Genomic DNA, 45026 nt, shown 5'->3' on the forward strand with positions numbered 1-45026 from the left:
GTATCCCAGATTCTGGTACATTTTAACCGGATCTAATTTCACCTCATCAAAAGGAATAGGATAATACCTGTCTTTAATGGTAACGTTAGCCAGTTTAGCAATACCGTATGATGATTGTGATTTGGCTTTTAAATAAGTAACCAACTCCGCAGCAGTAAAATTCCTGATTAAATCAAACCATCTTTGGTGCTCAAAAGCAAATTCCGACCTACGCTCGTGCAAAATAGCCAGCTTTAAAGTTGGGAATTTAGCCGCATAAGTGGCATCCGTTTTGGCTTCAGCGTACAATGGCATTCCGGCTCTTGCCCTCACCATATCTAAATATTGAATGGCCACCGCATCATTGCCCTGCAACATGTTTACTTCAGCAAGCATTAAAATTACATCGGCATAACGCATCAATATCCAATCGTTGCCTCCATAACCTGCATTGGTTGCCCCTTGGCTCGCATCGCGGAATTTAGTAATAAACCAATCTTTTACAGTTGGATCATTGGCAAATTTAGCAGAGAAATCTTTCCTTAAATCGCTTGCTTCGTATTCATTAATCAGATCAAGCTTTACATTGCCACCAATCCCTGTAGATGGTTTAAGCGAGTTAATGGTTTCGCCTTTGGCCTGGTTGTTTGCCGCAATGCTCGAGCTAAAACTGATATCGCCCTGCTTATTAGAAATCTGGAAAATCAACTCTTTACAGGTCGCTTTTTTAGCTACGTCAAAAACATCGGTATATGGAATTTCAGAAAGATTTCCGAAAGCTTTCATATTATAACCTGCCGTCAGGTAAGTATTCGCATTAGTTAAATTCTCAGCCTTATTTGCTGAAAGTGTAGCCGCCATGGTTAAATACACCTTGCCCAAATAAGCGTTTATTGCCGCTTTCGAAGTTCTACCTACATTCGCTCCCGTTTGAAAATTCGGCAATGTGCTGTTAAGGGCATCTTTTAAATCGGTTACAATCTGATTGTATACATCAGCTTCAGGAACACGAAAAGTATTCTCTCTTACCTCATCGGCTGTGCTAAGCTGTTTGGTTACCACGGGTACTGGCCCCCATTTCCTAACCAGTTCGAAGTACATAATCGCCCTGATAAATTTGGCTTCTGCTTTATAATTCTCTTTAGTAGCCGCATTTGTAAAAGATACTTTATCAATACTGGTTAGTACAACATTGGTTCTACCAATGGCTTCATAAAGCGCTAACCAATGACTCTTTAAATAAGAATTACTTGGCAAAAGCGAAAAATCATTAAATTGAAATGGCTCGCCCGCATTACTCTGGTTATCATTTCTACCCGCATCATCCGAGCGTTCATCAGTAAATAAACCACTATTTTCGCCAAGGGTGTTGCTGCTTCTTAGCGATTGGTAAACACCATTAACAGCCAGCAGTACATCATTTTCTGTTTTGAAATAATTCACTACAGCAATGGCGTTGGGGTTACGTTGGTTTAGAAAATCTTTTTTACAGGCACCCAAACTTAAAACTGTACTTAGGGCCAATACTTTATAAATATGTTTTTTCATTTCTTTAGTTCTAAAAAGTCAATTTGATACCAAGGTTATAGGTTCTTGCCAATGGGTAATTTCCATAATCTACACCAGGGGCAAGGTTATTACCTGCACTATAATCTACCTCAGGGTTATAACCTTTATAATCGGTAATGGTAAAGGCATTATCTACACTCGCATAAACACGGATATTACTCACCTTAAGCGTATTGGCCAGTTGTTTCGGGAAACTATAACCTAAAGTAATATTGGTACACCTAAAGTAAGATCCATCCTGAATATAGAAAGACGATAAACGGGTGCTGTTACTTTGCGTACCTGCACGCGATGCACGGTAGTTTAAACCACTACCAGGGTTAGCCTCATTTCTATAACGGTCGGCAACCTCTACATATTGGTTTCCAGAACCTTCAAAGTTGTACAGGTAATAATCCTGTCCATCTAAAACCTCGTTTCCGTACGATCCGTTAAAAGACGCCCTTAAATCAAACGTTTTGTAAGAGGTATTTAAGGCAAAACCATAGGTGAATTTTGCGTATGGTGTACCGATTACGGTTTTATCTGCATCATTTACAATGCCGTTGCCATCGGTATCCTGAAAATATAAATCGCCAATTTTTGCTGGATTTGTCGAAGAAGCTGATGGGGCAACCTTGCCCAAATTATCGGCAGTAATCCTGCCTAGAACCTTAAATCCATAAAACATACCAATTGGCTGACCTTCTTGTGTAACGTGTGTAATATACGAACGCTCTGCGCCAGCAGTAAATATCGTACTGTTACCACCCAAGTCTAAAACTTTGTTCCGGTTAGCCGCAATGTTTCCACTTAAGCCCAAAGTAAAGTTCTCATTTTGGATAATTTTGCCATCAATCTGCAAATCGAAACCCTTATTGCGAACCCTACTATTGGTAAGATTGGTTAAAATTGTAGATGTCCCGGCAATGGCCGAAAGTGGTTGGTTAAACAATAAGTTGAAAGAATAACTTAAATAGTAATTCGCCATGATCGATACGCGGTTTTTGAACAGACTGATATCGGTGCCAAAGTTGAATTGAGAGGTAGACTCCCAGCCCAATCCATTATCCTGAATGCTACTTGGCCAAATGGCGGTAGAAATCGCACTTCCGAAAACTGCACCACCTGGTGCAGTTAGCTCTTGCTGCGTGCGGTAATCTTGGATATTGTTGTTTCCACTTAAGCCCCAGCTGGCCCTAAGCTTCACCCTCGATTGTTCTCCCAAAAAGTTATTGTAAAAGCTTTCGTCAGATAAATTCCAGCCCGCAGCTAATGAAGGAAAGACACCATACTTGTTTAACGGACCAAACCTTGATGAACCATCGCGACGGAAGGAACCGGTTAAAAAGTATTTGCCTACATAATTATAACTGAAACGTCCAAAGTAAGAAAGTAAAGTGGTAACCGTTTTACCAGTTCTGTTACGGTCTAGTGTAAAAAAACCTGCATCAGCTCCTTTATCCGTAATTTCACCAATGTAATCATTTTGGAATCCGCTTGCCGCTACCCTGATCTGATCGCTTGATGTTTTCTGAGCAGAATACCCCGCTAAAACATCGATGCTATGCTTGCCAAAGGTTTTATTGTAATTTAAAGTAAACTCGGCCAGTTGGTCTACCTGACTAAGCGTTTGTGCAACCGCATTCGCAGCCCTAATCGATTCGGGCGAATAAGGTGGAGTATTGCCACTACTTAAGCTGGTAGGTAAATAATAATCGTATTTCTCGTTGTATGTTTGTGTTCCTAAGTTAGCTTTAAAATTAAGCCCCTCTAAAATTTTGTAAGTAGCATTGGCATTATAATTACTCCTATTGCTCTTTCTGGTAATCTTTAACTGCTCAACTGTAGCCAAAGGATTTTCGGGGTTCTGGATACCGTATTGAGAAGACAATGCACCCATGCCAAACTGAATAGGGTTACCATTCGCATCTCTTGCAGGCAGGTAAGGCAAATAAATTAATGCCGACATCATCGGACTTAAATTATAACGTCCTTCCTGAACCTCTCTGTTATTATTCTGTGTATAAGAAATATTTGCGCCCACACGTAAACGCTCGCTCACCTTGCCATCAATATTACCTCTAAAGTTGGTTACTTTTTGGTTGGTGTTGGTTACAATACCATCATTATCTTGATAACCACCGCTTAAAAAGTATTTTACGTCTTTGGTACCGCCAGAAAAGGAAAGGTTATGGCGTTGAAAGGCTGCATTGCGGTACAACTCGTCCTGCCAATCGGTATTATAGGCAGCAGGGATGGCCTGTTGTATACTAAAGTTGTAAAGATCGGCCGGAATGCTTACACTACTTCCATTACCCACATTGGCAATACGGGTAGTATTGTTATCGCCAAACATAGCGTCGTTCCAGGTTTTGCCCGCATTTACCCATAAATCTTTATAGGCATTATTACGTCCGTCGATTAACAGCTGGATAAACTGGTTGGCATCCAGTAATTTTACTTTTTTAGCCAACTGAGAAACACCACCCTGAACATCGTACTCAAACTTTCCTTTTCCATCGGCACCTCTTTTGGTGGTAATTAACACTACTCCGCCCGATGCCCTTGAACCATAAATGGCTGCAGAAGCCGCATCTTTTAAAATGTCGATGGTTTCGATATCCTCTGGATTGATGGATACGTTGTTTCCTGCCGGATAACCATCAATCACATATAAAGGATCAGAACTTGCGTTAATGGAACCAATACCCCGCACCCTGATTTTGGTACCCGAATATGGCGCACCGCTGGTTTGCGATACCTGTACCCCTGCAACCTTACCAACTAAGGCCTGGCCAACAGTAGGAGAAGTTAAGTTCATTTCGCTGGCTTTCACACTGCTGATTGCTCCGGTTACATCCGATTTTCTGATCTTCTGGTAACCAATGGCCACAACCTCATTTAGGGTATTGCTGCTTTCTTTTAAAGTAACATTAATATTTAAACGGCCATTAACCGCAACTTCCTGGTTATCGTAACCGATATAAGAGAATACTAAAATCGCTCCATCCTCAACCGAAATGGAGTATTTACCATTGGGATCGGTAACAGTTGTTTTTTTTGTCTTCTTTTCGAAAACACTCACGCCAGGTAAAGGTTGGTTATTTTGGTCGGTAACCGTTCCGCTTACTGTGGCAAATTTTTTATTGTGCAAACCCGAAGCAGCTACTCCATGGTTTATTGCAATTGCACTGGAATTACAGATGGCCAGTAAGCCTAAAGGCAAAAGCAATTTCCTGCAAGCACTGTTTATGCTTGCGGTTAAAAAAAATGATGTCATCTTTTTGTTCTTAGTAATGGTTTTGAAATATAATTGGGATTTTGTTTTTAAGTAGAAGCGTAGATTTTCACATTTACATAGGCTTATCCTTTTAAGGTTAACGGGTAATTTTTTTGAGCGTTCTACAGCCGCAAAAGTATAAGTGTACTTTTAACACTATGTATCCCCTATGTTAACTCTTTACACCAAACAACACGGGTACTTTAAATTAATATTAAGTAGGATTAAACAGTTCCTAAATCGGTTTACTATAGATCAAAGCATAACAACCGCTTAATGTTTCTTTAATGGCTAAAGTTTAAATTTGCTTCCAAAACTTTTCGAATGAAATTCCTTTATCCGCTTTTAGTAGTCTGCCTGTTCTGTCAAGGCTTATCTGCACAGGATCTGCCACAACAGTCTTATCAGTTAACCAAGACCAGAAATGAAGTACAGTACAAAAATTATTACCTGCTTACGCTATTCCAGCAATTGCCCGGGCTGCACAAAATGCTCAGCACAGATACAGCGCTTAACAAGTTCTATAACTTAAAAACAGCACAGGTAAACGAAGCAGTTAAAACCTGCAAAACAGATATTGCCTGTTATGCCAGGGCCTTAAAGTTTACCGATGCGGAAATTACCAGTATCGGGAACCGTTTGGCCCTGCTTTATACCGAAAATAATCTATTGGGGAGTTTGGTAAAAAACCATCTCATCCCCTCAGGTTGTTATGCCATGTTTGCCAAAGAACAACACAAAACCCTTTTAATTAAAGCCTGGGAACAAGATGCTCATGCCATTAATTATGCAATTGGTGTTTATGTAGAAGGAAACAAACCCAATTACCCGAAAATAGACTCGATCAGCTTTAATTTAAAGGATAAAGAGTTTGCAGAACTTACCTCGGCCAATGCGTGGTTAGCCTTACAAAATAATAAGCTCTTTTTCGAACCCGCGATGTTATTTGCACTGGAAGCATTAGAACTAAATGAACGTAATGATGCCACCGATTACGAGCCGATGGCTAAAGGTGTAAACCTTGCCGGCATTAACCAGATCAAAAAAACAGATTGGAAGAAATATCCTTACAGCGTAATCCTGGTGCCGGGCGCTGGTCCGGAGGAAAAAGAGGTTGCGCTTAGCCCTGGCGGAATGATCCGTTGCCGCTTAGCGGCCATACAGTATAAAAAAGGTGCAGCGCCATTTATTGTAGTATCGGGCGGTCGCGTTCACCCTTATAAAACCAAGTTCAGCGAAGCATACGAAATGAAGAAGTTTTTAATGGAAACCCTTCAGATACCCGAAAGCGCCATTATTATGGAGCCTCATGCCCGCCATACCACCACCAACCTGCGTAACTGTGCCCGGCTGATGTTCAGATACGGGATACCGGTAGATAAACCCGGTTTAGCCTGTACCGTAAAATCGCAGAGTTATTATATCACCGATATTCTGCTCGAACGCTGTAAAAAAGAGCTTGGCTATTACCCTTATAAAAATGGAAAACGTTTAAGTGATACCGAGTCAGAATTCTACTTAAATACCACATCCTTACAAATTGACTTTGATGAACCTTTAGATCCTTAGTATATGAAAACATTAAACCCAATTTTAGTACTGATCGTGATGTTTTTTGTGGGCAGATACAACAATACAGATGGAAAAATTACCAAAACAATTACAGTTGATTCATTAGGCGCCTGCCAGGGTATTTCTTACCAAAATGGACGTTATTTTCTTTACGGCGATAGAGAGGTGGGTGTAATGCGCGGGTATAAGCTCCAGAAAGACTCGTTGATTTACCAGCATCAGGAATACAAGTTCACCGTTAAAGGCGAAAATATCATCCAACATCCCACCGGCATTGCTTACCACAAGGGCTTACCCACATTTGTGGGTAATTCGGTAAAGCAAAATGCAGAAGGTACGGTGTGGAAAGCGGTGATTAACTCTATCAACTGGCAAGGTTTTTTAAAGACGAAAACATTGGATGGAAATTTGGTTAAAACCATTGAAGATGATGCCTGTATCCAGGGTACGCGACCAGAATATGTGAGTTATAAAGGCAAGTGGTTCGTCGCAACAGCTGATTATGGAAATAAAGCCAATGAGGTGCGTTTGTACAATCCCGCAGCCTTATCTAAAGCCAATAAAACAAGTGAAAAGGGAATCCTCTTCAAAAAATTTACCTGCTCACCATGGGTACAGAACTTACATTATATTGCTGATAAAGGCATTTTGGTTTTAATCCAGAACCAAATTGAAGGGCGAAAATGGAGACTGACCTTTCTTGATCTGGCTAAATCGATAAATAGTGGAAAGGAATCTGTCATTAAAGTTATAGACACCGATAAGCTTGACGAACTTGAAGGTTTTACCTTTACAGACAAGGCCGATAAGGGCATCGCTGTAAGCTCTTCGCGCAAAAACAATGTGAGTTTTATGGAGTTTAAGGTTGGCGGTTAGCGATAAGCGTTTAGTTCAAAGGAACAATCCAGCAATAAAAACAATTAGCGAACAGCCTGGCGATAGGCGTCTGGCGCAAAGCGATATCACAGCAATACAATAACACATCATCCTATCGGTTGGTGTCTCATAAATACCCACTATTTCTTTAAATTAGGAAAATATTGGCTTGTGGTTCTTGGCGGTATGCAGTCCCGCCATTCGCTATTGCTCCGATAGAAAAAATCGGAGGCTGTCGCTGCTGTCAGGTTTATAAACCAGGGTTTGTGCACACTGCAACCCCAAAAATATAATACTGCTCTGGCCATTTAGCCCCGGTAGAAGTGTTACCCTGCAGCGACGAGGAACGAGGAAGCGAAGCGTATAAACGTAAAACGGGAAGAAACTTCCTGTATTGCACTGCCCCCGCGCTCCAAATACTAAAAAATCTATTTACTTCACCAGATTTCCCCTTACCGAAGAAACCATACAACTCACAGCTCCCTTCTTTACTTTCCTTTTACACATCTTCGCCGTATCTTTATGTAATTAAAAAAAAGGAAAGATATATGAATACTGAAAAAGCCATTCTTGCAGGCGGCTGCTTTTGGGGAGTAGAAGAACTGCTCCGTCATTACCCGGGTGTTACTTCTACTGTAGTAGGTTATACAGGTGGTGATGTTCCCAATGCCACTTACCGGAACCATGGCACACATGCTGAAGGCATTGAAGTTACCTTTGATCCAACTGTTTTAAGCTACCGTAAATTATTAGAATACTTCTTCCAGATCCACGATCCAAGTACACGCAACAGACAAGGCAATGATGTAGGCACTTCTTACCGTTCTGCCATTTTTTTCAATAGTGAAGAACAGGAAAAAACCGCTAAAGAATTGATAGCCGAATTGGATGCTTCGGGCAAATGGCCAGGCAAAATTGTAACCGAGGTAGTACCCGAAACCGATTTCTGGAACGCTGAAGAAGAACACCAGGATTATTTGCAGAAAAACCCTTATGGTTATACCTGTCACTTCGAAAGAGCAGACTGGAAACTGTAAATAAAATTCTCATTCGAGTGCATGCAAACAAATGGTCTGTGAGGACACAGACCATGGAGGCAAATCAATAAACAAAAGAGGCAATTTTCTAAACGAAAATTGCCTCTTTTGTTTGATAAGGGATTATGACCAACAACTAATCATCATCGTCTTTTTTCTTTTTCTCCAATATCACAAAAGCACTTCGCTTTGGTGCTGGCATTACTGATTGCTCACCTTTAACCGATTTCCATACCACTTCATTTAAATCCAAATCTGGTGCCGAATCTTCTTTGGCAAAATTGAACAGTTCAGAGCGTTTACTGCTTTCGTTAACCGCAACGTTTCTCGTATCTAAATCGATAAGCGGTTGCAGTACCGTGTAAGGTGTAAAATCAGGCTTCGCCGTAAAACATTCGTAAAGCGGCATTGCGGCAGCATCGTACTGACTCATTGGCGGCAGCCCTAGAATAAGCTCCATGGTTCTTAAAAATCCCGAAGTAGAATACATCGTGTGCACAGGTGTATTCCTTTTTACATATGGGCCAACTACATAAGCAGGCGAACGGTGCGCATCCACATGGTCGGGGCCGTTCTGGGCATCATCTTCTAATATAAAAACCACCGATTCTTTCCAGATTTTACTGTGCGATAAATGTTCCAATATACGGCCAACGGCCAAATCATTATCAGCAACTGCAGCCTGTGGCGAGTATTTCCCTTTCTTTTGTCCGCTGGTATGGTCATTCGAAATCCTTAAGGTGTTAAACTGAGGTACCACTCCGGCCACCAATAACGAATCGAAATCATGTTGCCAGGCATCTACCCTTACCTGATCTTTAATGTCCATATCAAAACCTGGCGAAGCGGCACACATGTGTCCCTGTAAAGATTTAATATTCGCCTTGCCATAATCGCCAAATTCGCCATAACTGCGGTAGCTCACTCCTGCCCTTTGGCAATAATCCCAGATAAAACCTCCTTTTGGATAGGTAACAGGCCTGCCACCTTCAAAACTTGTGCTACCACCACGTGCACCATAACTGGTTGGCCAGGTTTTTTCTACCACGTCGGTGGCGTAAGCCGCCATGCTCCAGTTATGTCCATCTGCACTTACCTCAGCATCAACATAAAAGTTATCGAGCAACACAAAGTTATCGGCAAAGGCATGTTGGTTGGGCGTAATCTTTTTACCGAACAGCGTTAAAGTAGAATCGCCGTTTCCTTTTGGCATATCGCCAAGCACCTGATCGTAGGTCCTGTTTTCTTTAATGATATAAAATACATGTTTAATCGGCGATTTTTCACCTTGTTTGCGCGGGATGGGATTTCCGGCTTCACCATCGGCTGTAACTGTACGTTTATCGCTAAAAGGTGTATTGGCATAAACCTGTTTGGTGTACACTTTTAATTGCTCTGGTTTTGGCGCATCAATAAAAGATAAGGTGCCCTTAAACAAACCGGAAATATATTGTAACCTGCTATTCGCTGTGCTGCCCATATGGTAACCACTGTTATCTACCTTCGAAATTGGCTGTGGTCCCTGAGGATTGGCCATAGAGGTATTGCCCTTGCCATTGGTCACCAAAATTTTCGAGCCTAACACTTTAACACTTGTTGGATACCAGCCTACCGGAATAAAGCCCTGGCTCTGGCTCACCCCCGGTTTGCTTACGTCGAAAACAGCTAAACAGTTGTTATCAGCATTGGCAATATATAACGTTTTTTCATTGCTGCTCAAAGCCAAACCGTTAGTAGTCGAGCCGGTTAACTGTGTAGCATAAAGTGTAGTGGCAATGGTTTCGATTACCTTATGGTTTAAAGTATTGATGACCGAAACTGTATTATCATTCGCATTGGCTACGAACAGGATATTCCCTTTTTTATTGAGTAAAAGCTCGTTCGGGTGATCGCCAACCGGAATCAGCTTTGATATGTTTTCTGTAACCAGATCGATCACCGCAATAGATTTCCCGCCCCAAAGTGAAACATAAAGTTTGCTTTCATCTGCTGATAACACACAGCTGTAGGCAATTGCCGGAAGCTGGATCTTTTTCAGGATCTGCTTCTCCCCTGGATTGATGATGTATAAACTGCTGTCTTCCTTGGTAACGGTATACAGTTTAGTGTTACTTTTATTGACCACAATCCCCGCCGGACTGATCTTTCCCTTTGGCCAGATCGGACCGAGTTTAATCGTATCGCTTTTAACCAGCTTGTCGTTCTGGATATTAAAGTCTAAAATCCAGTTATCGTTACCCCCCGAGGCATAAAGGTGTTTTTCATCTTTACTAAAAGCAATGCCGTACCACGATTTGCTCAGCACTTTTTCGTCGATAATTTTCTCCGTTTTGGCATCTACCAATTGCAACGATTGCGTACTTTGCCCGTTATTGGTAATCCCAAGGTATTTGCCCGAACTGCTCAGTTGCATATTTAAAGGCAGATCGCCCAATTGCAGGGAATGTCCCGCCGGACTCAGTTTCCATCCATTTGGCAATAAAATCTGCTGGGTACTTTCGTTTTTGCCAGGCCATTGTGCAAATCCCTTTTGGATAAAAAGGAAACCTAATAATATAAACAGGTATGATTTTTTCATGTTCTTAAATTGATTTGGAAATGCCTTAACGATGAAGATTAAAGTTAACCAGCGCCCTGATGGTATAACCATTGCCCGAGGCTACCGAACCGATTTCGCGGATCGCCTCTGATGGAATCACCTGACTGCGTGTGGCATAAAAAACTGGTCCGCCAGAAATGGAGAACGAAAGTTTAGAATGGTTTGGCTCCAGACTGATTGACGGCCCGATCATTACTTTTGCTCCGCCTTCAGCTTCATCTTTTTCCCAAAGCCCTTCTAGATCCTGACCCAAGGCTTCAAATCCAAGGTATAAAACATTCGAAACACGGTGCTGATAACCAAAACTGCTAATGAAGTCGAGTTTATCTCTGGTTTTATCAAATGCTTTTTCGAAACGCAAATTACCCGCCATTCTCCAGTTTGTCCGATCAAATGCAGCCGTAATGCGGCTAATTGCCGAACCTGTGTTAGACCAGTCTCTACTTAAGCCTAAACCTGCACCCAGTCTGAAACCTGCAATACCTTTGCCACCAACAATATCTCTAATTACTTCGGCCTGTTCGGCAGAGGTAACACCACCCGAATTGGCAAAACCAATTGCTGCTGTTGCATACAGGGTAAATCTGCTCCCCAGGTAACCTTTAACACCAAACTGTTGTCCTAAACCATCATAACCAAATTGGCCATTTGTTCTTTCGCCATAACTGCCAGAATAATGGATGTTCCAGCGCGGGTTTTCTGCAGTTAAGGTATTTAAGGAAAACAGAAAGGGTTGCGCAGCGTCAGTCCCGGTCTTGATCTCCTGCCTGGTATCTCCTATTTTCTGTGCTGCACAGTTTAAAACAGTACCTGCAAACATGAGCATCAAAAATGTCTTTTTCATTTCTATTTTTTATCTGTTAGAATTTGGTTTCATTTAACAATGGTGATCCACTTGCATTCACCTGATAGGTCTGTATTTTATCATCCTCATCAACCTCTACAATCCGGTAACCTTTATAGGCCGTTCCCCAGTTCCCGCCGATGTGTGCATCGAAAAAATGCGGCAATTTATCGGTGTAAAAAACAGCGTCTAAACTATGGTCGTGCCCATGGAATACCGCTTTCACATTTGTATAACTGTGTAATAATTTGATCGTATCCGGACATTCTACAAATGGACTTTCGGGCACCCAAAAATGCGGTGGGATGTGCAGTACCACAAAAACAGTCTTCAGGTTTTTAAACTTATCGAGCTCTTGTTTTAAAAAATCATTGTTGGGGCATAAATACGTCCCTTTGGTATCAGAGGTGTTAGTCAGTATAAAACCTACCCCATTTTTCTCGAAAGAAAAGTTATCTTCATAACCAAAAACCGATTTCCAGATTTTCGTATCTGCATGGTCGTGATTACCTGGGATGGCATAAAAAGGAACCTTAAGTTTATCATAGTATTCCTTTTTAACCTCTGGTAATAAATCAGGCCTGTCGTGAACCAGATCGCCATTGATGATTACAAAATTCAACGGGTTTTTATCATGCGATTCATTCAACCATTTCACAATATTTTCGTGGTGGAGTTTATATTCCGTTCCCGGCTGCCCATAGTGCCCATCGGAGGCGATGGCAAAACGCAGTTTAGGTGTTCTGCCCGATCTGGCAGGCGCCGGGTGCTCTTCGGCAAATGAGGAAAGAACTGGTGAAATACTGGCCACTACAGCGGCAGCCAAACTATTTTTCAGGAAAAATCGTCTGTTAGACATAAGGATAAAAATATGTTTTGTATCAAAGCCCAATATTAGCTTGATCAGGCTTCTTAAACATAAATTTAATGTTATGATTAGGTTAACAGAACGCTAATTGTGTATCAATTTTATAACAGAAAGATTCAACGATTGCTAAGCTGAGATCATTTAACCTATAGTTTCATGGGGCTTCGACTAGCTCAGACTGACAATTAAAAAAGGATGTATTTATTTTGTAAAATACAGAAGCACATATCATCCTGAGCCTGTCGAAGGACCTTTAACAAATTATCTATTCCTCGGTCTGTGTCCTCACAGAACGAAAAACAATAGTTTTGTAATGAAAAGGTTAAAAACTAAAGGTCTGTGGGGACACAGACCTTGGAATTAGATTTTACAGAATAACGATCGCCTGTTTGATAACCAGATAAGCGGCCAAAGCAAACAGAAATATCGCAATCGATTTATTGATGATCAAGCTGCTCAGGGCAAACTTCTCCTGAATATAAGTCGCAAAATGCGCATATACATAAAGTGCTAGCGAAGAACCAACTCCAGAACCTAAACTAAAAATAACTAAGGATAGGTAATCAGTTTCGATCCATTGGTGTAAAATCACATAATTGCCGAAAAACAACCAGAACGGGATCTGAACAGGGTTTAACACCCCTAAAATAAGACCGTACAAAACGCTTCCACTGCGTTTATCCTCTTTTTTATTACTCGTTTTAGGTGCCTTTTTCCGATTTCTCCAGGTAATAGTACCCATCACCAAAAACATCACAATCATAAAACAATCAACCAAAGTGCTTAAACGCACTTCGCTTACCGCTTCGTTCGGATTGATATCACTCATGGCCCATCTTGCAAAGCGCATCATCCCAAAGGTAAAAAACACTTCTACACAAGAAAAGGAAAGGATAAAATACCAAACCTGCCGCATGCCCTTATTAATGGCAAGCTGCGCAACTGTTAGATTGATGTTGCCCGGGGGTATATAACCCATGGCATTGAGAATGATGCCGATGAAAAACGTTAGAAAAAGCATTGCCGAAATTATGGATTTAAATTTAAATGCGATGCTAAATATTTTCCGGTGTACGAATTTTCTACCTTGGCCAAGTCTTCCGGTATACCTTCGAACACCACCTTACCGCCGCCATCGCCACCTTCAGGGCCGATATCGATTACCCAATCGGCACATTTGATCATGTCCATATTGTGTTCGATGACCAAAATGGTATTGCCCTGTTCAATCAGCGTATTGAGTGCTTTTAATAGTTTTTTAATATCATGAAAGTGCAAACCAGTGGTCGGCTCATCAAAAATAAACATGGTTTTATTGGCATTGTTACCTTTAATCAAGAAGGAAGCCAATTTAATACGCTGCGCCTCACCCCCTGATAAAGTATTGGAAGATTGCCCTAAATGCACATAACCTAAACCAACGTCGACCAATGGATTTAACTTATTGAGGATTTTCTGCTCATCTTTAAAAAACGCTACTGCCTCCTCAATAGTCATATCCAGAATTTCGGATACGTTTTTCTCTTTATAGGTTACATCTAAAACCTGCTGTTTAAAGCGTTTCCCGTTACAGGCTTCACAAGGCAGATAAATATCGGCCATAAACTGCATTTCGATCTTCACTTCCCCCTCACCCTGGCAAACATCGCAGCGTCCACCTTCCACGTTGAAAGAGAAAGCTGCTGGTTTTAATCCTGCTGCCTTTGCCGAAGCCAGACCAGAAAACAGGGCCCGGATATCGTCCCATGCTTTAACATAAGTAACCGGATTAGAGCGGCTCGAGCGGCCAATCGGATTCTGATCGACCATTTCTACGGCACTCACCAGATCGTAGTTGCCAAAAATGCCGTCATAAGCACCGGTTTGCTCGCCAGCATAATTGCCTATTGCTTTTTGTAACGCCGGATACAAGATTTTTTTAACCAAACTGGTTTTACCAGATCCCGAAACCCCACTCACTGCAGTAAAAACGCCAAGTGGGAATTTCACATCAATATTCTGAAGGTTATTTTCCCTAGCCCCTTTAATCAGCACATGGTCTTTCCATTTACGGCGTTGATCCGGAATGGCAATTTTTTCTATACCTGCCAGATAACGGCCGGTTAAACTATTTTTATCTTTTAGAATTTCTTCGTAGTTGCCACTAAAAACCAGGTTTCCACCGTGTGTACCCGCCTCAGGACCGATATCGATAATGTAATCGGCGGCACGCATCATTTCTTCCTCATGCTCTACCACGATAACGGTATTGCCCACATTACGCAGTGAAACCAATACTTCGATCAATTTGTTGGTATCGCGTGGATGCAGACCGATACTCGGTTCATCCAATACGTAAATAGAGCCCACCAAACTACTTCCAAGTGAGGTTGCCAGATTGATTCTTTGCGATTCTCCACCCGATAAGGTATTCGACAAACGGTTTAGGGTAAGGTAACCCAAACCCACATTATTTAAATAAAGAAAACGGTTGTCGATCTCTGCCAATAAACGTTTGGCAATTTTGGTATCGTTGGCATTTAATTTCAGCTCATTAAAGAAAACCAATGCTTTGGCCAAAGGCATCAACACCACATCAATGATCGATTTTTCGGCAATTTTCACATAAGACGCATCTTTACGCAAACGCGAGCCTTTACAATCCGGGCAGGTGGTTTTTCCGCGGTAACGGGATAACATTACACGGTACTGGATTTTGTATGTCTGTTCTTCCAGTTCTTTGAAAAAAGCATCCAAGCCAGCAAAATATTTATTACCTGTCCACAATAACTGTTGTTCCTTTTCGGTTAGTGCACTATAAGAGCGGTGGATTGGAAAATCGAATTTCGGTGCAGCTTTAATAAAATTCTGCAACCACACATTCATTTTTTCGCCACGCCATGGGGCAATGGCATTATCATAAACACTTTTGCTCTTGTCGGGAATAACCAGATCTTCATCAATACCAATAACGTTGCCATAACCTTCGCAACGTTTACAGGCACCATAAGGGTTGTTGAAGGAGAAAAAGTTCGGAGTAGGTTCTTCGAATTTGATGCCATCCAGTTCAAAACGATCGCTAAAATGTTTTGTAGTGCCCTGGGCCTCCACATAACAATCGCCTTTACCTTCAAAAAAAGCGGTCTGCGCCGAATCGGCCAGGCGGCTAAGTGTTTCTTCTTCCTGATTGGTTATAATACGGTCGATCAGGATCTGAACGGTTTTATCATCTGTTAATTCTGCATCTTTAAAATCAGCATCATCTAAAACAGCTTCTATCTTTTCTATTTTATCGTTGATCAGAACCCTTAAAAATCCCTTCTGCAATAAAATCGCCAGTTCTTCTTTAATCGTACGGTTGTTGTGCGGGTACAGCGGACAAAAAATGGTTACCGTTGTATCTTCCGGCATCGCATTTACATAATCAACCACCGTGCTCACCGAATCCTTTTTCACTTCTTTGCCCGAAACAGGCGAAATGGTTTTACCGATACGCGAAAAAAGTAATTTCAGGTAATCGTAAATTTCGGTAGAGGTACCCACGGTAGACCGTGGATTGGAAGTAATAACCTTCTGTTCGATGGCAATTGCCGGAGCAATGCCTTTAATATAATCAACATCGGGTTTATTCATCCTGCCCATAAACTGGCGGGCATATGATGATAAACTTTCTACATATCGGCGTTGCCCTTCTGCATATAAAGTATCAAATGCAAGCGACGATTTGCCCGAACCAGACATACCTGTTACTACCACAAGTTTATTCTTTGGAATGGCAACATCGATATTTTTTAGGTTGTGCACACGGGCACCTTTTATGATAATATTTTTATGCGGATCTTTTTCGGCCTCTTTTTTGCTCATGTATCGTAACGAATATAATGTATAACCCCAGAATGTGGTTAGGGTTTTAAGAACATACAAAAATAGGGTACTGAGACGGTTAATTTATTTTTTAACATTTTATTTTTTGCTTTTTGATAAAAAAATAACTTTCTTTGGATATTAACAACCTCAAAACCAAACTAACACATTCAAAAAACATAGGAGAGCAGCTATAGAAATTAAACATCTACAAATTAATTTTTAGCAAATAGTACGGGATTTAGTGTAGGTAAACCTATGAATTTACAATCATATAATGATCAGGACCTGGTAAAGGTATATATTACCGGGAACGAGAATGGATTGCAGGAACTTTTAAGAAGACATAAAAGTAAAATTTATACCTCTATCTACTTATTGGTGAAAGACCAATATCTGGCGGAGGATATATTTCAGGATGCTTTTATAAAAGTAATCAATACCCTGCGGTCGGGACGATATAACGAAGAAGGTAAGTTTTTACCTTGGGTAATGCGTATTGCCCATAATTTGGTTATCGATTATTTCAGGAAAGAAAAACGCACACCAATCATCACCAGTGCTGACGGAATGGATGTATTCAATATGCTACACTTTTATGATGAGAGCGCAGAAGATAAAATGCTTCGCGATCAGACGCATAAAGATTTAAAAGCAATGATCCATTTATTACCTGATGAACAGAAAGAAGTCCTCCTAATGCGCCATTACGCAGATTTGAGCTTTAAAGAAATCGCTGATTTAACTGATGTTAGCATCAATACCGCCCTGGGCCGTATGCGTTATGCACTGAGTAATCTGCGTAAAATGCTTAAAACAAAGGAGATGACCTACAAAGGGTAGTAAAAATGTTACATAAAATTTTTTAGGGGTTGAAATAAAGCATCTGAAGTATCGTTAAGTTTATAAAACTTATCACATTTTTTGCTTATGACAAAAACCTCTACATCAAAAACAAATGTAAATTTACCTACACCTAACATGTTTCAGCCTAGAACTGATATTGAATCTGACGCAGAAATCGACTTATTTTATGATCAAATCAAAGGTAAGTTAGATAGACTGGCTAAAAATCCTCAAGATGAAACCATCAACAAGATTTTAGCTTACAGCCGCGCCAAGTAGTAGATTTTACACGAGCAAAAAAAGCTTGTTTCACAGGGTGGGACAAGCTTTTTTTTTGTTACAGATAAATGTGAGATGCACATATTGCACTACAATTCTTTTCTATTAGCCATTAAAGTTTTTACCATTACCTAATTCTTCCTCGATAATCTTTTGTATTTTTACTTAAAACGAGCAATAATGGAGCCCAATCAAATTGTTATTTACCAACTAAGGATGGACAAACAGCGGTTGATGTTAATTTAAGTCAAGAAACGGTGTGGCTAACACAATCTCAGATGACAAATTTATTTAAGAGAGATCAATCCGTGATTTCTAGGCACATTAATAACATTTTCAAGGAAGAGGAGCTAGATAAAAAAAGCAATATGCATTTTTTGCATAATGCAAATTCGATTAGCAAATACCAAGACAAAATCGTACAGTCAGGTATATCAACAATTAACTATTGACTACCTTCCATCAACGATAAAACAATTTAGCAATACATCACCCATTTTCCCCCTCCCATACTACATTTCCCATTCACTATAAATGGCCTAATTTTTACAATCCCCTAAAACAAAAAGCCTTACCTTTGCATAGTGTAATTTTAACACTAAGTACGCTATGAACAAGAATTTACTCCCACTCACTTTAGGTGGTTTAGGCATCGGCATCACAGAATTTGTGATGATGGGCTTGCTACCTGATATATCAAAAGATTTAGCCGTAACCATTCCACAGGCCGGACATTTGATTTCAGCTTATGCTTTAGGCGTGGTAATTGGCGCACCTTTGTTAATTATGATTGCAGGCAAATACCCACCAAAAATGATTTTGATCGCTTTGATGATCATGTTCACCGTATTTAATGCTTTCTCTGCCTTCGCGCCTACTTTTAACACCTTATTTATTGCCCGCTTACTTTCCGGCTTGCCTCACGGTGCATTTTTCGGGGTAGGCTCGGTAGTGGCCAGCAGAATAGCCGAAAAGGGAAAGGCGGCTCAGGCAGTATCATTAATGTTTATGGGTTTAACCATTGCCAATATTGTTGGTGTGCCATTGGGCACTTTCATTGGCCATAACTTCTCTTGGCGGATCTCTTTCGCTGTGGTGGTATTTGTTGGCTTGGTTACTTTATTAAGCTTAAAATTATGGTTACCAGCCTTAGAAGCGACTAAAAACCGTGACTTAAAAGCAGAATTAAGTTTCTTCAAAAAGAGAGAAGCCTGGATCATCATTTTTATGATTTCTATCGGTACCGGTGGTTTGTTTACCTGGTACAGTTATATCGCTCCGCTAATGACGGATGTTGCAGGTTTTTCTTCAAATTCAGTTACCTATATATTAATGCTGGCGGGCATCGGTATGCTTTGTGGCAACTATATCGGCGGCATACTGGCCGATAAGTTTTCACCAGCAAAAGCATCTGCAGCTTTGTTGTTAACCATGGTAATTACCCTAATTATCGTACACTTTGTATCAGCCATTCAGCCCCTGGCTTTAATTATGACTTTTGTTACCGGCGCCGTGTCTTTTGCTTTGGCTGCCCCAATCCAGATGTTGATGATCCAGAGTGCTAAGGGCTCCGAGATGCTGGCGGCATCTGCAAGTCAGGCCAGTTTTAATATCGGTAATGCTTTAGGCGCTTTCTTCGGTGGGCTTCCACTGGTTTATGGTTTCGATTATACTTCGCCAGCTTATGTTGGCGCGGCTATGGCTTTGGTTGGTGCTTTTTTTGCCTTTTGGCTGATCAGAAGTAATCAAGGTGTAACTGAACAGGTTAAAGTGCCAGCAACTTCCTTTCATTAGACCAATGATTGAATGAGAGAATTAGAGGATGATTGAATGAACGAGTTTCCAAATTATTCTCTCATTCCAAACTCAGCCATTCAAAACTAGTTGCCAGTTAACTTTGTAGAAAACGAAAGTGTGTAGAGGTAAAATTAGGCAGTCCTGCTGTACGCTATAGTCCCTCCTGAAGTCGGGAGCTGCCGCTTCCATCAGGTTTATCATGAAAACTTGTGCCATTAATAAAACCCACCGTTCAGAAGCTTTACCATTTTAAAAGCACATTTTTATTAGATGATATGCGGTTCGCTTTATCTTTCAACCTGCCTACTACAAGGCCTAAGGATATTCCATAAAAAGACTGCAGATTGTTCAGGTTTGCCGAAAAACCAGCGGTAACCGCTGCTGTCCTGTCCAGGTACAGTCCATATTTCATTTCGAGCGGCAAACCGACCGTTTTTTTTCTGATCGTTTCATATACATTATTACTGAAAAGGCATCCGCCCGGCCCATCACAATCATTATACAGAAATGCGCCACGGCTTACCTGATCAACAAATGAAACCCCAGCGCCAAACTTAAAATAATGGTAACTCTTAAAAGTATAACTTTTGCCCACTAAAATACCAACGTCAGAAATATGAGGCTCTGGCAAGCCGCCAAAATAAAAAATCCTGATACGTTCGACAGCTGTTGTTTTAAGCGAAATATAATTACTTCTTTTCTGCAGGTAAAAATCTAGATCTCCATACACGCGTCTGTTTCCTCCACCGCCTAAACTAAAGCCGAGACCGAAATAGATTTTCCTCTTTTGGTGTAGGGTATCCTGCTGTGCTGAAGCCTCTTTAAAACAGAACATACAACAGCATATCATTAAATATTTCATTGTCCGTTATATTTAATTTTAAGCTGCTTCGCCCATTCTCTTCAGCAACCTTAAATGCGATTTTATACCACCAAAATAACTGGTACAATTCGGCTTTATTTCGCTTTCGTTTAACATTTCATATAATATTTCACTGATTTGTGGATAATAGATATGGTGATAATGTGGAAATAAATGATGGGCAATATGGTTATTAAAGCCTCCTAAAATAAAGTTCGCCGTTGTACTGAATGGATGCATATCGTTTGAACTCTTGATCTGGTTCATTAACCAAGAGGTATTAATATACCCCTTCGCGTCAGTTTTCGGATACTGTGTTTCTTCTACATGATGCGTCATAAAAAATGTAAACAGCAAAAAAAGCGATTGACTTAAATGCATCATCAAAAATCCAAACATTACGATGTACCAAGATTGGGCAGAAAAAAGCAAAGGCAGCACCAACAACAAACTGATATAGGCTACTTTCTGGAGCGCAAAAGACAGGTAATACTTAAAACTCTTCTTAATGGCATAACTGTCATTACTAAAAAGGATCACAAAATCTTTGATAAAAATCCAGAACAGCGAATAAAAGGTGTAAGCCAATGGCGCATACAAATGCTGGTAAGCATGGAACCAATAAAGTTTGCTATCGGGTACCACGCGGATCAGTTTGGATATTTTAAGATCCGAATCGTAATCTTCTACATTCGGCGCATAATGGTGCGAATTAACATGACGCAGCTTCCAGGCCTCTGCATGTGCGCCCACCACAGTATATATGGCCACGAAACAAATATGGTTGAGCCTTTTGCTTTTAAAAATGGTATTATGAGAAAAATCGTGTGAGAAGTTGAAGGCGAAAAGCAGTGAAATAAACCCATACACCATAAAGCAGCCCACAAAACCTACCGGACTGATAATCTTAAATAAGCCAAGATAAGCTACCAGGGTAAGCGAAAAATACACTACAAATTTAGCGGCAATCGTCCTCATAAAAATATGCTCATCTGTTATTAGCTCTTGATCCACACGTTTGTATATTGCTTTTAGCAACCGACTATCAGCTGCTACATAAATGTGTTTATCCTTCATATCGCATCGGAGTTAAATGTTCATTTCTACCCATCATTTTCAGAAATCTAAAATGTGAGGCCAGCGATTCGCCGTACGACATTTCCATATAAGTAAGCTTATGCTTTTTTGCAAGGGCTTTAAAAATTGGAACTATTTTGAGGTAATGTACATGACAGACGTTCGGGAGCAGATGGTGTACGGCATGGGCATTAAAACCACCCAATATCCAGTTTAGAAATGTACTTTCTGCATGATAATCGACAGAGGTAAGCAGCTGCAGTTTTGGCCAGCTCATATTTAATTGATTGTCTTCATTAGGTACCGGGTGAGCTACATAATCTGATAAGTGTGCAACACCTAATACAGAGACAAAAAGCAGGGAAATGATAAAATGGTTGAGTAAAAAAGCAATTAAAATAGTTGGCCAGCCAAAAGGCAAGAGGTAAATGGGCAAAACAACCATATAACCTATATATAAGAGTTTATATACAACCAGCTTTACAGCTTCATGCTTTGGAATTTCCACTTTAATGGTACGGCTCGATAAATTGAATAACATCAGGCTTTCCCTAAAAAAGAACCAGTTGATAGAATAAAACAAATACAGAAATGGGGCATAAATAAACTGATACCGGTGATACCATTGTAAAGGCTGAGATTTGGTCATCCTAAACAGTGGATTATTCAATACATCAATGTCGCTCCCTTCTATATTGGTATATAAATGATGTGATTTGTTGTGGTTCTTACCCCACACGAACGCATTATTGCCCTGTAAATTAAAACTCAACGAAAACAACAGCTGGTTCCAGAATTTACTTTTTACGGCTACACCATGCGCGGCATCATGCGAAACATTAAAAGCTGTTAATAAAACCGAAAGCCCCATCAACAGGTAAAAGGCATAAAATGCGAATACCGAATGACTGGTAATCATTAAAGTATAAAACAGGATATCCAATCCGAAGTATAGGAAGATCTTGAAAAACATCTTCGCATTCCCTGTTTTCTTCAATCCGTTTTCTAAAAAATACTGCTCTATCTGCTCGTTCAGTTCTTTATAGAATTCAGAGCCCTCGTCCTTTATAAATCTTAATTTTTTCATGTGAGGTTGTTTTAAAATTTCTTAATCAAATCTAAAACACTCAACAATCTTCCATTAACCTTAAAGATTACCTAATCCTCTAAAACTATTCTTTAAGAAATAATATTACATCAATAGGTGATTATAAAATTATATTCTTTAAATTAACCTTTAATAATAATCCATTTAATTATTAAAATTAGCTTTAGTCCACTTTCAAATTAATCTTTATGGATAATCAACAAGCATTATTTTTTAAATCCATCAAATCAGCATTGCCTGATTATCAGAATCTAGCCTTAAGTGTAGCTGAAGAATTAGGGATAAGCACAAATGAAGCTTATAAAAAAATTAGGGGCGATAGCAACCTTACCTTTCAACAGATCATCAAGTTATCCGACAGCTTCGGGGTACCTTTTCTCTATAAACCAGATCAGCTGCCAACGGTAACCTTTGATTATTTAAGCGTAGATCAGGAAATACCGAACATGTTGCTGTACCTGCAGGATCTGCTCAAAAACCTAAAACAGATTCAACAAAGCAAACACAAACATATTACCATCACCACTGATGATATTCCGTTGTTCCATTTTTTTAAATATCCAGAACTCACTTGTTTCAAGCTCTTTTTCTGGTCGGATAGTGTGATGAATACCGATGTAAAATTTGACCCCAGCTTATTTGCAGCGGAGATTATCGAAATCTCCAAAGAACTGAACCAGATTTACCTGGAAATCCCCTGTACCGAAATATGGTCGAAAGATACCGTTCATGGCACCATCGAACAGATCAGGTATGCTTTCGAAGCTGGTTATATTACCAAAGAACTTGCCGAACAGATTATTGAACAGGTACGGTACTGCCTCACCGATATGAACATGTATGCCATCAGCAGTAAAAAAACCATCGACCCGAACCACATCTTCAACTGGTATAACTGCGATGTTTTGGGCAGCATTGCATATTTAGTTGATTTTAAAGACCGCATGGCCTGCTACAACAGGTTCAATACTTTTAACTATTTAAGAACTGAAGACCAGATCTATTGCAAACAGACCAAACAATGGATGCAGGGGTTGATTATGAAGTCGGTTTCCTTTAGCGGCCAGGGTGAAAAACACCGCAATAAATACCTTTATAATGCTTTTGCTGAATGCGATAAGTTATTGAGGGAAATGGGGTAGTTTGGAGACCAAAGGCTGAAGTCTTTAGTCCAGAGTAATTAAACTCCGCTCTTGCGTCCTCCTGAATTTATTTCAGGATCTATTTTATCGATTCACTTTGACTTTCTTGTCGTTTGGGCTTCCACACTTGGCGGCTTTAACCGACTAAACAATTAACTAATTCTACAGCTAAAGATCCTTCGACTACGCTCAGGATGACACCCCGAAGAGATAATCCGTGTTTTCCGTGAGCTTAGCCGCCGAGCGCAAAGAGCTAAGGGCATGGAGCGCATTGATCACCCCTTTTCCATTTCACCTCCCACATCTTCCATTTTTACCTATCTTTGCCCATGCTTAAAAAAGAACGCTACAAACTTTTTGTAGAACATTTTTCGGCCAAGCAGCCTGATGCAGAAACCGAGTTACATTACAACAATCCTTACCAGCTTTTGGTAGCCGTAATCCTTTCTGCACAATGCACCGATAAAAGGGTTAATATGGTTACCCCTGCCCTTTTTCAACGTTTCCCGAATGCCAAAGCTTTGGCAGAAGCCACACCTGACATTGTTTTCGATTACATCAGAAGCATCAGTTACCCCAACAACAAGGCAAAACACCTGGTGGGTATGGCGAATATTTTGCTTAACGAATTTAATGATGTTGTCCCTTCTGGTATTGATGATTTACAGAAAATGCCTGGTGTTGGACGCAAAACCGCCAATGTAATCGCTTCGGTAATTTACAATGCACCTGCCATGGCGGTTGATACACACGTTTTCCGTGTGGCGAACCGTTTAGGCTTAACCAATGGCAAAACACCTCTAGCGGTAGAAAAAGACTTGGTTAAACACTTGCCCGAACAAGATATCCACATTGCCCACCACTGGCTTATTTTGCATGGCCGTTATGTTTGCGTGGCCCGTAGCCCGAAATGTGATGTCTGCGAAATTACTTATATGTGCCGGTACTTCGAACGTTTAACCGCGCAGAACGAAAGGGACAAATTAAAAGCTTAAAAAATTATTTTCAATTTACTATTGACATTAGCTAAAAAACTTTTAACTTAGCTAAATATATTAGCATTATAAATATCAACATTTGATCATATTAGCCGAGAATCGATTATATTTACGCCATCAATGAAAAAAGACATGAGTACCGCAAATCCAGATAAATTAAAAGCCCTACAGCTTACCTTAGATAAACTAGAGAAATCATACGGTAAAGGCACCATTATGAAACTTGGCGATACTGCTATTGAGCCGATAGACTTTATTTCTACCGGATCAATCAGTTTAGATATTGCTTTAGGTATCGGTGGTGTACCAAAAGGTCGTGTAATCGAAATTTATGGCCCGGAGTCTTCTGGTAAAACAACTTTGGCTACACACATTATTGCCGAAGCACAGAAACAAGGTGGCATTGCCGCTTTTATCGATGCAGAGCATGCTTTTGATCAGTTTTATGCAAAGAAATTAGGTGTAGATACCGATAACCTGTTAATCTCTCAACCAGATAACGGTGAGCAGGCATTAGAAATTGCCGATAACCTGATCCGCTCAGGTGCAATTGATGTCATTGTGATTGACTCCGTTGCAGCATTGGTTCCTAAGAGTGAGATCGAAGGCGAAATGGGCGACAGTAAAATGGGTTTACATGCCCGTTTAATGAGCCAGGCCTTACGTAAATTAACCGGAACGATTTCTAAAACCGGATGTTGCTGCATCTTCATTAACCAGTTGCGTGATAAAATTGGTGTCATGTTCGGTAACCCTGAAACCACAACAGGTGGTAATGCACTGAAATTCTATGCTTCTGTACGTTTAGATATCCGTCGTATTTCACAGATCAAAGATTCTGATGAAGTTTCAGGTAACCGTGTTAAAGTAAAAATCGTTAAAAATAAAGTAGCTCCGCCTTTCCGTATTGCAGAATTTGATGTAATGTTCGGAGAAGGTATTTCTAAAAACGGAGAGATAGTAGATTTAGGTGTTGATTTCGGTATCATCAAAAAAGCAGGATCCTGGTATTCTTACGGAGACACCAAACTTGGTCAGGGTAGAGATGCCGTAAAACAATTGTTGAGCGACAACCCAGAACTGGCAGAAGAATTAGAAGTTAAAATTAAAGCCGAAGTAACTGGCGATAAATTGGCTGAGAAATAAGAGTATTATAAATAGCCATTTATAAAAAGAGCGTTCCAATTTAAAATCGGAACGCTCTTTTTTTGTTCAAAATCTATTATTAATAACTAACAGAAATTCCAAAATTCACAGAAGTACCTCTTCCCTTTGAATAAAAGCCTGGCTGCATAAACCATTGTGCCCGAGCGGGAAAATAATCCTGGTTAAAAATATTGTCGATCCCTAAGCTCAGTTTAGTATTCTTTTTCACCTGGTAAATCCCGGCAAAACTGAACAGGTGATAAGCCTTTACCGCACCTTCATTACCGTTATATACACCGTTTACGTTTTTCTCGAACCTATTGCGCGAATTGATACCGGTATAATTTAAGGTTAAATCTAAAACCTTTAACGGACTATAAGTTACCGAAGCCGTAACCTTTGGCGCCGAAATGCGACGGCCATTCAGGTACAGATCACCCGGATCGTTAAACTTACCGTTTTTGTCAATATCACGCTTACCTTCCGTATAGCTATAACTTGCCGATAAACCCAGTTCATCCAGTAAACGATAATCGGCCGCCAGTTCAAAACCATAAATCTTTTCTGGACTTCTAGCAGTATTAAACAAACCAGTAGCAGGATCGTAAACCACCTCGATACCTAATTTAGATGTGCTAATGTAGCCTGAAGCAGAAAATGTTAAACCAGCAATTCTACTTTCAAAACCAGCTTCGTAATTATTCACTTTTACCGCATCCGTATTGATCTTATCGATGCTGTTTACTTTTGCATCGCGTAAGGCCAATCCAATGTCCATCACCGAAAAACCCTGAGAAAAACTTATAAAGGGACTAAAAACGTTAAACTGGTTATACCTTAAACCTGCATTAAATAGATAAGTACTGTATTTTAGATCACCACCGGTTACATCAAAAGATGGTGTTATGGTAGCATTGTTTGCACCAGTGGTCCTTAACGTACGGTAATCGTCAACGGCTATATTTACATTTTCGTAACGTAAGCCAGTTTTAAATACGAGCTTGCTTAAAATATTAAAATCTGCCTGGGCAAAAGGTGCTACGTTGGTCATATCCATTGTGGGTACCCATACCCTACCATCTACCAGCGGTTGTGCAGTTTTATCTTTCATAAAATCAGCACCATAGGCAATCTTTGCTTTTAAGAAGTCAAGGTTCAATACCGGTGTTTCCAAAAATAAACGCGCTCCTTTTTTATCATTCTTGGCCAGCGATTGTCCATCGCCACCATCAAATCGACCTAAAGAAACATAAAAAACATCTTTACGGGTTTCGTAATAGGCATCTACATTCAAACTTGAATGAAGAAAAGTACTGTCAATTTTATACGATAAATTTAAATTGTGGTTGTAATTAACCCCAGTAGGGATACCAAGCGGTTTTCCTAAAACACCCGTTGCTTTTTGTCCTGTTGCCAGATTACCGTTTACCAAAGTAAAATTACTGTTCTGCAGACTGCTATAGGTATTGTAGGTCAACTGGATACGCTGGTTTTTTGAAGGCATATAACCAAATTTGGCAAAAGCATTGTAACTATCAGTTTCACCCAAGCTGTAGTTCGGGCCTACAACATCACCCTTTGCATCTTTATATTCACCGGTCTGCTCATACATTCCACTTACCACGTAATCGAACTTTCCGAGTTTGCCATAAAACATTTGGTTAATCCGAGCACCTTCAGAATTTTTCACCTTTACCAAAGAACCGTTTAAATTAATCTGGGTTTTTCCGGCAAACCTTGCGGCAGTATCCGGAACCATGGTGATATAGTTTACCAAACCTCCGGCAGCGCCATTTCCGTAAATTGCAGTTGCACCTTTTACCACCTCTATGCGTTCCAATACCGAAGGATCGATAGATCTTAAATCTACCTCTGCATTTCTGAGTGGCGAAGACTGTGAAACACCATCGATCATCACCAACATGGGGCGACCCCTTAAATTCTGACCAACGTTATTGCCTGTTTGTGCTGTTGGCGCAAAACCAGGCACCTGATTGGCGAGTATGGCACTTAGATCAGGATTAATGGCAATTTCTTTTTCGAGCTTTTTCTTATTTACAATACTTACCGAAGAGGTAACGTTTTTAATGTCTTCTGGTTTTCTTGAAGTAGAAATCACAACATCATCCAGCGTATTGCTTAAGGCTTCCAGACCTACATTTATAGTGGTGTCGTTTTTAACCGATAAAATATTTTGAGAAAATGTTTGGTAACCAACAGCATTAACATGGAAGGTAAAAGAAACACCGCTTTTGATGTACAGCGAATAATAACCCCTACTATCCGTTTGAACCTTTTGCCCCAACAGAGAGACCGTTACATAAGGAATTTCGCTTTTTTTGTCTTTAATATGCCCTTCAATCTTAACATTCTGTGCATGCACACGAAGCAGATTAAGTAATAAGACGGCAATGATTAGTATAATTTTTTTCATCTATCTTTAATTTGCGGGCAAAGATAGAAAATCACACTTAAATAGATTAGATCTAAATAAGGATTACAGGAAATATTTAGATTAATTCTGACTGAAAACCGCGTTGAAATCTTTGGTTACATATACAATTACCAAAAACGCCGCAATAACCAATGCACCTAAAATAATCACACCCCAGCTTCCCTTAAGTTTATTCTTGTCATTTCTGATCAACCAGTATAAAACCCCGATAAGCGGTACCGCACAAACAATCCAAAATATTAACGATGCTCCAGTCATAAGTATATTTAATTAAACAATTCTTTTTGCCAGTTTTCAGTTGGCAGTTTTCAGCTCACAGTTGCTCATATTTAGCTACAGAAAAACACGAAGGATGTACCTTATCCAGTTAATACATTAATCAGCTGCGATTGGGGTTGGGCATCAACAGTTAAATAAACAATTGACCAATCTCCCAATGAACTAATGACCAATAAACTAATCAACCAACCTAAAATTCCATCCGCGCTAGTGGCGAAACATCCTGCCCAACAAAATCCTGTTTCAAATATTTCTGATAACCTGCAATGGCAATCATGCCAGCGTTATCGGTACAATACTGAAACGCCGGGATATAAATCTTCCAGCCCAGCTCATCAGCAGTTTGCTGCAAGCCATTTCTTAAACCAGAGTTCGCCGAAACACCTCCCGCAATGGCCACCTCAGTTATATTATATTGTTTTGCTGCTTTCTTTAACTTATTCAGTAAAATCTGTACAATACTGTGCTGAACCGACGCGCAAATATCATCTAAATTTTCGGAAATAAAGTTAGGGTTCTCCTTTTCCTGCTTCCTGATAAAATACAGAATAGACGTTTTAAAACCACTAAAACTAAAATTCAGATCGGCAATCTGCGGTTCAGCAAATTTAAAGGCCAATGGATTTCCGAGCTTCGCATGTTTATCGATCAATGGTCCGCCTGGGTAAGGCAATGCCAGTAGTTTAGCTGTTTTATCAAAAGCTTCACCGGCAGCATCGTCCAATGTTTCGCCTACAATTTCCATGTCAAAGTAATCTTTCACCAAAACAATCTGTGTATGCCCGCCCGAAACGGTAAGACATAAGAAAGGAAAGTTAGGTTTAGGATCATCAATAAAATGCGCCAAGATGTGCGCATGCATGTGATTGACAGAAATTAAAGGTATATTTAAAGCCAATGCAAAAGATTTTGCAAAAGAAACACCAACCAGTAAGGATCCTAAAAGACCAGGGCCACGCGTAAAAGCGACAGCATTAATGTCCTGTTTTGTAACTTTAGCATCAATTAAAGCCTGTTGTACGGCAGGTACAATATTTTGTTGATGTACCCTTGAAGCCAATTCAGGAATAACACCACCATAATTTTGATGAATTGTTTGGTTTGCAATAACATTGGCAGTAATTTTGCCGTTGTTACAAATAGCAACTGATGTATCATCGCAAGAGGACTCGATAGCAAGTATAACAGACAAATTATAAATATTTAAGCTGCAAAATTATTAAAAAACTATTTAAAATACTCCTTTGGGTAATCGCATCAATAATTTTGCTGCTCGCGCTTGTCATTTTTTCTCTGCAATTTAAGCCTGTTCAAACTTATTTTGCTCAGAAAGCTGCTGCATACTTATCAAAAGAGCTTAAAACTACCATATCAATCAAGAGTCTGTACATCAAACCATTTAAATCGATCGTTCTCGAAGATTTATTGGTTCTCGATCTGCAAAAAGACACCTTATTGAGCACCCCGCAATTTATGGTCGACATTAATCAATTATCCACTGATAAAAAGATCATTAATATCAACACCGTTCAAATTAACAACGGGCAGTTTTTCCTAAAGGATTTCAAAGATAAGTCTTCTAACCTCGATTTCATCATCGATTACTTCGATTCTGGTAAACCTACGGTAAAGAAAAAGAAAAGTAAGCCCTTCGACGTAACACTGGGCCGTTTGATCCTGAACAAATTCGCCTTCAGGTACATCAATTATAACGCAAAAGATATCAGTCAGGGCAAAAGTGTAAACTTCGATAATGTAGATGTTAAACAAATGAGCGGAATTTTTGAAGGATTGGATATGAAAAACCACCTGGTTAAAACCAATATCAAAAATTTAACTTTTAAAGAGCGGAGTGGATTTTACCTGAAGAACCTTACGGCACAAACCACGATCGACAGCAATGCCATCGAGTTGAAGCACCTGCTTTTAGAAACCAACCAAAGCCGTTTAACCGATTATTACCAGATGCGGTTTAAAAGTTATCGTGATTTTAACCACTACATCGATAATGTTCGGATGAAAGCCATTTTTAAAGATAGCCACATCACCTCAAGAGATGTAGCCTTCTTTGCACCTGAACTGGAGACCATGAAGCTCGATCTGGATGTAGACGGACAGATTACCGGTTTGGTGAATAACCTTAAGGCTAAAAAACTTTCAATCAGAACAGGAAAAGCTACACACATTAAAGGCGATTTTATTTTAAAGGGACTGCCGAAATGGAAGGAAACTTTCATGGACCTGAACATAGAGATGGCGGGAACAAACAAAACCGATCTGGATGAAGTGCTTGGCGGCATTACCAACAGCAAAAAGAAAATTGTTCCCTCAATCGTTAATAAATTCGGCAACATTAACTTTAATGGAAGTTTTACGGGTTTCCAGAACGATTTTATCGCCTATGGCGAGTTTAAAACCAAACTTGGCCGTCTGGTTTCGGATGTGAACATGAAAATCGACAAAAAGGATGTTCCTTCATATACCGGAAGTGTAAAAAGCTACGATTTTAATATCGGCGAACTGATTGGCGAAAAAAGCCTGGGCCGTATTAGTTCTTCCCTAAATGTAAAAGGACGCGGAACGGAACTTAAAGATTTAACTGAAAAAATAAACGGCGATGTAACTTACATCGACTTTAACAACTACAGGTACCATAACGTAAAGATTGACGGTACTTTTGATAAAAAATACTTTGATGGTAAACTGAGCATTAACGACAAGAACGTTAAACTGGTATTCGATGGCGGGGTAAACCTGAACCCTAAACTACCGGTATTTAACTTTAATGCCACCATTTCTAAGGCCAGGTTAAAGGCACTGAAATTATTAAGTGATTCGTTAATGGTGGATGCGAAATTTACCACTAATTTTTCAGGCACAAACCTGAATAACATTTCAGGTAAATTATTGATCGAGGAAGTCAGGTTGCAAAATCCGAAAGGTATTTACAGTGTAGATTCGGTACAGTTAATGGCCAATGGTACCGGTGCCAACCGCGTACTCGATATTCGCTCCGATATTTTAGATGCCAGCATTAAGGGCGAGTATGATTTAAACTCTATCGTTTCGTATTACAAAGCCATTGCCAAAACTTATATCCCTTCTTTAAAGGCTGATATTATCAAATACAAAAACCAGATTTTCCAGTTTAACCTGATGGTTAAAAAGTTCGAGCCGCTGGCCCAGCTTTTCGCACCCGGTTTAGAACTAGAAGAAGGCGCTACACTAACGGGCGATTTCGATTCGCGAAACAATACTGCTACCCTGAACGGCTTTGTGCGAAAACTAAAATACAATGGCATTGTGGTCAATAATATCATCCTCGACGAAAACACCACCACACAGCAGCTTCAGTTGATTGTAACTTCCGACAGGGTACAGATTAACGACAGTTTGTTTATTAAGGATGTTAACATTTCTAACATTCTGCGGCATGATAGTTTGGCCTTCAACGTAAAAATGTCGAACTCCGACGAGGTCAACCAGCTCGATTTAAACGGTCTGGTAGAGTTTACCAAAAATCAGGATACCACTGCGAGGTTAAGTGTATTGCCCTCGATCTTAAAAATCAACAGTGAAGAATGGCGTATTCAGGAAAAAGTGCGTATTGTACTGAACAATGGCAAAACCGAAATCAGCAATTTCGATCTTACCAACGGGAAACAGCAATTGATTATCGACGGTTTAATTTCGGAAGACCCTAAGGACCTGATCAGCGTTGGCTTTAAAGACTTTAGTTTGAAAACCCTTAACCCTTTTACCAAAGGTTTTGGTGTTAAACTCGGTGGAAACCTGAATGGCACAACCGATCTTTACGGCATTTTAAAAGCACCAAGGCTTACAGACGATTTAAAGATCGATTCGCTAAACTTTAACGATATCTATATCGGTACTTTAACGGATACTTCATCATACAATAACGAGAGCAAAAAAATCAATGTATTTACCCGCGTGGTAGCAGATGGTTCGGAGACTTTTAAACTCACGGGAAATCTCGATTTAAAGGAAAAAGAAATCGACCTGAATGTGAAAATGGATAACAGTAAACTTACCATACTGGAACCATTTGTAAAACAGCTGGTATCTAACCTGAAAGGAAACATCTCTGCAGATTTAACCGTAAAAGGCAAGTTTGATAAACCCGAAATCAACGGAAGTGTAGCTTTGGATAAAGGCCAGCTGATGGTAAACTACCTTAAAACCACCTACGTGATTACCGATAAGGTAGAAGTAAACAACAGTGTGATTAAACTGGAGAACTTCACCTTAAACGATCTGGAAGGCCATGAGGCTACCGTAAAAGAAGGTACTGTCGATTTGAACGACATCAATTATCCTACCTTAAACGTGAAATTAGAAGCCAATAATTTAATGGCCCTGAATACGACGGCCAAAGACAATTCGGTGTATTATGGCCGGGCTTATGGTACCGGGGTATTTACCTTTACTGGCCCTACCAACAAAATGAAGATCGATATCAAGGCAAAAACTGAAAAAGGAACAGTGTTCAACCTGCCTTTAAACAGTTCTGAAACCATTTCAGATAAAGACTTTATTAACTTTGTAACCAGAGATTCGGCTGTGCTGGTGAAGAAAAAAACCAATTTTGATGGTTTAACACTTACTTTTAAACTCAGCATCGATCAGAATACAACCGCCAATATTTATACCACACTGGGTAACCTAAGCGGTAAAGGTAATGCCGACCTGAACCTGAACATTAATAGTTTTGGCGATTTCGAAATGTCTGGGGATTATATTATCGAAACCGGAAGTTTTGATTTTACGGCCCAAGAGGTCATCAACAAAAAGTTCGAAATCAGGCAAGGTGGAACCATCCGCTGGACAGGTAACCCTACTGCTGCGCAGATTAACTTAAAAGCGGTATATGCGTTAAGAGCAAGTTTAAACGACCTGTATAAGGCTGCCAACCGCGACGCGAGTAGCAATGCCAATCAAAGGGTAAATACCGAGGTAGAAATGGGATTAACAGGCCTGTTATTAAAACCGGATATTAAACTGGATATCAATTTCCCTGCACAGCCTTCGATCAAAGAAGAGCTGCAAACTTATTTCAGCGATCAGAACAACCTGAATTTACAGGCCTTCAGTTTAATTATCAGAAGAAGTTTTGCGCCTGGCAATGGTGGTCAATCCATAGGTAACCAGTTGAGTTCTACCGCAACAAGTACCGCTACGGAGCTGGTATTTAACCAGTTTAATAATGTACTTTCTTCGTTAAACTTAAACTTTGTCGATCTGAACGTACGCTCGTTAAGCGAAGCCAATGCCTCGTTTAAATTCTTTAACGACCGTTTAATTATCAACGCAGGTATTGTAGACCGGAATAGCTTAAACGATTTCACCATCATCAATTTTGCCAACAATAACGTAGGTAGTGAGGTGGAAGCACTTTATTTAATTAAAAAAGATGGTAGCTTAACGGTTAAAGCGGCCAATAAACCACCTACACAACAAAGTATCTTCTTAAACAGCGGGATTAGTCCGACGGCGAATGTAACTTCGTTTGGTTTGGTGTACACCCAACAATTCGATACGTTTAAAGAATTTATCCAGAAAATTTCTGGTGCTTACCGTCGGAACTTAAAACGTAAACAAAGCCAAGCGCCTGTTAAAACCAACAAATCGATTAACAGGGATGCGATTATTAATCAGACGAAAGGGAACCAGAAGAGGTAAGTAGTGAGGTTAGGCGGTTAGCGTTGAGGGGTTAGCGGCAATTCGTTCATTCGTGATTGGTTCATTAGTCATTGGTTCGTGGTTAATTGCCTCGGGAGGTTAATCGACTGCAGACTAAGGACTACAGACTCAGGACTGATTAATCGGTTAACTGTTTAAATCGGTTAATCGACTGCAGACTGAGAACTAAAGACTTAGGACTGATTAATCGAGGCCAAATGCCCAACCCAAAACACATTAATCGGTTTCACATCTTGTGTCGTCATCAGATAGCTAAGGGATTGCGCAGGCGGGGATCTTAATGAGCCTACTATGAAGGGAACTCCCCTCATAATATAGGAGGGGCAGGGGTGGTTAGGAGATAAAAATCAGCTATCCATGCATCTCCCCTACCAAAACTTAATCAGCATGAGCAAGATGTAATAGAACAGTTTTTTATGGTCGGTGAGACACCGACCAATATAGAAAACAAAAAAACCAACAATCAAACTCAAGTTCAATTGTTGGTTTTAAATTATTTATTTAGGCGCAATGCAAGGAGCTCCAAAAGCCAAACGCCGGCTCCAAACTCAAAGCTATCCTTTCATAATCGAATGGCCCATTTTATCCCTTTTTGTGGTTAAATAACGTTCGTTATGTACGTTACTGGCAATTTCGATCGGAATATTTTCTACTACTTCTAAACCGTAACCAATTAAGCCTGCTCTTTTGGTTGGGTTGTTGCTCATCAAACGCATTTTAGTAACGCCTTCTGATCTCAGGATCTGTGCGCCTACACCATAATCGCGTTCGTCGCCTTTAAAGCCCAATTTAATGTTGGCTTCTACGGTATCGAAACCAGCATCCTGTAAGTTGTACGAACGCAATTTATTGATCAGTCCGATACCCCTTCCCTCCTGGTTCATATACACCACAATTCCTTTACCCTCTTTTTCGATCATCTCCAAAGCTTTGTGCAACTGAGGTCCACAATCGCAGCGGCATGAGCCGAAAATATCACCCGTTACACAAGAACTGTGTACACGGGCCAAAATAGGTTCGTCTGCTGTCCAGGTGCCTTTAGAAATGGCAAGGTGCGTTGCATTATTATCCAGCTGGGTATAAGCAGTCATTTTAAAATCGCCCCAAGCTGTAGGCAAATCAATCGTTACCTCCTGTTTTATCAGGCTATCCATGGTTAAACGGTAAGCAATCAAATCTTCTATCGAGATGATTTTTAACTGGTGTTGTTCGGCAATTTTAAATAAATCCGGGAGTCTCGCCATTTCGCCATCTTCCTTTAAAATCTCTACCAACAAACCTGCAGGTTTCATTCCGGCCAAACGCGCTAAATCTACGGCAGCTTCGGTATGACCAGCACGGCGGATTACACCGCCATCTTTGGCGATCAATGGAAAAATATGGCCTGGTCTGCCCAGCTCTTCAGGGTTGGTTTTAGGATCTACCAAAGCCAGCATCGTTTTAGAACGGTCGCTTGCCGATATACCTGTGGTACAACCATGACCAACAAGATCTACCGAAACGGTAAAATTAGTTTCGTAAGCAGCGGTATTCTTACCCACCATCAGGTCCAGGTTTAGTTCCTTGCAACGTTCTTCAGTTAGGGGGGCGCAGATTAATCCGCGACCGTAAGTAGCCATAAAATTGATGATCTCGGGCGTTGCATTTTCGGCAGCCGTTAAAAAATCACCTTCATTCTCTCTATTCTCGTCATCTACAACAATAATCACTTTACCAGCTTTTATATCTGCGATGGCCTCTTCTATTGTGTTTAATTTTGTTTGCATTTTATCTAGCATTATGGGGCAAATCGTGCTTAACGTGCATTAAAATCAATTTATGCAGCAACGATAAACCTGTACAAATGTACAACCTTATTAAGCATTATTTGGATTAAAATATCATCTGTAAGTAAAGGAAACGAGGGCTATTTCTCCTTCTTTTTAAACACTTTAAGGATTAGCTGTTTGTAATAGTTTACGTCAAAAAGTGCCGAATCAACCGTGGCTTTATAGGTTAAAAAGGCAGCCAGTGGCGACAGTACGATTACGGCAATCCACATCCCGAAAATCGGGTTCAGGTTTCCTTCGCGGGCTGATTTTTCGGCCACGGTGGTAATAATGTGATACACCAGGAAGAAACAGATGGCCACTACAACGGGCAGGCCCATCCCTCCTTTTCTGATGATGGCGCCTAAAGGTGCACCGATAAAAAACAGGAGGATACAAGAAGCCGCCAGGGTAAACTTACGCTGGTATTCTACGGTGGTAAAAATGATTTCACCCGTTAAATCGGTTTGGCGCGGACCCCAGTTGGGTACCTGCTGCATAATACTGGCCACCACATTGGTTGCATTGTCCAAAGCCAGCTTCCGCGAGCCATTCGGGATGCTTTTCAACATCACATCATCGATCGTTTTCGGTGCAGCTTTTATTTTGGTATATCCCTTAGTTACATTAAACTGTTTAAAGTTGCTGGTGAGGTTGGCAATGGTTCTTATTTTCAAGGTATCCAGCTGCTTGGTAAGCGAATCGCGTTTTTTGGTAATCCCCTTTAGGTTTAACATGGGCGTGCTATTGCCAAAAGCATTGGGATCGGTACTGCTCTGGTTAAAAGAAGAAAGATCGAAACGGGGTTCTGTTCCCTTAAAACGGTTCCGCGTAAAAATCTGTCGTGGGTTGTACATGCCGTTTTTCGAAGGCTGTTCTTCATACTGAACCCCATTTTTGAGGTTAAGCACCAAAAACTTCCCATCGGTTGTTTTACCCATTTTACCCTCTTTGGCCAGGATGATTTTAGGGATCCCGTTATTCTCCCGATGATCGTAAATCATGATGTTGTGCAGAGTACCGTCTTCTTCTTTTGAATCGACACGGATGGCATAACCCGGAATGGCATTGTTAAAAACGCCCGGTTTAATCAAAAAGGACAGTTTTTTGTTCCTGATATCATATAAAAGGGAGCCGAATTTTAAATTGGCTTTGGGTAGCATGTAATTGGAAAAAAAGAAGGAACCTATGGTAAGCATCAGGATCACCACAAACAGCGGTCGCATGGCCCTTTGCAACGATATACCTGCCGATTTAATGGCCACGAGCTCATAATTTTCGCCCAGCGAACCAAAAGTCATGATGGAAGAAAGCAGCACCGATAGTGGCAGCGCCATAGATACATTGGCGGCCGAAGCATAATACATCAGTTCCAGAATGGTGTACCATTCGAAACCTTTCCCGATTAAATCATCAATCCATTTAAACAGAAAGAACATCAATAGAATAAACATCATTACAAAAAAAGTTGCAATGAATGGCCTCACAAATGCCTTTATTAACAGAAGATGTATTTTTTTCACCTTACAAAGGTAAACAATGCGTGGATAATTTTATGCACCCAAAACACTAATCAGATAATCGATCTGGTTATCCCAGATTAATTTTTTCTCTGCTAGAAGTTCATCAGTAGTAAAATCGGTGATCGAGAGGGCTACATCATTGGTCAGTTCGTCCTGCACGATTTCCATCTCAAAATAACATTGAGGTTCATCATCCAGCCATTTAAACTTAACCAGTTTATTCTCTTTAATAGAAACCAGCTTTGCCTTTAACTGCTCATCATCCCAGGTAAACGTATATACCTGATCGCGGAAATTTACATCGTCGGCAAACCATTGTGATAAACCGTTAGGTTCACTTATAAAACTATACAATATTCTTGGTGACGATCTAACTTCGTACTCGAGTGTAAATTTTTTCTTTTCTGCCATGTTAGTACACTACCAGGATAATTTCCGGACTATTATTTATTATTATTTTTCTAAAGAAAGGTAATTTATTCTACATCTGCAACAATATAATTTTTATTGGTTTATTGGCTAATTGGGCAGTAGTTTACTGGTGATTAGTTCATTGGTCAATAGTTCATTAGTTCAATGTCAGTGGTTCATTGGTCATTGGTTCATTGATCAATAGCTCATGAGTTTATAGCACATTGCCAAGGTATTTATCGAACGCCGAACCCGAACACATGTCTCATTAACTGGCTTCCCTTTTTCGTCGTCATCCTATAGCTATCGGATCATCGTCCACTTTACATCTCCCATCTTTAACCACAAAGATAACAAAGAGAAGGCGCAAAGCACACAGAGCTGGTGTTCCACTCCATTGTCCATTTTACGTCATCCATCTTTAACCACAGAGATCACAAAGAGAAGGCGCAAAGCACACAGAGCTGGGTTCATTAGTTACTTATATATTTATTGGGCTTATTGATGCCAAACGCCACACTCCAAACCCAAGGCTACTTAAAGGGTAAAGAAAAGGTGAATATGGGATACAGCAGAAGTAAGCCTGGAGATATGTTGATAACCATAACAAGTAATCACCCTTTGAAAATAAGCCAAGAAAATTTAACATATTAATAATACACCACTATCTAATTATATTTGGTTTTATGATCCGATTGGGCTACCTTCGTTTAATCATTATTACGGAGAAAGTATAATTATAACATTTAAAACCATCTATCAGGAATGATGATAAAACCAATTCTTTTTAAAAACAGCACCATTTTTTTTCTATTCGTTTCTTGCCTCTTTTTAGCACAGTCATGCCGTAAGAATAACGATATACCCAATTTACCTGAAAAGACTGACGGCGGAACCAAAAAAGTAACAGCATCATACACTTTTTTACGTAAAGAAATTATAGATTTTAAGGCCTACAGGGGTTCTGACCAGGGAGGTATTGAAGTTTCAAATCAGGAGAAACCTGAATCCTTTTGGAATTCTACAAAATTAGCCGATTACTTTTATAATACATTAACCGTTACAAAAGACAGCATTTCAGAAACACCTTTTGAATATGAGATCAATAATTTCAGATATGAGTTAAGGAAAGATAGTGTTTACCGATGGAACCGATATGCCGATTTCTGGGAATTTTATGGCATCAAAAAAAGCGACACCATAGAACACTATGTGTGCTTTTACAGTTTCCAAAAACATACTCCGCCATCCATGGTTGGAGAAAACGGACACAACTCTGGTGAAGTAAAATACTCCCGATATTTTAACAGCAATCAATATCTCTTTAAAAGCCCCGCAGAGATGAAAAACAGGAATGACGAGATTGCCTGGTATAATATCAAATACATATTCGTTAAAACCAAATAACATTTCGAATTCAGCAAACATTAAAGCCATCTTCACAATGGCGTGCATTGTTTAAGAAAATAACGGAGATTCAAGAGCTTTTATGAGTAGCCCAAACAAATAAAAGCACTGATATAAAAGCTTTTAAAGGATATTTTACATTTAATTTCACTGAAAAGAAATTAAGTCTTATATTTGCAGCTCCAAAAAATAACCATATAAATATTTGTATTACACCACAAATATTTTGACCCGGCGGGGTAGCTCAGATGGTTAGAGCGCAGGATTCATAACCCTGAGGTCGGCAGTTCGATCCTGCTCCCCGCTACCGAAGCGGCAAAAGAGGCATAATTCAGATCCAATTCTGGTATGCCTCTTTGCTTTTTAAGGACAACCTGCTGAAAATAAGCTATATACAAAAACACAAAATTGATTTCCTTGGTTCGAACTTTATCATTTTTCTTATCATAACTTATACCCTTAGGGAATAGTAATGATTGCAATTGTTGCTTAGTATGATAATCACCAGAAACCCACTTAGAAGGCAGTTGAGTGGCATATTCGATCGCTAATTCGACACATTTTACTAGGTTCGAACTTTTATTTGATAGCGTCATTAAATTACGCTCAATTTCATATTTTTCTTGAGAATATTTTTCATGATACTTAGTATAAAGTTCATTACTAACCTCCTCCTCAATATACCTTTCTTCAAGACGATCTACTTTACTTTTAATTTCTCTATAGCTATTCTCCAACTGTATAAGGTCTGTCTCCTTATGTTTAGTTAATTGGTTAAAGGTTGCCACCACTTGATTTTTTATTAATTCTAAATAGTCTTTTGCCGTTTCTATTTTAAAAAATTCCAAAACCCTTTCGAACCTTCTGTTTAAATCATTAGCATTTTTATTATTACAACATGCTTTGGTTTTACACTTATAATAATGAATATTTTTTTTACGTGCTAAATACCCACTTAAAGGCCTACCACATTCAGCACAGACCATAAACCGTTTAAGTGGTATATCTACATTTTCCTCATTGATTGAGAATCCATGTGACAATGTATCTAACAAACCATTAACTTTTAAGAATAATTCTCTAGGAACGAGTTTTTCATGATTTCCCTCAACTACTTTACCTTCCAGCATATTATGAACCATTAAACCACAGTAAAATGGATTCCTAAAAATTTCAGATATCCGCTGATGGATCAATTTTAATCCCCTCAGCGCCAAACGGTCACGAATAACTTCGTTGGAGACATTTTCATAGGCCTTCCACTCAAATGCCTGACGTAATAACCTACCTTTTGCATTGACCACTATCTTTCTTCGATTTCCTGATTTATCAATATCAAAACCAAGAGGGGGACTGGTTGGCCAATCGCCACGTAGCAGCATTTCCCTTATACCTGCTGTACACTTTTGCTTGCGTAACTGGTTGTCAAATTCCCCAAAAAGAAAAAGTAATTTTTGTTGCATCTGACCAGATGCATTTGAAGTGTCAATTGGCTGCGTTACAGAAATAATTTCAATCCCTAACCTCCTGAGTTCACCACTTAACCAAATAGAATTGTCATTTCTAGAAAAACGTTCAAGACTATAAACTAATATGGCGGAAATTTTTCCTTTATATTTTTTAACAAAAGATAACATTGCTGTAAATTGTTTTCTTTCATCATTCTCCGCACTCTCATAGGTACCTCCGAATTGGGCCATGATATCGAAACCAAACTTTTCAGCGTACGACGTACAGGCTTTAAGCTGAGTACCTAGGCTGAGGTTATCAACCTGGTCTTTACCACTCACTCTGGTATAAATAACACATTCTTTACTCCGGGTTACTTGCTTATGTTGTTTTCCCTTGGCGAAAGAATCAAAAAATAAAACATCTGACATATAATAATTTTACCTTAATGTATATCACTTAATATAGTAATAATCAATCGCTTTTTCCATCATCACTCTCTAACTTTTGATGGGCATTAAATACAATAATCGAAAATTTTTTCACAGTTAATATTAGATCTTCTGCTTCATCAACAGTAAAATTTGCGAATAATGGTAGTGACAGAACTTCTTCAACCGTAAGATCGTGGTGTCTTAGAATCATTTCAACAGTTAATTGACTTTCCATACTGATTAAGTTATAGTAGCTAGCTACTTCATTAAAATATTTGTTTCAACAGATAGGATACCATGATATTAAAAAACATCATATACAACAAGACAGGGGACTAAAAGCCCCCTGCATTATTACAAACCTGAATTAGTGATTACCTACCCCGACCCTTTTTTTCTTCGACTTTTGGCTCTATTGCGCCTTCGAGAGCATATTCTTTTTCCTTTTCCTCTTTTAATACCGGTTCCTTGCGGTCTACAGCTTTACTGTAGATCTCCCCTAAATCACGATCATAGAAATCAAGTGTTTTAAACTTAGGATTAGCTGTAACAAAGCCAGTTACTTCCTTTCCATTTTTCATGAAGGATACCTCATGAAGATTACCCCGTTCAAGACTTTTGAGCAACTGATCTTTAAATCCTAGCTTTTCCATGTTAAGTATGTGAAAAGTTTCTACTGTTTCTTTAAGACTAAAGCCATAATTTTTACCATAAGGATCTATTGCGTAACCCTTCTCTGGAGTATGTTCGGTAAAATCTAACTTAAGCCAAAGGTTCGCTTTTTCGCCACTCTTTAAAACAACATCTTTATTTACAGCACGTCCCGACAGCAGGTTATAACTTTCTTTGGCTGTAACTCCTTTCCCTTTATTGATATAAAAGGTCTGCGAAATAAGATCCTTTGTGTCCGCTTTTTTCAGTGTTGCCTCATAGCTATTAAAAAAATACATGTCGGTTTCCTTACTTTTTGAAAAACTAAGTACGTATGTCATCTTATCACCAAACTCCGGCTCATATCTTTTAGCCGGATCTGGCATCTCCTTGGTGGGAGACTGGATTTTAAAGCCCACGGGGCCATGTGCAATTGACTCCTTTAGATCTGCATTAAGAGAATCTCCAAAGCCTAAGTACTTCAATGTATTCTGTAAGTACTCCAAATTATTCTCATTCATAATTGAAAAAATTAAGGTTAAAATTCATTTAATTATTTTGTTTGAACAGGATTATCTCGACACCCCTGATCTGCCGTATCCACGTGAATACTCGTTATTATTGGATATGGCTGAGGTTGTTTCTTCAGGGTTCTTAACCGTAGACTTCTGCGCGGCCGCTGCCTGAAGGGCCTTATGATAATTTTCATTCCGCTCATCTTTCTGCGGCAACAGTCCCCGATCGCCAACCATGGCTTTTAGACCTGTTAGCAGAAGGTAGGATATTCCACCGTCCATCAAAAGAGAGACGACAAGCGCCAACCTATTGGAACGGATTCCATCCGGAGTAGCGCTACTGGCCTGAAAGGTAGTCCCATCAGGCATTTCAATCTGGCGGCCATTGGCATAACGCTCTTTTTGATAAGGTGTTAGTGGTATACCATTCACCATTTCGGGAACGCGTAATCTTGAAGTATCAGTCACAATGAACTCCCTTGTGTCCCAGTCATATTCCACCATCAGTTTTTTATTCTGTCCATTTTCAACGGTTTCTTTGATAAGGTTTGCTTTAAGTCCGGTAATCAGATCATCTGCCTCCGTTGATGAAATAATTTTCGGCGCAATTGATTGTTTGTATACCGGGTGAACTAAAAGCTCCGCTTTTCCATCTGAATTTTTGGCAAGAGAAAGCTTTACGTTCATCTCCTGCACTTCGACACCACTGTGAATGACATTATTTAGCTTGATTAAGCTAGTCCTCATGCCAGAGAGCAATGCATCGATATCGTTCTTGGGAAGATTAATCTCCCCATCCTTAAATAGTCCGAGTTCGCGCAAATCCTCAACAGGAAGATCGCGCACATTCAAATTTGAATACTGCATATGGGTGTATTTAAAAGTTTGGGTTAAATTATGTGGGCAGCAACTGCTGCAATTTTTTGAACTACAGATTCAGATACTGCTCAAGCTCATTATCATTTCTAAAAAGTATATCTGCTAAGAAATAAAGTGGATTGATCGGCAGACCTTTATGCTGCACTGTTAAATGCAGGTGTTCGCCAGTTGTTCTTCCAGTCGATCCGCTTAAACCGATTGGAAATCCCGTATAAAGGTTTTGGTTTACCACACAATATAATTTTGAAAGGTGTGCATAGTAAACTGTATAGTTACCATATTTCACTGTTACGAAGTTTCCCATTATCGGGGTATATCCAACCTTAACAACCTGTCCATCTAGAACAGAACAGACAATTTCATTTTTTGCTGCGATGTCAATCCCTTTATGAAATGATTTTTTTTCGCCGGTAACGGGATGAAGCCTAAAGCCAAATCCAGAATTTAGCTTAAACACTTTAAGCGGAAGTGTCGCATAACAATTTTTAGAAGAAACAGTATCCTGAATGGCCCCGTATCCATTAGCACTGATAAACATAACACTACATAAAACCAGCGACCAATAATTCGATTTCTTTATTGATCCGCAAAAAATTCCGTGTGAGGATTTCTTCCTTCTTTCCTCCAAAATCGTAAAAATCCGGCAGTTCAACATATCCTTCTTCCTCCTTTTTAATTTCTTTGAGATCCAGGTTTATTTTGCAGTTTACAGCTGAGGTTTCATACTCACCCGTATATTTATCATCCGCATCCGTGGCAAGTAACCCCACAAGCTCTCCTGCGCCAAGGGTAGTGATTTTGCCAGCTGGGATTAAAACTTCCAGCTTTTCGCTGATTGATTTCGACACTTTGCTCCTATCGATAGAAATGCTTTCTCCGATCTGTTTCGATTTACCGAAAATTCTTTCCAGCCAGTCAAGCGTTTCTTTGTTCCTCGCCGAACCGGACAGCACATTGCCAACTACGGAAGTGATGGTTGTTGCGGTATCTTTTCCATACTGTTGTTTGAACTGGGGCAATTCCTGCATTCCTATTAATACGGCTACTTTATTGGATCTACCCGTTGCAATCAGGTTCTCGATCCGGTGAACAAAAAGCGTGGGACCTTCATCTAGTAAAATTGCAGAAGGAAGGTTGCCTTTCGAATTAATCAGCCGTGTAAGGCGGTTGATTACCACCGAATAACATGCAGAATTGATATTCTGTGTATTGGGATCGTTAGCCATTACTAAAATTCCCGGAGATTTCGGATTCGAAATTTTTAGATCAAAATCATTCCCGGAAAACACCCAAAATGTTTCCTTTGTAGCCATACGGCTCATAAATATTTTTAGCGTTCCGATCTGTCCCTCCAGCTGATCAAAGGCCTTCGCGGCGAATGCAGACTTAAAAGGTGATAGTAATGAGACCAATTCAGGATTGGTAAAAAGTACTGAAAAAATCTCTTGATAAGAACGGTTTAAAAAAGCCATCACATGTGGAAGACTGGAATATTTTCCGTTTTCATATCTGCTCATAAAATAAATGCATGATGCAAGAAAATTGATTGCTGATTGGGTAAAAAAAGCGTCACTCCCGCTGGCCTTATCGCCTTTTTTTAATGCTTCCACGGTTCCTTCTGCTGTCTCTGAAGCGTCCGCCAACATAGTAATATAATCGCACCGGAATGGATTTATCCTCCGGCTTTTTTCGACATCCGTCAGGTTGATGACATGAAAACTAAAATCCTTCAACAAGCCTTTTTTCTTTCCCTGCAAAAAGTGGTAATATGCGATCTTTGCTAGATCTGG

Annotated in this window: 33 protein-coding genes and 1 tRNA gene; 12 read left to right on the forward strand and 22 right to left on the reverse strand. The window is 39.8% G+C overall.

The window, feature by feature from the left end; translation table 11 throughout:
• Both R2S57_RS25910 and R2S57_RS25915 read right to left on the reverse strand, forming a co-directional pair.
• A partial coding sequence (locus tag R2S57_RS25910; RefSeq protein ID WP_316847827.1) for a RagB/SusD family nutrient uptake outer membrane protein occupies positions 1-1527 on the reverse strand: 1527 nt, incomplete at its 3' end.
• Positions 1528-1537: 10 nt separating this feature from the next.
• Complete coding sequence (locus R2S57_RS25915; RefSeq protein ID WP_316847828.1) at positions 1538-4810, reverse strand: TonB-dependent receptor; 3273 nt, start codon at positions 4808-4810, stop codon at positions 1538-1540.
• A gap of 324 nt (positions 4811-5134) precedes the next feature.
• On the opposite strand from R2S57_RS25915, the gene R2S57_RS25920 reads away from it, so the two are divergent.
• From R2S57_RS25920 to msrA, 3 genes are all read left to right on the forward strand, one after another.
• Positions 5135-6379, forward strand: coding sequence for a YdcF family protein (locus tag R2S57_RS25920; protein ID WP_316847829.1), 1245 nt, complete (start codon positions 5135-5137; stop codon positions 6377-6379).
• 3 nt (positions 6380-6382) lie between these two features.
• Positions 6383-7258, forward strand: a complete 876-nt coding sequence (locus R2S57_RS25925; protein WP_316847830.1) for a hypothetical protein — start codon at positions 6383-6385, stop codon at positions 7256-7258.
• Positions 7259-7806: 548 nt separating this feature from the next.
• Positions 7807-8295: a peptide-methionine (S)-S-oxide reductase MsrA gene (msrA, locus tag R2S57_RS25930; protein WP_316847831.1), complete on the forward strand. Its 489-nt coding sequence runs from the start codon at positions 7807-7809 to the stop codon at positions 8293-8295.
• A gap of 136 nt (positions 8296-8431) precedes the next feature.
• Here the strand turns inward: msrA and R2S57_RS25935 are convergent, their stop codons facing one another.
• The 5 genes from R2S57_RS25935 to uvrA form a co-directional block, all read right to left on the reverse strand.
• Positions 8432-10873 carry a bifunctional YncE family protein/alkaline phosphatase family protein gene (locus R2S57_RS25935; RefSeq protein ID WP_316847832.1) on the reverse strand — a complete coding sequence of 814 codons (2442 nt, stop codon included), beginning with the start codon at positions 10871-10873 and terminating at the stop codon, positions 8432-8434.
• A gap of 25 nt (positions 10874-10898) precedes the next feature.
• The gene (locus tag R2S57_RS25940) at positions 10899-11738 is read right to left on the reverse strand and encodes a hypothetical protein (RefSeq protein WP_316847833.1); all 840 of its coding nucleotides are present in this window, start codon (positions 11736-11738) and stop codon (positions 10899-10901) included.
• A 16-nt stretch (positions 11739-11754) separates the two neighbouring features.
• The gene (locus tag R2S57_RS25945) at positions 11755-12597 is read right to left on the reverse strand and encodes a metallophosphoesterase family protein (protein ID WP_316847834.1); all 843 of its coding nucleotides are present in this window, start codon (positions 12595-12597) and stop codon (positions 11755-11757) included.
• 376 nt (positions 12598-12973) lie between these two features.
• On the reverse strand, positions 12974-13627 hold the full coding sequence (locus tag R2S57_RS25950; RefSeq protein WP_316847835.1) for a LysE family transporter: 654 nt from the start codon (positions 13625-13627) through the stop codon (positions 12974-12976).
• A gap of 8 nt (positions 13628-13635) precedes the next feature.
• Positions 13636-16449: an excinuclease ABC subunit UvrA gene (gene uvrA / locus R2S57_RS25955; protein ID WP_316847836.1), complete on the reverse strand. Its 2814-nt coding sequence runs from the start codon at positions 16447-16449 to the stop codon at positions 13636-13638.
• 258 nt (positions 16450-16707) lie between these two features.
• Between uvrA and R2S57_RS25960 the strand changes: the two genes are divergently transcribed.
• The 3 genes from R2S57_RS25960 (at position 16708) to R2S57_RS25970 (ending at position 19368) form a co-directional block, all read left to right on the forward strand.
• Positions 16708-17292 carry an RNA polymerase sigma factor gene (locus R2S57_RS25960; RefSeq protein WP_057933765.1) on the forward strand — a complete coding sequence of 195 codons (585 nt, stop codon included), beginning with the start codon at positions 16708-16710 and terminating at the stop codon, positions 17290-17292.
• 87 nt (positions 17293-17379) lie between these two features.
• On the forward strand, positions 17380-17574 hold the full coding sequence (locus R2S57_RS25965) for a hypothetical protein (protein ID WP_108199343.1): 195 nt from the start codon (positions 17380-17382) through the stop codon (positions 17572-17574).
• A gap of 609 nt (positions 17575-18183) precedes the next feature.
• Positions 18184-19368, forward strand: coding sequence for an MFS transporter (locus R2S57_RS25970; protein WP_316847837.1), 1185 nt, complete (start codon positions 18184-18186; stop codon positions 19366-19368).
• Positions 19369-19612: 244 nt separating this feature from the next.
• On the opposite strand, the gene R2S57_RS25975 is transcribed toward R2S57_RS25970, so the two are convergent.
• The 3 genes from R2S57_RS25975 to R2S57_RS25985 are packed head-to-tail and all read right to left on the reverse strand — an operon-like array spanning position 19613 to position 22397.
• On the reverse strand, positions 19613-20233 hold the full coding sequence (locus R2S57_RS25975) for a hypothetical protein (protein ID WP_316847838.1): 621 nt from the start codon (positions 20231-20233) through the stop codon (positions 19613-19615).
• 18 nt (positions 20234-20251) lie between these two features.
• A complete protein-coding gene (locus R2S57_RS25980; RefSeq protein ID WP_316847839.1) occupies positions 20252-21310 on the reverse strand; it encodes a fatty acid desaturase family protein in 1059 nt (352 codons plus the stop codon).
• Positions 21300-22397: an acyl-CoA desaturase gene (locus R2S57_RS25985; protein WP_316847840.1), complete on the reverse strand. Its 1098-nt coding sequence runs from the start codon at positions 22395-22397 to the stop codon at positions 21300-21302. Before R2S57_RS25985 ends, R2S57_RS25980 begins: the two co-directional genes overlap by 11 nt.
• Positions 22398-22606: 209 nt before the next feature.
• Between R2S57_RS25985 and R2S57_RS25990 the strand changes: the two genes are divergently transcribed.
• The 3 genes from R2S57_RS25990 (at position 22607) to recA (ending at position 25704) form a co-directional block, all read left to right on the forward strand.
• Positions 22607-23560, forward strand: coding sequence for a hypothetical protein (locus R2S57_RS25990; protein ID WP_316847841.1), 954 nt, complete (start codon positions 22607-22609; stop codon positions 23558-23560).
• A gap of 329 nt (positions 23561-23889) precedes the next feature.
• Complete coding sequence (nth, locus tag R2S57_RS25995) at positions 23890-24555, forward strand: endonuclease III (RefSeq protein WP_316847842.1); 666 nt, start codon at positions 23890-23892, stop codon at positions 24553-24555.
• A 135-nt stretch (positions 24556-24690) separates the two neighbouring features.
• Positions 24691-25704, forward strand: coding sequence for a recombinase RecA (recA, locus tag R2S57_RS26000; protein ID WP_316847851.1), 1014 nt, complete (start codon positions 24691-24693; stop codon positions 25702-25704).
• A 79-nt stretch (positions 25705-25783) separates the two neighbouring features.
• Here recA and R2S57_RS26005 read toward each other — a convergent pair whose 3' ends face one another.
• The 3 genes from R2S57_RS26005 to tsaD form a co-directional block, all read right to left on the reverse strand.
• Positions 25784-28138 (reverse strand): TonB-dependent receptor, encoded by a 2355-nt coding sequence (locus R2S57_RS26005; RefSeq protein ID WP_316847843.1) that lies wholly within the window; start codon positions 28136-28138, stop codon positions 25784-25786.
• 81 nt (positions 28139-28219) lie between these two features.
• Entirely contained in the window at positions 28220-28417 is a 198-nt protein-coding gene (locus tag R2S57_RS26010) for a hypothetical protein (RefSeq protein WP_316847844.1), read from the reverse strand.
• A gap of 211 nt (positions 28418-28628) precedes the next feature.
• Entirely contained in the window at positions 28629-29630 is a 1002-nt protein-coding gene (gene tsaD, locus R2S57_RS26015) for a tRNA (adenosine(37)-N6)-threonylcarbamoyltransferase complex transferase subunit TsaD (protein WP_316847845.1), read from the reverse strand.
• Between the two features lie 74 nt (positions 29631-29704).
• Between tsaD and R2S57_RS26020 the strand changes: the two genes are divergently transcribed.
• Entirely contained in the window at positions 29705-34138 is a 4434-nt protein-coding gene (locus tag R2S57_RS26020) for a translocation/assembly module TamB domain-containing protein (RefSeq protein WP_316847846.1), read from the forward strand.
• A gap of 575 nt (positions 34139-34713) precedes the next feature.
• On the opposite strand, the gene R2S57_RS26025 is transcribed toward R2S57_RS26020, so the two are convergent.
• The 3 genes from R2S57_RS26025 to R2S57_RS26035 all read right to left on the reverse strand — a co-directional run bounded on the left by R2S57_RS26025 (position 34714) and on the right by R2S57_RS26035 (position 37901).
• Positions 34714-35925 (reverse strand): bifunctional 3,4-dihydroxy-2-butanone-4-phosphate synthase/GTP cyclohydrolase II, encoded by a 1212-nt coding sequence (locus R2S57_RS26025; protein ID WP_316847847.1) that lies wholly within the window; start codon positions 35923-35925, stop codon positions 34714-34716.
• A gap of 140 nt (positions 35926-36065) precedes the next feature.
• Positions 36066-37421 carry an LptF/LptG family permease gene (locus R2S57_RS26030; RefSeq protein ID WP_410479114.1) on the reverse strand — a complete coding sequence of 452 codons (1356 nt, stop codon included), beginning with the start codon at positions 37419-37421 and terminating at the stop codon, positions 36066-36068.
• Between the two features lie 99 nt (positions 37422-37520).
• Positions 37521-37901, reverse strand: a complete 381-nt coding sequence (locus R2S57_RS26035) for an START-like domain-containing protein (protein WP_055911440.1) — start codon at positions 37899-37901, stop codon at positions 37521-37523.
• Between the two features lie 765 nt (positions 37902-38666).
• On the opposite strand from R2S57_RS26035, the gene R2S57_RS26040 reads away from it, so the two are divergent.
• On the forward strand, positions 38667-39308 hold the full coding sequence (locus tag R2S57_RS26040; protein WP_316847849.1) for a hypothetical protein: 642 nt from the start codon (positions 38667-38669) through the stop codon (positions 39306-39308).
• Between the two features lie 233 nt (positions 39309-39541).
• Positions 39542-39615 (forward strand) — tRNA-Met (locus tag R2S57_RS26045).
• Here R2S57_RS26045 and R2S57_RS30610 read toward each other — a convergent pair.
• The 6 genes from R2S57_RS30610 to R2S57_RS26070 all read right to left on the reverse strand — a co-directional run.
• On the reverse strand, positions 39575-41188 hold the full coding sequence (locus R2S57_RS30610) for a recombinase family protein (protein WP_090985752.1): 1614 nt from the start codon (positions 41186-41188) through the stop codon (positions 39575-39577). The two genes, R2S57_RS26045 and R2S57_RS30610, sit on opposite strands and share 41 nt — an antisense overlap.
• 43 nt (positions 41189-41231) lie before the next feature.
• A complete protein-coding gene (locus R2S57_RS26050; RefSeq protein ID WP_090985754.1) occupies positions 41232-41426 on the reverse strand; it encodes a hypothetical protein in 195 nt (64 codons plus the stop codon).
• Between the two features lie 139 nt (positions 41427-41565).
• Positions 41566-42363: a hypothetical protein gene (locus R2S57_RS26055; protein WP_090985756.1), complete on the reverse strand. Its 798-nt coding sequence runs from the start codon at positions 42361-42363 to the stop codon at positions 41566-41568.
• 51 nt (positions 42364-42414) lie between these two features.
• Positions 42415-43224 carry a DUF4099 domain-containing protein gene (locus tag R2S57_RS26060; protein WP_090985758.1) on the reverse strand — a complete coding sequence of 270 codons (810 nt, stop codon included), beginning with the start codon at positions 43222-43224 and terminating at the stop codon, positions 42415-42417.
• A gap of 61 nt (positions 43225-43285) precedes the next feature.
• Entirely contained in the window at positions 43286-43774 is a 489-nt protein-coding gene (locus tag R2S57_RS26065; RefSeq protein WP_159435272.1) for a M23 family metallopeptidase, read from the reverse strand.
• Positions 43775-43778: 4 nt separating this feature from the next.
• A partial coding sequence (locus tag R2S57_RS26070) for a type IV secretory system conjugative DNA transfer family protein (RefSeq protein ID WP_316847850.1) occupies positions 43779-45026 on the reverse strand: 1248 nt, incomplete at its 5' end.

Source organism: Pedobacter psychrodurus (assembly GCF_032678585.1).
Taxonomy (GTDB): Bacteria; Bacteroidota; Bacteroidia; order Sphingobacteriales; family Sphingobacteriaceae; genus Pedobacter; species Pedobacter psychrodurus_A.

Excerpts from the sequence above, each read along its gene's own strand:
- R2S57_RS25960 (WP_057933765.1), top strand. The coding sequence starts at position 16,708 with ATGAATTTACAATCATATAATGATCAGGACCTGGTAAAGGTATATATT.
- R2S57_RS25985 (WP_316847840.1), bottom strand. The coding sequence starts at position 22,397 with ATGAAAAAATTAAGATTTATAAAGGACGAGGGCTCTGAATTCTATAAA.
- R2S57_RS26060 (WP_090985758.1), bottom strand. The coding sequence starts at position 43,224 with ATGCAGTATTCAAATTTGAATGTGCGCGATCTTCCTGTTGAGGATTTG.
- R2S57_RS25965 (WP_108199343.1), top strand. The coding sequence starts at position 17,380 with ATGACAAAAACCTCTACATCAAAAACAAATGTAAATTTACCTACACCT.
- R2S57_RS25925 (WP_316847830.1), top strand. The coding sequence starts at position 6,383 with ATGAAAACATTAAACCCAATTTTAGTACTGATCGTGATGTTTTTTGTG.
- R2S57_RS26005 (WP_316847843.1), bottom strand. The coding sequence starts at position 28,138 with ATGAAAAAAATTATACTAATCATTGCCGTCTTATTACTTAATCTGCTT.
- R2S57_RS26010 (WP_316847844.1), bottom strand. The coding sequence starts at position 28,417 with ATGACTGGAGCATCGTTAATATTTTGGATTGTTTGTGCGGTACCGCTT.
- R2S57_RS26030 (WP_410479114.1), bottom strand. The coding sequence starts at position 37,421 with ATGTTTATTCTATTGATGTTCTTTCTGTTTAAATGGATTGATGATTTA.
- R2S57_RS25980 (WP_316847839.1), bottom strand. The coding sequence starts at position 21,310 with ATGAAGGATAAACACATTTATGTAGCAGCTGATAGTCGGTTGCTAAAA.
- R2S57_RS25970 (WP_316847837.1), top strand. The coding sequence starts at position 18,184 with ATGAACAAGAATTTACTCCCACTCACTTTAGGTGGTTTAGGCATCGGC.
- R2S57_RS25950 (WP_316847835.1), bottom strand. The coding sequence starts at position 13,627 with ATGCTTTTTCTAACGTTTTTCATCGGCATCATTCTCAATGCCATGGGT.
- R2S57_RS25940 (WP_316847833.1), bottom strand. The coding sequence starts at position 11,738 with ATGAAAAAGACATTTTTGATGCTCATGTTTGCAGGTACTGTTTTAAAC.
- recA (WP_316847851.1), top strand. The coding sequence starts at position 24,691 with ATGAGTACCGCAAATCCAGATAAATTAAAAGCCCTACAGCTTACCTTA.
- R2S57_RS25935 (WP_316847832.1), bottom strand. The coding sequence starts at position 10,873 with ATGAAAAAATCATACCTGTTTATATTATTAGGTTTCCTTTTTATCCAA.
- msrA (WP_316847831.1), top strand. The coding sequence starts at position 7,807 with ATGAATACTGAAAAAGCCATTCTTGCAGGCGGCTGCTTTTGGGGAGTA.
- R2S57_RS25915 (WP_316847828.1), bottom strand. The coding sequence starts at position 4,810 with ATGACATCATTTTTTTTAACCGCAAGCATAAACAGTGCTTGCAGGAAA.
- R2S57_RS30610 (WP_090985752.1), bottom strand. The coding sequence starts at position 41,188 with ATGTCAGATGTTTTATTTTTTGATTCTTTCGCCAAGGGAAAACAACAT.
- R2S57_RS25990 (WP_316847841.1), top strand. The coding sequence starts at position 22,607 with ATGGATAATCAACAAGCATTATTTTTTAAATCCATCAAATCAGCATTG.
- nth (WP_316847842.1), top strand. The coding sequence starts at position 23,890 with ATGCTTAAAAAAGAACGCTACAAACTTTTTGTAGAACATTTTTCGGCC.
- R2S57_RS26050 (WP_090985754.1), bottom strand. The coding sequence starts at position 41,426 with ATGGAAAGTCAATTAACTGTTGAAATGATTCTAAGACACCACGATCTT.
- R2S57_RS26035 (WP_055911440.1), bottom strand. The coding sequence starts at position 37,901 with ATGGCAGAAAAGAAAAAATTTACACTCGAGTACGAAGTTAGATCGTCA.
- R2S57_RS26025 (WP_316847847.1), bottom strand. The coding sequence starts at position 35,925 with ATGCAAACAAAATTAAACACAATAGAAGAGGCCATCGCAGATATAAAA.
- R2S57_RS26065 (WP_159435272.1), bottom strand. The coding sequence starts at position 43,774 with ATGTTTATCAGTGCTAATGGATACGGGGCCATTCAGGATACTGTTTCT.
- R2S57_RS25945 (WP_316847834.1), bottom strand. The coding sequence starts at position 12,597 with ATGTCTAACAGACGATTTTTCCTGAAAAATAGTTTGGCTGCCGCTGTA.
- R2S57_RS26055 (WP_090985756.1), bottom strand. The coding sequence starts at position 42,363 with ATGAATGAGAATAATTTGGAGTACTTACAGAATACATTGAAGTACTTA.
- R2S57_RS25975 (WP_316847838.1), bottom strand. The coding sequence starts at position 20,233 with ATGAAATATTTAATGATATGCTGTTGTATGTTCTGTTTTAAAGAGGCT.
- R2S57_RS26040 (WP_316847849.1), top strand. The coding sequence starts at position 38,667 with ATGATGATAAAACCAATTCTTTTTAAAAACAGCACCATTTTTTTTCTA.
- uvrA (WP_316847836.1), bottom strand. The coding sequence starts at position 16,449 with ATGAGCAAAAAAGAGGCCGAAAAAGATCCGCATAAAAATATTATCATA.
- R2S57_RS25920 (WP_316847829.1), top strand. The coding sequence starts at position 5,135 with ATGAAATTCCTTTATCCGCTTTTAGTAGTCTGCCTGTTCTGTCAAGGC.